At 44.3% G+C, this 57,671-nt stretch carries 59 protein-coding genes (1 of these 59 running past the window's edge); 10 read left to right on the top strand and 49 right to left on the bottom strand.

Annotated features, from left to right (window positions below; translation table 11 throughout):
- The 12 genes from BM210_RS20950 to BM210_RS21010 all read right to left on the bottom strand — a co-directional run.
- Positions 1-277, bottom strand: a 277-nt coding sequence (locus BM210_RS20950; protein ID WP_143101074.1) for a helix-turn-helix domain-containing protein, incomplete at its 3' end; no start/stop codon positions are given.
- Positions 278-388: 111 nt separating this feature from the next.
- Positions 389-649, bottom strand: a complete 261-nt coding sequence (locus tag BM210_RS20955; protein WP_091173064.1) for an HPr family phosphocarrier protein — start codon at positions 647-649, stop codon at positions 389-391.
- A 279-nt stretch (positions 650-928) separates the two neighbouring features.
- Entirely contained in the window at positions 929-1,282 is a 354-nt protein-coding gene (locus BM210_RS20965; protein WP_091173069.1) for an ArsR/SmtB family transcription factor, read from the bottom strand.
- Positions 1,269-1,670: an SRPBCC family protein gene (locus BM210_RS20970; protein WP_256223881.1), complete on the bottom strand. Its 402-nt coding sequence runs from the start codon at positions 1,668-1,670 to the stop codon at positions 1,269-1,271. The genes BM210_RS20965 and BM210_RS20970 overlap by 14 nt, the downstream gene beginning before the upstream one ends.
- Before the next feature lie 104 nt (positions 1,671-1,774).
- Complete coding sequence (locus BM210_RS20975; protein WP_091173072.1) at positions 1,775-2,086, bottom strand: DMT family transporter; 312 nt, start codon at positions 2,084-2,086, stop codon at positions 1,775-1,777.
- Complete coding sequence (locus BM210_RS20980) at positions 2,086-2,445, bottom strand: DMT family transporter (protein ID WP_091173075.1); 360 nt, start codon at positions 2,443-2,445, stop codon at positions 2,086-2,088. The genes BM210_RS20975 and BM210_RS20980 overlap by 1 nt, the downstream gene beginning before the upstream one ends.
- A 228-nt stretch (positions 2,446-2,673) precedes the next feature.
- A complete protein-coding gene (locus BM210_RS20985; RefSeq protein ID WP_371263513.1) occupies positions 2,674-2,940 on the bottom strand; it encodes a hypothetical protein in 267 nt (88 codons plus the stop codon).
- Positions 2,941-2,999: 59 nt separating this feature from the next.
- The gene (locus BM210_RS20990; RefSeq protein WP_091173078.1) at positions 3,000-3,881 is read right to left on the bottom strand and encodes a methyl-accepting chemotaxis protein; all 882 of its coding nucleotides are present in this window, start codon (positions 3,879-3,881) and stop codon (positions 3,000-3,002) included.
- Positions 3,882-3,992: 111 nt separating this feature from the next.
- Entirely contained in the window at positions 3,993-4,901 is a 909-nt protein-coding gene (gene hprK / locus BM210_RS20995) for an HPr(Ser) kinase/phosphatase (protein WP_091173081.1), read from the bottom strand.
- 71 nt (positions 4,902-4,972) lie between these two features.
- A complete protein-coding gene (locus BM210_RS21000) occupies positions 4,973-6,289 on the bottom strand; it encodes a DUF4129 domain-containing protein (protein ID WP_091173084.1) in 1,317 nt (438 codons plus the stop codon).
- A complete protein-coding gene (locus tag BM210_RS21005; RefSeq protein WP_091173086.1) occupies positions 6,286-7,398 on the bottom strand; it encodes a DUF58 domain-containing protein in 1,113 nt (370 codons plus the stop codon). Before BM210_RS21005 ends, BM210_RS21000 begins: the two co-directional genes overlap by 4 nt.
- Before the next feature lie 11 nt (positions 7,399-7,409).
- Positions 7,410-8,372, bottom strand: a complete 963-nt coding sequence (locus BM210_RS21010) for an AAA family ATPase (RefSeq protein ID WP_091173088.1) — start codon at positions 8,370-8,372, stop codon at positions 7,410-7,412.
- A gap of 293 nt (positions 8,373-8,665) precedes the next feature.
- Here BM210_RS21010 and BM210_RS21015 point away from each other — a divergent pair, with 293 nt between their 5' ends.
- The 3 genes from BM210_RS21015 (at position 8,666) to xerS (ending at position 11,003) form a co-directional block, all read left to right on the top strand.
- Positions 8,666-9,289 carry a GGDEF domain-containing protein gene (locus BM210_RS21015; protein WP_091173091.1) on the top strand — a complete coding sequence of 208 codons (624 nt, stop codon included), beginning with the start codon at positions 8,666-8,668 and terminating at the stop codon, positions 9,287-9,289.
- A 36-nt stretch (positions 9,290-9,325) separates the two neighbouring features.
- A complete protein-coding gene (locus tag BM210_RS21020) occupies positions 9,326-9,829 on the top strand; it encodes a nucleoside deaminase (RefSeq protein WP_091173094.1) in 504 nt (167 codons plus the stop codon).
- 94 nt (positions 9,830-9,923) lie between these two features.
- Positions 9,924-11,003, top strand: coding sequence for a tyrosine recombinase XerS (gene xerS, locus BM210_RS21025; protein ID WP_091173096.1), 1,080 nt, complete (start codon positions 9,924-9,926; stop codon positions 11,001-11,003).
- Positions 11,004-11,050: 47 nt separating this feature from the next.
- On the opposite strand, the gene BM210_RS21030 is transcribed toward xerS, so the two are convergent.
- From BM210_RS21030 to BM210_RS21135, 22 genes are all read right to left on the bottom strand, one after another.
- Complete coding sequence (locus BM210_RS21030; RefSeq protein ID WP_091173099.1) at positions 11,051-12,265, bottom strand: hypothetical protein; 1,215 nt, start codon at positions 12,263-12,265, stop codon at positions 11,051-11,053.
- A gap of 88 nt (positions 12,266-12,353) precedes the next feature.
- Entirely contained in the window at positions 12,354-13,343 is a 990-nt protein-coding gene (locus tag BM210_RS21035) for a Gfo/Idh/MocA family protein (protein ID WP_091173101.1), read from the bottom strand.
- Positions 13,344-13,561: 218 nt separating this feature from the next.
- The gene (locus BM210_RS21040; protein WP_091173104.1) at positions 13,562-15,544 is read right to left on the bottom strand and encodes a non-ribosomal peptide synthetase; all 1,983 of its coding nucleotides are present in this window, start codon (positions 15,542-15,544) and stop codon (positions 13,562-13,564) included.
- Positions 15,541-16,440: a hypothetical protein gene (locus BM210_RS21045; protein ID WP_091173106.1), complete on the bottom strand. Its 900-nt coding sequence runs from the start codon at positions 16,438-16,440 to the stop codon at positions 15,541-15,543. The genes BM210_RS21040 and BM210_RS21045 overlap by 4 nt, the downstream gene beginning before the upstream one ends.
- A gap of 87 nt (positions 16,441-16,527) precedes the next feature.
- Positions 16,528-16,800, bottom strand: coding sequence for an acyl carrier protein (locus BM210_RS21050; RefSeq protein WP_091173108.1), 273 nt, complete (start codon positions 16,798-16,800; stop codon positions 16,528-16,530).
- A gap of 43 nt (positions 16,801-16,843) precedes the next feature.
- The gene (locus tag BM210_RS21055) at positions 16,844-17,848 is read right to left on the bottom strand and encodes a phosphotransferase enzyme family protein (RefSeq protein WP_091173111.1); all 1,005 of its coding nucleotides are present in this window, start codon (positions 17,846-17,848) and stop codon (positions 16,844-16,846) included.
- A 6-nt stretch (positions 17,849-17,854) separates the two neighbouring features.
- Entirely contained in the window at positions 17,855-18,883 is a 1,029-nt protein-coding gene (locus tag BM210_RS21060; protein WP_091173114.1) for a hypothetical protein, read from the bottom strand.
- 15 nt (positions 18,884-18,898) lie between these two features.
- Positions 18,899-19,903 (bottom strand): hypothetical protein, encoded by a 1,005-nt coding sequence (locus tag BM210_RS21065; RefSeq protein ID WP_091173115.1) that lies wholly within the window; start codon positions 19,901-19,903, stop codon positions 18,899-18,901.
- Between the two features lie 25 nt (positions 19,904-19,928).
- Positions 19,929-20,981 (bottom strand): LLM class flavin-dependent oxidoreductase, encoded by a 1,053-nt coding sequence (locus BM210_RS21070; protein WP_091173118.1) that lies wholly within the window; start codon positions 20,979-20,981, stop codon positions 19,929-19,931.
- Positions 20,982-20,986: 5 nt separating this feature from the next.
- Entirely contained in the window at positions 20,987-21,268 is a 282-nt protein-coding gene (locus BM210_RS21075; RefSeq protein WP_177237929.1) for a phosphopantetheine-binding protein, read from the bottom strand.
- Between the two features lie 18 nt (positions 21,269-21,286).
- Positions 21,287-22,552 carry a UDP-glucose dehydrogenase family protein gene (locus BM210_RS21080; protein WP_091173122.1) on the bottom strand — a complete coding sequence of 422 codons (1,266 nt, stop codon included), beginning with the start codon at positions 22,550-22,552 and terminating at the stop codon, positions 21,287-21,289.
- Positions 22,549-23,667 carry an NAD-dependent epimerase/dehydratase family protein gene (locus BM210_RS21085; protein ID WP_218184957.1) on the bottom strand — a complete coding sequence of 373 codons (1,119 nt, stop codon included), beginning with the start codon at positions 23,665-23,667 and terminating at the stop codon, positions 22,549-22,551. The genes BM210_RS21080 and BM210_RS21085 overlap by 4 nt, the downstream gene beginning before the upstream one ends.
- Positions 23,668-24,435 carry a glucose-1-phosphate cytidylyltransferase gene (gene rfbF / locus BM210_RS21090; RefSeq protein ID WP_091173124.1) on the bottom strand — a complete coding sequence of 256 codons (768 nt, stop codon included), beginning with the start codon at positions 24,433-24,435 and terminating at the stop codon, positions 23,668-23,670.
- A 33-nt stretch (positions 24,436-24,468) separates the two neighbouring features.
- Positions 24,469-25,269, bottom strand: coding sequence for an ABC transporter permease (locus BM210_RS21095; RefSeq protein ID WP_091173126.1), 801 nt, complete (start codon positions 25,267-25,269; stop codon positions 24,469-24,471).
- A gap of 9 nt (positions 25,270-25,278) precedes the next feature.
- Entirely contained in the window at positions 25,279-26,088 is an 810-nt protein-coding gene (locus tag BM210_RS21100) for an ABC transporter permease (protein WP_091173129.1), read from the bottom strand.
- Positions 26,063-27,070, bottom strand: coding sequence for an ABC transporter ATP-binding protein (locus BM210_RS21105; protein WP_091173130.1), 1,008 nt, complete (start codon positions 27,068-27,070; stop codon positions 26,063-26,065). The genes BM210_RS21100 and BM210_RS21105 overlap by 26 nt, the downstream gene beginning before the upstream one ends.
- Before the next feature lie 102 nt (positions 27,071-27,172).
- Positions 27,173-28,366, bottom strand: a complete 1,194-nt coding sequence (locus tag BM210_RS21110) for a radical SAM/SPASM domain-containing protein (RefSeq protein WP_091173133.1) — start codon at positions 28,364-28,366, stop codon at positions 27,173-27,175.
- 23 nt (positions 28,367-28,389) lie between these two features.
- Positions 28,390-29,496, bottom strand: coding sequence for a radical SAM/SPASM domain-containing protein (locus tag BM210_RS21115; protein WP_091173136.1), 1,107 nt, complete (start codon positions 29,494-29,496; stop codon positions 28,390-28,392).
- Positions 29,486-30,643 carry a UDP-glucuronosyltransferase gene (locus BM210_RS21120; RefSeq protein ID WP_091173138.1) on the bottom strand — a complete coding sequence of 386 codons (1,158 nt, stop codon included), beginning with the start codon at positions 30,641-30,643 and terminating at the stop codon, positions 29,486-29,488. The genes BM210_RS21115 and BM210_RS21120 overlap by 11 nt, the downstream gene beginning before the upstream one ends.
- An 11-nt stretch (positions 30,644-30,654) precedes the next feature.
- Positions 30,655-31,995 carry an ATP-binding protein gene (locus BM210_RS21125; protein ID WP_091173141.1) on the bottom strand — a complete coding sequence of 447 codons (1,341 nt, stop codon included), beginning with the start codon at positions 31,993-31,995 and terminating at the stop codon, positions 30,655-30,657.
- Positions 31,992-32,234, bottom strand: a complete 243-nt coding sequence (locus BM210_RS21130; protein ID WP_076228687.1) for an acyl carrier protein — start codon at positions 32,232-32,234, stop codon at positions 31,992-31,994. Before BM210_RS21130 ends, BM210_RS21125 begins: the two co-directional genes overlap by 4 nt.
- Before the next feature lie 12 nt (positions 32,235-32,246).
- Positions 32,247-33,104 (bottom strand): class I SAM-dependent methyltransferase, encoded by an 858-nt coding sequence (locus tag BM210_RS21135; protein WP_091173144.1) that lies wholly within the window; start codon positions 33,102-33,104, stop codon positions 32,247-32,249.
- 684 nt (positions 33,105-33,788) lie between these two features.
- Between BM210_RS21135 and BM210_RS21140 the strand changes: the two genes are divergently transcribed.
- Both BM210_RS21140 and BM210_RS21145 read left to right on the top strand, forming a co-directional pair.
- A complete protein-coding gene (locus tag BM210_RS21140) occupies positions 33,789-34,124 on the top strand; it encodes a hypothetical protein (RefSeq protein ID WP_091173146.1) in 336 nt (111 codons plus the stop codon).
- A complete protein-coding gene (locus BM210_RS21145; RefSeq protein ID WP_091173147.1) occupies positions 34,111-34,578 on the top strand; it encodes a type II toxin-antitoxin system VapC family toxin in 468 nt (155 codons plus the stop codon). Before BM210_RS21140 ends, BM210_RS21145 begins: the two co-directional genes overlap by 14 nt.
- 229 nt (positions 34,579-34,807) lie before the next feature.
- Here the strand turns inward: BM210_RS21145 and BM210_RS21150 are convergent, their stop codons facing one another.
- From BM210_RS21150 to BM210_RS21170, 5 genes are all read right to left on the bottom strand, one after another.
- On the bottom strand, positions 34,808-35,371 hold the full coding sequence (locus BM210_RS21150; RefSeq protein WP_091173149.1) for an NAD(P)/FAD-dependent oxidoreductase: 564 nt from the start codon (positions 35,369-35,371) through the stop codon (positions 34,808-34,810).
- A gap of 211 nt (positions 35,372-35,582) precedes the next feature.
- A complete protein-coding gene (locus BM210_RS21155) occupies positions 35,583-37,217 on the bottom strand; it encodes an ABC transporter substrate-binding protein (protein WP_256223882.1) in 1,635 nt (544 codons plus the stop codon).
- A gap of 22 nt (positions 37,218-37,239) precedes the next feature.
- A complete protein-coding gene (locus BM210_RS21160) occupies positions 37,240-38,142 on the bottom strand; it encodes a carbohydrate ABC transporter permease (RefSeq protein WP_091173152.1) in 903 nt (300 codons plus the stop codon).
- 18 nt (positions 38,143-38,160) lie between these two features.
- Complete coding sequence (locus BM210_RS21165; RefSeq protein WP_256223883.1) at positions 38,161-39,090, bottom strand: ABC transporter permease; 930 nt, start codon at positions 39,088-39,090, stop codon at positions 38,161-38,163.
- Between the two features lie 616 nt (positions 39,091-39,706).
- The gene (locus tag BM210_RS21170; protein ID WP_091173154.1) at positions 39,707-41,941 is read right to left on the bottom strand and encodes a helix-turn-helix domain-containing protein; all 2,235 of its coding nucleotides are present in this window, start codon (positions 41,939-41,941) and stop codon (positions 39,707-39,709) included.
- A 170-nt stretch (positions 41,942-42,111) separates the two neighbouring features.
- On the opposite strand from BM210_RS21170, the gene BM210_RS21175 reads away from it, so the two are divergent.
- Positions 42,112-43,017 carry a DMT family transporter gene (locus BM210_RS21175; RefSeq protein WP_091173157.1) on the top strand — a complete coding sequence of 302 codons (906 nt, stop codon included), beginning with the start codon at positions 42,112-42,114 and terminating at the stop codon, positions 43,015-43,017.
- A 104-nt stretch (positions 43,018-43,121) separates the two neighbouring features.
- Entirely contained in the window at positions 43,122-43,607 is a 486-nt protein-coding gene (locus tag BM210_RS21180; RefSeq protein ID WP_091173160.1) for a hypothetical protein, read from the top strand.
- Positions 43,608-43,836: 229 nt separating this feature from the next.
- Here BM210_RS21180 and BM210_RS21185 read toward each other — a convergent pair whose 3' ends face one another.
- From BM210_RS21185 to BM210_RS21195, 3 genes are all read right to left on the bottom strand, one after another.
- Positions 43,837-45,063: an MFS transporter gene (locus BM210_RS21185; protein ID WP_091173163.1), complete on the bottom strand. Its 1,227-nt coding sequence runs from the start codon at positions 45,061-45,063 to the stop codon at positions 43,837-43,839.
- A gap of 20 nt (positions 45,064-45,083) precedes the next feature.
- Positions 45,084-46,250, bottom strand: a complete 1,167-nt coding sequence (locus tag BM210_RS21190; protein WP_091173166.1) for an iron-containing alcohol dehydrogenase — start codon at positions 46,248-46,250, stop codon at positions 45,084-45,086.
- 140 nt (positions 46,251-46,390) lie between these two features.
- Positions 46,391-47,146 (bottom strand): metal-dependent hydrolase, encoded by a 756-nt coding sequence (locus BM210_RS21195; protein WP_091173168.1) that lies wholly within the window; start codon positions 47,144-47,146, stop codon positions 46,391-46,393.
- A 236-nt stretch (positions 47,147-47,382) separates the two neighbouring features.
- Between BM210_RS21195 and BM210_RS21200 the strand changes: the two genes are divergently transcribed.
- Positions 47,383-47,637 (top strand): spore coat protein CotJB, encoded by a 255-nt coding sequence (locus tag BM210_RS21200; protein WP_091173171.1) that lies wholly within the window; start codon positions 47,383-47,385, stop codon positions 47,635-47,637.
- 176 nt (positions 47,638-47,813) lie between these two features.
- Here the strand turns inward: BM210_RS21200 and BM210_RS21205 are convergent, their stop codons facing one another.
- The 6 genes from BM210_RS21205 to BM210_RS21230 form a co-directional block, all read right to left on the bottom strand.
- Positions 47,814-50,114: a hypothetical protein gene (locus BM210_RS21205; RefSeq protein ID WP_091173174.1), complete on the bottom strand. Its 2,301-nt coding sequence runs from the start codon at positions 50,112-50,114 to the stop codon at positions 47,814-47,816.
- 156 nt (positions 50,115-50,270) lie between these two features.
- The gene (locus BM210_RS21210) at positions 50,271-51,446 is read right to left on the bottom strand and encodes an ABC transporter permease (protein WP_091173176.1); all 1,176 of its coding nucleotides are present in this window, start codon (positions 51,444-51,446) and stop codon (positions 50,271-50,273) included.
- The gene (locus BM210_RS21215) at positions 51,443-52,165 is read right to left on the bottom strand and encodes an ABC transporter ATP-binding protein (protein WP_091173179.1); all 723 of its coding nucleotides are present in this window, start codon (positions 52,163-52,165) and stop codon (positions 51,443-51,445) included. The genes BM210_RS21210 and BM210_RS21215 overlap by 4 nt, the downstream gene beginning before the upstream one ends.
- Positions 52,166-52,193: 28 nt before the next feature.
- Entirely contained in the window at positions 52,194-53,876 is a 1,683-nt protein-coding gene (locus BM210_RS21220; RefSeq protein WP_091173181.1) for a permuted SH3 domain-containing protein, read from the bottom strand.
- A gap of 12 nt (positions 53,877-53,888) precedes the next feature.
- Positions 53,889-54,755, bottom strand: coding sequence for an FAD:protein FMN transferase (locus BM210_RS21225; protein ID WP_177237931.1), 867 nt, complete (start codon positions 54,753-54,755; stop codon positions 53,889-53,891).
- Positions 54,756-54,957: 202 nt separating this feature from the next.
- Complete coding sequence (locus BM210_RS21230) at positions 54,958-55,296, bottom strand: FlxA-like family protein (RefSeq protein ID WP_177237932.1); 339 nt, start codon at positions 55,294-55,296, stop codon at positions 54,958-54,960.
- A 205-nt stretch (positions 55,297-55,501) separates the two neighbouring features.
- Between BM210_RS21230 and BM210_RS21235 the strand changes: the two genes are divergently transcribed.
- On the top strand, positions 55,502-56,185 hold the full coding sequence (locus tag BM210_RS21235; protein WP_091173190.1) for a response regulator transcription factor: 684 nt from the start codon (positions 55,502-55,504) through the stop codon (positions 56,183-56,185).
- Entirely contained in the window at positions 56,182-57,642 is a 1,461-nt protein-coding gene (locus BM210_RS21240; protein ID WP_091173191.1) for a sensor histidine kinase, read from the top strand. Before BM210_RS21235 ends, BM210_RS21240 begins: the two co-directional genes overlap by 4 nt.
- Before the next feature lie 15 nt (positions 57,643-57,657).
- Here BM210_RS21240 and BM210_RS21245 read toward each other — a convergent pair whose 3' ends face one another.
- Positions 57,658-57,671, bottom strand: the 3' portion of a protein-coding gene (locus BM210_RS21245) for a response regulator (RefSeq protein ID WP_091173194.1). Its footprint extends 1,618 nt past the window's final position; 14 of the gene's 1,632 nt are visible here — the last part of the coding sequence; its start codon lies beyond the right edge, outside the window; it ends in the stop codon at positions 57,658-57,660.

Genomic DNA, 57,671 nt, shown 5'->3' on the forward strand with positions numbered 1-57,671 from the left:
TTGCAATCTTGTATTTGTCAATAATCTGGTACTGAGATAACTCCCCCTCCAGGTAATCCTTCACTGCTTGAAGCTTCAGTTCAACGGAATAGGTGCGGTTTCCCTTTTGAACCTCTAATCCTTCGATGCCATAGACTTCATAACGGCGTCGCCACTTAACCAAGGTTGTCTTTGATATTCCATATTTGTACGTAGCAGCCATGATGCCAAGTTCACCACGTTCAATCTCTTCGATAATGGCGAGTTTCTCTGTCGCCTGAAATGGTTCCCCAGACATAAAAATGCTCCCCTCATAGCATCAGGTTTTTAATATTTCACCTGTCTACTATTTGGGGAGCATATCAAAACTCAACAGTCTGTTTTAATTAAACGGAATTAATTGTACCATCTAAGGTTCATGATTCTCTAGCAGGCTGCTCATTGCATCAATAGCCTCCTGCTCATCCCTGCCTTTGGTTTGAATCGTAATTCGAGTACCTGTACGCATAGGTATCAGCAGCATCCCCAGAATACTTTTTGCGTCTAAATTTATGTTTTCCCGCTCAAACTTGATTGTGATATCTGAACGGTAGGTGCTCGCTTTCTGTGCTACCATTTGCAAATATTGAGGCTGCATGTCGTGAGAAATTTCGATATCATGGACTCTCATTAAAACTCCTCCGTTCCAAGATCTGCGTTGTTGAATATCTTTACCATTATTGACTCCATATTACAACACAATTCCTGTTCTGAAAAGTACATGCAATCGTTTTCATTGATTTTCTTACAGTTACATCGGATTTTACCGACTCTACCTTGCTTGCCCTGAAGCAACTCAAAGACACCAAGCCAGCATAACATGATTGGCTTGGTGTCTTTGTTCCATATTCCTTTTGATTGTACTACGTATTCGCACATCTTCTGCTAAAAGCAGCTTCGATGGAGCCTATTAGCCCTTATCATCCTGATTATCTGCTTCAACATAATGCTTGAGCATTGCCAGCTTATTTTCCCAATGCCGTTCATAGAAGGAAAGCCAGTCCTTTAATTCAAGTAAAGGCTCCGATACAAGATGATACCTTGTCTCCCGACCAACCTTTCTTTCCTGGACAAGTCCGGCTTCAGCCAAAATTCGCAGATGCTTAGACACCGCAGTTCGGCTGATTGGAAAATGTCCACTTATGACCGTCACGGGGAGCTCCTGATCGACAAGCAATTGCAGTAAACTGCGCCGGGTAGGATCTGCTATCGCTTGAAATACATCATGCTTCGGTGAAGCATTTGCTTGATCAGGCTTCGACATAGGTTGCCAGCGATTTGGCAAGCCCAACCCAGCCTTGAGCCATATTGTCGCGAATGATTGTATGGGAAAGTCCAAATTCTGTAACTTTATCAGCATCCCAACCAGAATGTGTCAAAGTAAATTCGGTTTTATCCTCCAACTCCGCCAATTCAAATTTAATCGTCCAGTCTTTACCCCATTGAAAAGCCAGACTATGAGGAGGTTCAATCTCAATCACTTTACATGGTGACATCCCAAAGGGTCCAGCATTCACCAAAAATTCATGACCGGCAACTGGCTGGAAATCATTGGGCATAAACCATGCAGCAATGCCTTCCGATGTAGCTACAGCACTCCATACTTTTTGAATGGGCGCATTAAATACCATTTTCTGAACAATATCTTCCATTTCAATAACCTCCATGTCGATGTTTAAATAAATGCGAAACTAATTGGTTTCGTATCATTATATGACACCTTAAGGTTTCATGTCAACTGCATGGCCACAAAAGGTTATCCGATCAATTTTAAACCTACAGCCGAACAGAGAATCATCGCTATGAACAGTAGTCTTCGCCATTCCTTCGGTTCCCCATACATAAACATCCCGACTAATGCGGCACCAATCGTACCAATCCCCGTCCAAACTCCGTAAGCCGTACCCATAGGAATAGATTGCATAGCATAAGATAAGAGTACAAAGCCAATACCAAAGGTAATAATAAGATAGAATAAAGCATCCCACTTTTTCATAGCCAAACGTTTAAGATTGATAACACCAAACACTTCAAGACATCCTGCAGCAACCAGAGCTAACCAAGGCATTATAGGCTCCCCCTCTCTGCTTCGGATTTGACTCCGTCTGTGGCTTCTGTCGTGACGATCTTCAAGCCAATAACTCCCGCTAACAGCAATACAATGAGCAGAATCTTGGACAATTTAAAGGGTTCACCAAACATTAGCATCTCTACAAGCACCGTACCGCTAGTGCCAATACCGGCAAAAACAGCATAGACCGTACCCACCGGTAAACGTCTTGCAGCTAAAATAATGACCAGAAAACTTATAATGATAGCTACCGCTGTAGCTGTCCATTCCAGTGCAGTTGCTGAGTGCTTAAGACCGGTTACCCAGACGACTTCAAGTATGCCTGAAAGCACCACATAAATCCAATAACGATTCATATCTATTCCTCTCCTTCAAGCTGCCTACCTAACGTTAATTAGTTAATAATATTACATATCTCTGTAAAATGTCAACCATCAGATTACTATTTGCGGCATTGTAAAATTTGCTTGGTGACATTGGCAGCTTTTTGACTTGTATAGTAAAGTAAGCACAGGAGCTCTCCATTCAAACCAAAAAGCCCGCAGCTTATGCGGACTTGACTTGTGTCTCTTCAACTCTTAGCTTTATGCTTCTTTTTGAAGCTTGCTTTTGGCTGCTTCGACTAGTTCTTCATAGATTTCATCATCTTCCAGCAATTCTTCTACAGCTTCGATATCTTCTTCGCCACCAGACTCGTTCAGAAAATTCAAGCTATAGCTCCACTCTTTTCCTTTTTTGCTGTACAGCATTATTTCATAGGGCTGCTTGTGATTCTCAACTGCAAAAGATACCTTGCCTACATGTCCATCTTCTTTGCTATAAACCATACTTGCATCCAATATTTGAATCAACAGTATCATCCTTCTTTGTTTGTGAGTCATTTCATCGTAACATATTGCAGTGGGAAGAGCTATGTAAGTGTACTGGCAATAGCAGAGAGCCGCACGGCTAATCCAGCCATCGTATCCACTGTGGCGACCATTTGATTCGTAGCATCAGCTTGTTCATTAATTCTCAGTACGCTATTCTCGGATGAGCTTGTGATTTTATCCATATTCAAGACGATCTGTTCCGTTAAATTAGCGATTTTCTCAGCATTATCCTTTGACTGAGCAGAAAGCTTGCGAATTTCCTCGGCTATTACTCCAAAACCTCGGCCATGCTCGCCGCTTCTTGCCGCTTCTATCGCCGCATTTAATCCGAGAATGTGTGTCTGAGTTGCAACATTACGGATGAATTCCAACATAACCCCAATATCTTTGGAAATAACCTGAACCTCTTTGATCTGTTGTGCTAGCTGTCTTTCGTTTGTATCAATCTCTCCGGCAGATGCCGCAATATGTACAATACTGGTTGACAAGCCTTGCGCGTTCTCTTGGAGCAGCTTGGAAACCTCCTGCAAATCGACCCCAATCCGTTTAATCAGCTCATTGTTCGTACTGCGAATTCGAGTAGATAAACCCTTCATAACGCGCCAAACCAGAACGATGTCTTCCTTCATGAGTTTGCGGAATGAATCCTCACCAAGCACGACGAGCTCGCTATCTCGATCTACGATCGCAGTGCCGCTGCGGGGCATTCCTTCCAGTAATGACATCTCGCCAAAAAAATCACCTTGTCGAAACTTGGCTACCGGTATGCTGCTGCCGTTTTGCTCCAGAAAAACATTTACTGATCCGCTAAGCAAAACATACATATCCTCACCAGGATCACCAGCACGGAAAATAACCTCGCCTGATTGCTTAGTAATAACGTGGCCTGCCTCTTTTAACAGCTGCTCATTCATTTCCATAGTTATCTACCCCAATGGTTTGTCTTTGTATGTACCACTCCTATCTACATATTCTATGAATATTCGACCAAATCCTTTATTGCCGTTTTGTAAATTATTTAACCTCTAAACTTATTCAAACTCTAAACGTTTCATAAAATCCTCGACAGCACTGTAGCCCTGCTGACGCAGATACCAGTTGTTCGCAGCAGCCTCCACCAGTCCGGCAACATCACGTCCAGGTTGTAGCTGAATTTCAATGTGGGGTATACGTACGTCCATATATTCCGTAAATTTCTGTTCAAGCTCCAACTCATTATTAAGTCGGTTGTCCTCCCATTTGGTCAGCTCAATATCCAGTACTATCCGGGTTTCATCTTGAAAAGCTCTGCGGCCATACAGACGGGACACATTCACAAGACCTATACTTCGTAAAGCGAGGAATTCCTTGGTTTTTCCATTGTGTGTACCTACTATGGTTTCCGAACTGATTTTACGCAATACGACGATATCATCAGCAACAAGCCTATGCCCACGATGAATTAAAGTATGGGCCGTCTCGCTTTTTCCAACACCGGACTTACCGCGAAGCAGAATCCCGATACCGGATACGTTGACACATACACCATGAATCGCGATCTCAGCGGCCAAAGATTTAGCTAGATAAGTATCCATCAGATCAACAAATTTATATGTCGGCTCAGGGGTGCGTAATAAAGGGATGCCCTCTTCCTCGCAATATTTTGTTAAATATTTCAATCCTTCCTGATTACGTGTAACAACGAAGCACGGAGGGTGATATTTAACGACATTCCCAATCCTTAAATTACGCTCCTCCTCACTTAACGTATGCAAATAATTGATTTCCTTCCTGCCCAGCACTTGAACATGCGCATGAGAGAAAAAGTCGAAATATCCGACAAACTCCAGACCCGGACGATGCGTCTTGGGTTTAGAAATCATCCGCTGCAGCTGACCATGGCCGGCTAGCACTTCCATAGAAAAACGGTTTAACAAATCCTGTACTGTGACGGTTTTCATAGTAGCTACACTCCCCTTGTCTAATTAAATGTTATTTGATTTATCAATATAACTCTTTTACTCTGTGAACGTCATTTGGTTTCAACAAACTTTTTCATGACTTCGATATCGGCTTCCTGAAGTGTCTTGTCACTGTAGCGAGCTTGTTCATATATGCCTACAATCGGTCCTAATGAAGAAGAGGGCTCTCTCTTTCTCCAGCGTTGAATATCCTGACTAATTTCCTCAGGGGTCAAATGCTTCTGAAGCTTGTAGCCTTCCTTGGTATGTTTGCGAAGCCATTCACGATACAAAAACCGGGCACGCTCCCGATTATCCATTGATGACCAGCTCCCTTTGGAATGAAACTGTCCTTTCAGCCACTGCCTAAGACTTCCTGTTAAGCTGCTGTTCAAGCCTTTCCAATCCATCAGGTTTTCGATATCATCTTCGTAGCCCGTATCCTGTTGGTGCAATCCCCTTTGATTGAACCGAAGCATCAGCCATTGAAAAAGTCGTTTAATCAATGGAGGAAGTCTTTTAGCTGCAAAATACAATAGGATGAGCACACCAATAACAAGCGCTGCGCCCACAAGAAACATCATGACTTTTTCGAGCCATTGCAGCCATGCTGCTGGTGGCGGTGTTTCACCGAGATTCATAGATGGCGGCGGTGTCACCTCTTGATTGGCTGGCGGCGGTTCGGAGGAATGATTCAATAATTGATTCAGCCAAGCAATGATTTGATCTTTTAGCCACAGCAATGCAGCCTGCAGCTTCCGTATATATACAATGAGCACGATGAGGACTAACACTAGAATAATCAGAACACGATTTTGCAGCAGTACCCCGGAAGCAAGCACAGGTTCCTTGTTACCAGAAAGTGTTTCCTGCTTCATCATCGTCTGATTCGTCATCAGAAAGGTCAACGCCAATGCCAATAACCCAAAGCCTGTCAAAAACGGCAAATAGGGCTCAAACGAAGGTACAAACTGGAGCACTACGGAACCTATAAAATAGATGACCAAACCGACCGCATAGAAACTAACAGGAAACATTAAACTCCAGAGAACAGTGACCATACGCGCGCCGCGGTAAACACATACTGCTGCAACCGGCAGTACAATAAAAAATGCATAGGACGATCCCGATAAACTGATTGCGTCTATGGCTCCGACACAGATAACCATCCCCAGCATCAGAAACATTTTGCTAATATTTAGGAGCTGATTTATGGCGAAACCTGCAGCGTAGCAAACAGGCAATGTGATTAACCACAGCCATAAGCTTACATTCTCAGGAAATAAGTACACACCTGCTAAGAGCAGCAAAGGCAGAACCATCAGCAGCTCTGTGCTTCCTTTAAGTGCGGCAAGTCCGATTCCCTTCAACTTTGTATGGGTATTCATAGGCTAACACCTGCCTGTTCGGTAGATGCCTTTTCCGTTTCAATCAAGAATAGCTCTACGGCATTCCCGCTGCGGCGCAGCTGCTCAATGGGCTTCATCATTTTCTCGCTCACATAAGCTGAAATGACCACAATGTCCAAATTGGTAGCTCCTTGCTCTACTACCTCCTGCAATAAATCATCAAACGGGATTCTCCGTCCTGCAACAAGCTTCGCCATCGTTTCCAACAGAAAGGTCATCTGGGCAGGCCCATTCCTTGCTTCAATGTATACGGGATCATTAGGTAAATCGATCAAATACGCATTGGTACCGAAGCCTGTTTCCATTCCCTGATCAATGGCCTGAGCAGCAATCGCCGCTGCATAGGAAATACCCTCCTCGAACAGCTCTTCATCGTTTACCTGACTCCACATTTTGGCATGATCTTCGACATTAAGCAAAATCATGAGCCGATGATCGGCGGTATAATCCAACTGATGCACCTGCAAGTGCCCGCTGCGAGCAGTGGCTTTCCAATTCACACCTTTTAATGGATCACCATAACGATATTCTCTTGCCCCTGAAATCATGAAAGGATCTTCCACAATCCAGCGTCGCACACTAATATCACCCTGCCAGCTGTGTGAAGGCAGTGCCATCGCATCTAGATCCGCTAGCTTCGGATATACGAGCAGCTCCACATTCAGCGCAAGTTTGATCGTATTCCTATATACACCCAACAAATCTCCGCATGTCATAGACGCCGTATTTAATCTGTAGCAACCCCGCTTCTTGCACATAATCCGATGACGTCTCGTAATCTGCGTGAAGGGCATCAAGCTGAACAAGCTTTTGTGGTTCTGAAACATCGTACCATCACTAATATCCAGGTTGCTTTGGTTTTGAAACTTCAAACCCGCATGAATCAACGATTCAAGCCGCAGCCACGGTACTGGCACCAGATTGCGGTTGGCAATCCGCTCCACCAGTTCTACCTCTTCACCTTGAAAGCATGCCTGTGTACCAAAAAAACGCTCATATTTGAGCCCTTTTTGTCCAAAATAGCGGAATACAAGCCCCTGAGCAATCACGATAATAAGAGCCGTTAATATAAACCAATGGATCCCCATACGACCACATCCTATCCGGAAATCAGGCTATCTTCAATAGGCACAGGTACATCCCGTAGGATGGCGGCAACTATCGCTTCACTCGCCTCAGTACGTGAACGCAGCGACCCTTTTACGATGAGCCGATGAGCGAGCACAGGCTGAGCCATAGCTTTAATATCATCAGGAGTAACAAAATCCCTGCCTTTGAGTATCGCTTGCACCTGAGCGGCTTTGAGTAGAGCTTGACTCCCTCGGGGACTGACACCGGTAGAAATATCGTTATGAGTACGTGTCTTCTCCACAATAGCTATCAGATAGGCCAGTATATCATCACTTACCTTCACTTGTGAATAGCTGTCCTGCGCATCAACAATTTCCTCCGCCTTGGCAACACCCAGGATGGCATTCAAGGGATTGGCCTCTTTAAAGCGTTTCAGAATATGTATGCCTTCCTCTGTGTTGGGGTATCCCATCTTGATTTTGAACAAGAATCGGTCAAGCTGAGCCTCCGGTAGCGGAAAAGTCCCCTGATTTTCAACCGGGTTTTGTGTTGCGATAACAAAAAACGGACGCTCAAGCTTTCTCGTTTCCCCATCTATGCTTACTTGTCTTTCCTCCATGCACTCCAATAACGAGGATTGAGTTCTTGGTGTTGCACGATTTATTTCATCAGCCAGCAGAACATGAGTGAACAAGGGCCCTGGACGAAATTCGAATTCAGACAGCTTTTGGTTAAAAAAGTGAATACCGCTTAAATCCGATGGCAGTAAATCGGGCGTAAATTGAATTCTTTTAAAGCTGGCATGAACCGACTTCGCCATTGCTTTAGCCAGCAGCGTTTTTCCTGTTCCCGGCACATCCTCAAGCAGCACGTGCCCTGATGCTATGATTGCGATGAGCAGCTTATCGATGACATCCTCTTTTCCGACTACTACCCGATTAATATTGTCTCTGATATTCTGAGCCAAGCTTCTAATTTCCGCAAGCTGCATAAAAGTTACCTCCATCAATGATATAAGCGAGAATGAGTTATTAATAATCATTTGTAATCGTTTGCAGTTTAAATGTACCATAAGCGCCGCTGGTGTGCACCTTCCGCATTTTTTAATGCAAGATTTTACTGGAGAACGCCTCGCCTAGTCTTCTCATACTTTCTTCCCATGATATACAATAATCGAAATTATACACATACATCAACAATACTGAATAATTATATTATATATATTTACATATACATTTTTATATATTATTATCAATTTATACCAATTGTTAGGAGTTATATACAATGGAAAAGTACACCGATACGATGACCCATTTACACAACAACAAAGCACTTGAACTGAATGTTCAAGCCTTGCTGAAAAAGGAAGACAATGTAGCAATAGCATTAATCGATGTGGATCACTTAAAGGAAATCAACGATGAATTGGGCAGTGAAAAAGGTGATGAGGTACTTCAGAAGTTAGCAGCAGCGTTTGCTAAGCTGGCGCCAGATCAGGCTTATCGTGTCTCAGGGGATGAGTTTGCTATTGTCATGCCTGGGTTAACGCTGGAACAAGCGTTTTTAAAAATGGAACTATTAAGGACTTCTATTGAAGCCAATCAGCATTACGGACTGCCTGATAATTGGTTGGTCACCGTCACTATTGGTGTCGCCCAATACCCTCGTGATGCTAAAGAATATCAAGCACTGAATCGGGCTGCTGATGCGGCGCTGATGACTGCCAAAGAGATCGGACGAAATCAAGTTGCACTCCCCCCGACTGAAGAAATGGTAATGAAATCCTGCTACTACTCTTCGATTAGCTTGCGTCGACTGAAGCAGTTAGCCGAAGGGCTTAATAAAAAGGAATCGCTGCTGCTTAGGGAAGCCCTTGATGATTTATTTAAGAAATACGATAAAAGATAATATCAAACATAAACAACCATTTAAGTGGAGGTAGTTATGGATAACGATCGATATTTTCTAGAGCTCGCTTTGGAAGAAGCCAGGATCGCATCAAAGGGAGGAAGCATACCGATTGGCGCTGTTCTCGTTGGACCGGATGGTGACATCCTCAGTCGCGGGCATAATCGAGTTTACACGATGCACGATCCTTCCTGGCACGCAGAAATCGATGTAATTCGTCAGTCTGGCAAGCTGTTAATGGATAAGAAATATAAAAATAAATGTACCTTGTACTCTTCAGTGGAGCCTTGCCCTATGTGTTCGGGTGCGTTGATATTGTCGGATATTCACCGTGTTGTCTGGGCTTTGAGTGATAACTATCTGGGAGCTTTACGAATCATGAAGGACGGACAGCATTTTAGACATAAGTTTGATAAAATCAGTTCAAGCCCTGAGCCTTATCATGATTTAGCACTTCAATCTGAGGCACTCATGAAGGAGTGGAATGTAAATCGGGGAATACCCTATGTTGTGAGCAGTGTGCATACGAATAATAAGTAGCTCCGAAGTATCGAAATTATAGACTTCGATTTGCAATATCCCCTCACTGCACTATACTTAAACGTAGTTGTACATAAATTTGAGGTGCTTACTTATGAATATTTTGAAAGTAAAAGACCGCCAGGAACTGGATAAAAAGTTACCCGCGATGCCATGGTACGTAGAGAAATTCATCAATTTCAAGCTGCCCGACCTGTCCCCTTCCTCCCTGCTGGAGTATGTACGGGATTATGAGACCTTTTTCTCATGGATGCTCGCGGAAGGTCTGGCAGAAGCTAATTCGATAAAACATATTCCAATTGAAACGCTGGAAAAGCTGCATATGGAAAGCATCGACAATTTTCGAATGTTTCTAATGACACGGACCGAGCACACGAATAGCCGTGTTACGATTTCGCGCAAGCTCTCCTCACTTCGCTCTTTGTTTCATTATTTGAGTCAAATTGCCGAGGATGAACAGTTTTATCCTTTACTGAAGAGGAATGTGATGGCGAAGGTCGAGATCAAGCGAACCCACAAACCGAAGGATACAGCAGCCAAGCTTGAAGGCAAGCTGCTGCAGGAGCAGGAAATACATGAATTTATGGCATTTATCGAGCATGGCTACGGTGAAGAGGTTGCTGCGAATAAGCAGGCACTATACTCCTACCATATCAACAAGGTTCGCGATGCCTGCATCATACGGCTGATCCTGAATTCGGGTCTTCGGGTTTCTGAGGTCGTGAATTTGAATTTTGATGATATCGATCTTAAGAAAAAATTGACTTATGTTTATCGCAAGGGCTCGAATGACGATACCTTTAAAACTCCAGTTTATTTCCGTCAGGATGCAACAGAAAATCTGATGGCCTACCTGGAGATTCGACAATTGCAATATAAAGCTCCACGAAAAGAAAAAGCCCTCTTTCTTGCCGTCGCTAACGGAAAAAAAGAAGGAGAGCGCATGACCAAACGTGCCATACAGGAAATGGTCATCAAATATGCCAAACGGTTCGGGAAACCTTATCTGTCGGTTCATAAGCTGCGTCATTCATTTGCTACAGACTATTATCTGCGTAACGATTTATACAAAACCCAGGAGCAATTAGGACACGCTTCATCGGATACTACCCAGATTTATGCCCATTTGACCGATAAAACGATGGCAGAAGCAATTGATAATGAGAAAGAATGATATAAGGAACAACCTATCGAGTCTCGGGACACACTTGATACTTCGCTTTATCGTTTCTTTACCCATTCATTACCGGATAAACCTATAAAATGATACCAGACACCACTAGGGCCTACGTCCCACTTCTCAAAGGCGTGTACGGTCTGTGGGCCATAGAAACCCTTGGCATGAGCGGTTTTCTCTTCAATAGGATGGTCAAAGGTTTGATCTTCCAAGGTTAATAGTATATCCTCATCTGTCGGAGCGATCTCAATAGGACGCTCCAATAAAGCCCGCTCTGGATTTACCCACTTATCTCCCGTTGGTGTCATTACATGCTTCCATTGCGCACCAGAAGCTTCAAACGCTTCGTATTCCCCAGGCTCAAGCCAAAATATCATACTATAATCTAGAGTAGGCTTCTCAAAGTAACGGGTTTGGACAGACAATTTGACAGTCTCCTGAATAGGCTTATAAGAAATGGTGGCTTTATTTTGCGGGGCTACCCAACGTTCGCCTTGCGGCAGGTGGAATTTATACCATAACTCTCCACTCGGACCAAGAAATCCATGGGTATCCCATGTCGCCTCTATTCGTAAGGTTTGAGATAACAAGGGTTCAGCGGCAGCTTCGATATGATAAGGATAAGGGTAAGCTGTTTCCGCTGTTTCCAGCTTCATATCAAACGAAATAGGCGTTTCAAGAATATCCTCCACCAATGTTGGTTTCAGCAGCCATTTATCACCGAGCCATGTATGTATTCGATACCAGCTGCCTCCACCACCCAAAAAGGACATGGCATTAGTTCCCCGCAATTGCGAATATGTAATAGATGAATCGGATTTTAATTTTTGTGGAGATAACGTTAATCCCGATGGCCGTGTATTCGGCTGATCATATAAGGGAGTCTCGAAAATCGTCGTAATCGATCGTTCCTCCTCCTGCAATAATCCGTTCATCACCCGCTCATCTGCATGCACCCACATGTTGCCCAGCCAAGTTGTCTCAATAAGATACCAAACTACATCAACAGGTTCATCCTGCCTCCACTCTGCATCAACGTCAACAACTTTTACTGATTGTAGAGGGCCGAGGCTTGCAGAAGCTTCCTTCGGATTTTTATAATCCTCATATAACTCCGTTTCTGCCAGAATAGTAATATACTGGGGCTTTAGGTTGATCGTGGCCTCCGCTGAGCTTGGAGTATAAGCAGAGCCTAGCAGGTAAATTCCTGCAATTACAGCATAACGTATAAAAAGAGAACCATAGTAAGAACTTTTCATTATTCACACTCCTCGTCAACTTTAACTTATAAACGGAAATAATATCCAATAAGTTGCGGGAGGTCCTTATTATTTCACTAAATAGGTTTTATCGAGTTTCAAACGGATATTTCATTCCCCAATCTCCGCGAAGTGCATCCAATGTCCTCATAATCGCCAACGATTCGTCTAGCGGCATGATGTCGCTTTCTATTTTCCCCTGCTGAAGACAACGCATGGCTTCGGCCGCCTCGTACATATATCCGATCGCCTTACCGCAATCCTCAAAACGCTCCTCCTGTTTTCCATAAACGGACAAAACAGCTGTCTTGGCTTCCCAGAACTTCGGGATTCGTATCTCGCCATCCGTTCCGTAAATAATAGCTTCATGCTTTGTTTTTAATCGAAGGCCCGCCATCAGATTAGCCATTTGTCTCCCCTCGTAGCCAAACAAAGCTGAAAATTCCTCATCAACGCCAGTCGTCCCAATACGGGCCACGCTATGAATGGTTGAGGGTGGTCTGCCCATAATCATGGAAATAAAAGAAACACAATAAATACCAACATCCAGTAAAGCCCCTCCTGCCAGTGCTGGGTTAAACAACCTGCTTGTGGGATTCAACTTCGTGCGATTACCGAATCTAACGTCAACCATATTCACGTCTCCGATTACTCCGCTGGCCAGCCATTCCCTCACTTTATGAATCGCCGGCAAATACCGCGTCCACATGGCCTCCATAAGAAACACCTTATTCTCACGAGCAATCAGGATTAGTTCCTCCAATTCAGAAGCATTCACTGTGAATGCTTTCTCGCAAAGTACAGCTTTACCTGCCAGAAGAGAGGCTAACACGTTATCTTTGTGCTCGGAGTGGGGAGTAGCCACATAGACAATGTCTACATTCGGGTCAGCAATAAGCGCGTCGTAGCTGCCATAAGCGTGGGGTATATTATGTTTTGCGGCAAATGAGTCTGCTCTTTCTTGGGATCGAGAACCTACAGCTACAATTTGCGCATCCGGAAGGTGCAGCAGTTCATTAGCAAACGTATTTGCGATACCTCCCGGGCCAAGAATCCCCCATCGGATCTTTTGATTCATGAATAAACACCTCTTCCAATAAATTGAATCGAACATCGAGGTATACCGTAAGCAATCGTAACAGTTCGTTACCGTTCAATTAACTTAACGATTAAACTAATTATAGTTGATTTTAATTTTAAGCACAATATATCAATTTTAGGTGCTGTATCAAGTTGAGAAATAGAAAAAGCAAAAATAAAGGATAACCCCATGGTTATCCCTTCATGATCAAGTATTCACACTCCAGCCATTTCTACCAGCGCGTGTTTGTTCAGCTTGCCATTCAAGTTTACCGGAAACTGAGCAACCTCAATAAATTTGCTGGGCAGGATGGCCGGGGAAATATACAGCAATAAATGTTCTCTAAGCTGTGTAGTGGCTACTGACCCTTCTGCAGTATAGTAGGCGAACAATTTCGTTTTACCTTCAAAGTTAACGCCCATCACACAAGCCTCAATAATTGCTGGATACGTCATAAGGTGCTTGCGAATCGTCTCTGGATGCACCAATATGCCGTTAATTTTGAGCTGATCATCGATTCTTCCGCCATATTCGACTCTCCCATCCTCTAGCCATCTTCCTATGTCTCCTGTTCGGTACATAAGTTGACCGGGTTCATGCGGATTCGCAATAAATTTCTCTTGAGTCAGATCTTTGCGGTTTAAATATCCTAACGCCAAACCGTCCCCTGCTATGCAGATTTCTCCCCATACGCCCACCGGACAAAGCTGCAGCCAACGAGTCAGCACATAAATCCTCGTATTGGCAATTGGCTTGCCCAGAGTCACCCTGTCTTCCTCAACTTCTGAGGACAGTGCATCAACTGTTACCTCTGTGGGTCCATAGTGATTATAAAGCTTATAGCCTCTCTTAAGGATCCGGTCCTTAAGCTCCCACTCTAGAATATCTCCACCTGTAATGACCACTTGAACGCTTTCCAGCTTATTATCGTCTGCAATCAGTGACAGTAAGGAAGGAACGAGCGGAACGATTTGCACTTGATGCTTATCGATGAAATTGCGAAAAGCCCCCTTATGAAGCAGCAGCTCGCTTCTTATAAGATATAGGGTTCCCCCGTTCAGCAAGGGTCCAAATATCGATTCCACCGACGCGTCAAAGGTCAGGTTGGCGGATTGAAGTATACGTGGAATCTTAGCCATCCTGTATTTCGCCCCCAGCCAGCAGCAGAAATTTATAACTCCCTGATGGTGAACCATGACTCCTTTGGGTGTGCCTGTCGTTCCTGAGGTGTATATCACATAAGCTAGATCTGAAGCGCAGCCTTCCGATAAAAGTTGTGCTCCTTCGTCCATTTCATTGTCATAAGATAACGGATCGTATGGATTAACCAGTTCGACTCCGATGTTGTGGGACAAGGATTTGCTCACAGCAAGAAGCGTTCCACTATCTGTCAAAATCATTCGGGTAAGTGCTTCCGGAGCACGTAGGTCGATAGGCAAATAAGCTGCACCCGATTTCAAAATCGCCAGCAGCCCAATCACCATCTCGACCGTTCGATCCGCTGTTATCGCAACTATGCTGCCGGATCCCACCCCTCTGCTTTGCAGCTTGACGGCCAGTTGAGTTGACTTCCGTTCCAGCTCCGCATAACTGAGACTTTCTTGGTTGCACACTACCGCTATCTGCTCAGGATTAGCCGCCGCTTGCCTCGTAAAGAGGCCGTGGATGGTGTGATCCTTCGGATAGTCACAGCGGGTCTGATTAAACGTATAAAGCAGCTGTAACTGCTCTTCACGTAATAAAATATTAATATCCTTAATTGATGTTTGTTCATCATAAATCAGAGCTTCATAAACCTTCTTTAAATGCCCTATAAAACGATCAGCTGAAATTTCGCTATGCAAATGCGAGTTTAGCTGCCTGTCTGCATCCATGATCACTTCGAGCTCTCTATCACTTGCTGTTTCCTGCCCAGAAGCAGAGCTATTTGTGAAGTTTGGTGCAAAGGAAATCGCAACTCCGCTTGCTTCTGCATAAGAAGCTAATGATATACGAAGCTTATTCATCCATTCCTTGAGTGTATCCTCCATACAAACCGGAATGTCGAGAACAATGACATTGTCCCGAGGAACAACTGTGTTGTTGCAGGTCCACATGGGCATCTTGAACGTTGTATCGATATGCAGTTGAAGATGATCGGGATCATGGTATTTCATGAGGACAATGCCCCAAGCCATCTGTAAGCAGGAAAAAATCATCTTCGATTTCCTCCTCCTTCCTGATAAACGGAGTCGAGTTTTCCCTTAAAATGAATCACAGCGTCAGTTAAGACCTTATCTCCTTCGGTGTGCTTATAAAGACGCTGCTCGAGCCGCTCCCAGACCGTCTCTACGGGAAGCAGCATGCCCTTCAAAGCCAAATTGACTGTGGCTCGCCACCCATCCATATAATTGGTCACCGCCTGACGGACCATGGTCATCTCTTCGATGGAGCTTTCAGGCAAAGGAGCTGAATCAATTATACGGATCAAGCCGGTCAGCCGATGCTGCATATGCCGGGTTTCCTTAAGAATCACGCACTTGCGAATCGGTGGCAAATTCGAATTTAACAGCTCAAGTGCGAAGGACCCGAGGTGAAAAGAATCGGACTGCAGCATCCGACCTGTATAAAGAATTGCCTGCTCATCCGTAATTACATTGCATCCCGGGTCCAGGGATTGGTAAGGAAGTCTCATTGCCTCGTGCGCCTGCCGTAAATAATGACCAGCCATTACCCCATTAAAGGCTGGATGATCATCGAAAATCTGGTATTCATCATTAACCAGTTTTTGCTGCACCCATATATAATGACCAGCATGCTCATTCCCATAAAAAACCTTGGCGTGCGGCATAAAAAACAAGTCACAGGGCAGCAATACCTGAAGACCGCTCTTCAGCGTGTCATCAATCCAGCCGTATTTGAACTGCCTTCGAATCCCGTATAGACCGAACAGCTCCTGTTCTGTTGCCAATACTTGTGTTAAGTTAAAATCGATATCAGCATCCGTCCACTCAGGTATAAAGGCCCACCGGTCAATCATCGCGGCATAAGTATGTACCTCTGGATATAAAGCCAGCAATTTATCGATATAGCAATCAACCCATTGCTGCTTCATGGATCTCAACTCCTTCTCTTTCTGCCTGGTCTAATAACGAACCGGTGCATAATCCGAACCATATCCTTTAACTTCCATAATTATTCGTTACGTCAATGAATCCACACCTAATTTGGCACAAATTCTATCAACCATACTTCGCAGCGTGGCAAAGTTCTCGAATAACAGCTCTTCGTCGTCAAAAACAATCTCAAATCTCGTTTCGAATTCAATCACAAGATTCATGGAATTAAAGGAGTCCATCCCGAGACTGGCCAACTCTTTATCCTCTGTCAGTGCTTCGTCCGTCTGCAATACCTCTTTTACCATATTTCTGACAAAATCCGTAATCGAATCCTTGTTCAAAATGGTTTGGCTCATTAGGTCGTCCCTCGCTTTACCCAAAGATTTGTGTGAGATAAATTCACTGCAATAACAAACGAACCTTGCAAAGGTCAATGCCGCCGAACAGCTTGCCCTCTAAGAGATCTGTACGGTAACGGTTTAAGGTCCATCTTTGCATGGTATTCAGGTTCGGTCCGCTCCACTTACGTAGATACAAGGTATACAGTTGTAGATGACGTAGTAGCATCCATTCCGGCACGTATGCCAGCAGCTCCTTGGAAACGGATTGATTACGGGTATAACCCTCCATAAAGTGATCCATAAACAGCTGCGCAAATGACAATTTATTATTGGTAGAACGATCCGTGCTGAGACCATAATACAAAGCGACAGCAATATCGCTGGCAAAATGATGGTATAGCATCCCGTCAAAGTCAAAAGCGGTCAACTTGCCGGCATTTACATGGAAATTGCGATGATGCAAATCATTGTGGATTAATCCAAACTGTCCCTGCTGTTCGGGTATCTGCTGAAGCTTTGATAGGAATATGCCCAGTGATGCTTCAAACTTTGGTTCCACTGCAACTCTCCACAAAGCGTCAGCATATAATTCATCCTCATCCCAGCGGCAACGTTTCCACTCCGGTCTAGTCGGTTTGTACTGCATGGATATTTGATGAAGCTTGCCTGTCAGCTGACCCCACTCAATAAACAGCTCCGGTCCCCAGTTTTCAGGGCTGCACAATTCCCCTTCAGCCCATTCAAATGCGTATGCCCAAACTCCGCCTCCTACCGGAATATCGACCGACTCTACATAACTGCCGTTGTGAGAGGCAATAGCTTTTGCGGCGGATACACCATGATCCACTGCAAAGTGGACAAAATCAATTTCTCCCTGAATTTCAGCTTCCGACCGGCGCTGTCGGTCTATCATTTTTAATACATACCGTTTACCGCGATTAGCCCAGGCATACACGCTGCTCTCGAAGCTTTCCATAGGTATAAACAAAGTAGATTTATCAGCAAACCTGCTGCCAGCCTCGCTCACCAGACTCTCGTCGATTTGAATGTTTATGGACTGCATCTCCGTTCATCTCCCCAGATGGTCAAGCAATCCTTCCAAAAATTCTTTTTCGTAGGCTTGCAGCTGTTTAATATTATGAATCGCTCTGGTGATATTGTGAGGGTTCTGCACAATGCGCTGCTTGACACACAGCTGATGAACGATCATCGTTTTTCTCAATACCTGTTCTGCCATGTTGATGAACCTGTCATCGGTCATGTAATTGTTTGCCGACAAATATTTCATTCTTTCAATCATCAATTTTTTATGGTTGACCAACGTTTGCAATGCCTTCATGTGAATAATCGGTTTGTCGCTCTCGCGTTCCAGCTCCAAAAATTGAATGAACAAATCATAAGCTCTCAAACCGAACCAAAAGTCGATCCGTTTGGGATTCCTTTCGGTTACAGGCTTGGACAAAAGGTGCTCTTCCAATGATCTCATGATCAATTTGATATCAAATTCGAATATCGGGGTGTTTAGTGCCTGATAAGGAAACTGGATAATTTCCAACGTTTGACTTGCTCGCTGAGGTACTGGAACCGCATGGGCAAGAGCCTCTTGAAACTGCTCAAAGCTAAGTGTTTGGTTGGCTGTAAAGACAGGCGGATCGGCAAAAAATCCAGCAATTCTGAACAGCCTTTGCTCCCAATCATAACCATGTACTAATACATGATGAACTAGATGGTATTTTTGATAAGCATGCATGCCTGGTATGAAATATTCATCCAGCGCGATAGCCAAATACTGCTGCTTATTCAGACAATCGACGAACAATTCGATACTGTCAGGGAACCAAGCCCTCAACTGATCCGTGTGTAATTTGGAGACATAAGAATAGGGCAAGCTATGAAAATGAGAGGAAGTGGCCAGATGAATGAAATTGCCTTTGTCAAAATGCGGCACACCAAATATATGAATATAGTTGGTAACCAGCCATGGCAGTGATTTTTCTGGGCGAGTGAGGATAATGGCTTGTGAAAATGCGTGAAACGAATGCACATCAATAATAGGAATCTCCAGCGGGAGGTTGACCACGCGGTTATCTGTTATCATCGCGATCTCCTTTCATTAGACAGCCCTAACCACAAAATCCTCCAGCCATTCTTCATGTGTCTGAAGCATCGTTGAATAACGTGCTTGGAGCGGCTGCAGCTTGTGGGGCTGCACGGATAACCCAATTTTATACAGCTGGTATAAGCTCTTTTTCCATTCATTTTGGCTAACTCTAAGCTGCTGAAGCATCCCATCCGAATCCCTGACGCGCTCCCGATGCTTCCCAATAAACATTTCAAAGTAATCCAATTGATGCATGATTCCTCCGACGCGCAGGCAGTAATACATATGTTTGCAGCTGTCCGTGAACTCTGCAGGATCCATGTTAATCAATCGCGACCAATCTGCGACATAGGCTCTATAAGCGTCCAGCCCTTGAAACCGTCCTTCAGGCAATATATGCCCACGACAAAACCGCTTGATGTTCTCAACTGCCCTGTGAAACCGCGCGTCAGCATTCGGTGTTGGATTGTGCGACGGATCAACCTCAAACCAAGCATAACCCCATACTCCAGCAAGTATATGTGACAACGATAACGGACCTTTATAAGATAATGTTTGTCCTGAACCATCAAGAAAGGAGGTGTCCGCCACCTGTGCGATTTGATGGATCACATCGATTCCATACAAAAGTAAAATATGATTGTGTTCGGCTCCATCGCGAAAAACCGCATGATAATCCAAATAGGGACTCCTCATAAAAATCAGGATAGCGCGATTCCCCCGCACAATCTCACGGAAAGTGTCCAGTACGGCAGGTCCCAACTCGAACGTATATTGAGCATGAAGCCCATAGCAAGCCGCAAACTGCCGCATGATCGTCTCCTGGGAAGCAAGCCACATCTTGCATAAATTCCCGTTGTATTCGAGATTCAGACCATCACTTTGAAAATATATATCCGCTTCCACTACTTCCTTATCGAATTCGGGTCGTTCTCTGACCAGCAAATGGCGCAATCCCGAGAATAAACAGTGATGTCCGGATTGTACAGTAAAATTGTCCACCATATAAATTGACATGACGGCTCCCTTCAACCCTTTGTGCTCACTTACTTACACCATCGACAGGTATACGATTGGACTGGATGGGGAGGACGATTTGTGTACCGATCCGCTCCAGCTCTTGAGTGCTGATCAAGCCCGACAGTATAAAATAGTTCACTCCAAGTCTATGAAATCGGAAAAGCGTCTGACGTACTTCCTCGTAGGAACCGACGATAGAAAAGCCATTCGAGGTGTTCAACTGTGACAATCCGGCCCATAATGTGGAATCTGGGCATCCTTCTGCTTGTTTATATTCTATATGCTTATAATAATTATGATATTTGGAAATGCCGACCGAGTCGCTGTTGTTGCGAAACAGACGGTTCATTCTTTTTTGAAACGGACTGGCTTTTTCCAGAAACAGATGGGCAGCTTCCCAAGCCTCGTCCGTCGTTTCCCGCGCAATGATATCAATCATGATTCCACATTTGGGATTGGGATTTAGATTCGTACGAAGTTCGGGCAGCAGTTCACGAAAGCTTGCGAAATGCTGCTTGATCACATCAAGCTCATGCCCGAATACTAGGTAACCGCCAGCAAATTCCGCTGCAATGCGCATAGCATCCTGCGAGCTGCCAGCCATAAATATTGTTCCCGTTGGTGCCTTCAGCTTAGGAAAAAGCTCCGCATTTTGCACATCGAAACAATCCCCATGGTAGTGGATAATCTCGCCCTGCTGCAAGCGCAGGAACAATTCGATAAATTCCTTTGTTCGCTTATAGCGTGAAACATGATCACCGGCACGTGTCATCCTTCCCAGCTCTACCTGCGAGCTGCCAGATACAATATTCAAATCTATGCGTCCGTTGGAGAGCAAGCTTAGCGTGCTATAAGCTTTGGCAGTGGTCGTGGGCAAACAATAGCTTGTGTTTTGCGCAACGAGAATACGGATTCGATCCGTTTCCTGCGTCAGCACCGTGGCCATAATCCAAGGGTCCATATAAGAATTGGCGTTAATAAGCAGTACTGATTGAAATCCACCTGTTTCCGCCAGCTGCGTCTGCTTGATAATAAGTGACAAATCCGCTTCCGGCAGCATCCAGCAAAATTCCATGCGTTTCACCCGCCGTTTAGTTTGATTTGTTGGTATTTATCGACCAATTCCTTAATTCGGCGAAGCGTGGATACATTTTCAGTTAGCAAATCATCATCATCAATCTCGATCCCAAAAACAACTTCCAGCTCGACCACCAATTCCACGACGATGATCGAGTTCAAATTATACTCAATCAAATCCTCATCAGGTCCAAGCGAATCCAATAAATCACGTTCCTGCTTAAGTACCCGCTCCAGTATATCGAGAAACTCTAGTTCCTGAGTTAGCTTTGTTATGGCTAACACCTCCCTCAACAGGTTTGTTCATAAAAAATGTCGTCCATCGATGATTTTTTTGCCATTATACAAGTTTTTTTTATCTTTAAAATCCCTCCATGCTGTAATGATGGTAATAACCTGGCTGCGTTCAACAACCTCCTCTACAGAGTCCGCATACTCAATAGGTAATCCATAGGCGCTGCGGAAATTATCCATCGCCAATGGGTCATAAGCTACAATCCGACTGTAGCCGCGTTTTAGCAGCAGTCCAATAATATCCCTGGACACTGCGCCTCTGACATCATCGCTTTCCGGCTTGAACGACAGTCCTAGGATACCAATCGTTTCTTCAGGAAGGACTGCAGCCGCAATTTGCTCTACAATATGGCTTTTAATATCCTCATTGACTTGCAGTACCGCTTTCAGCATAACGGCTTCATGCCCATATTGCTCTGCATGTGCATATAAGGATAACGTATCCTTGGGCAGACAATAACCGCCAAAGCCACAGCCAGGAAACACGTAGTCCGTCATTTTTGCAGGGTGCCCCTGCCATCTCTTATCTTCATGAAGCAAATGAAACACCTGCGGAATATTAATACTGCCAATTCGTTTAGCAATCATCGACAATTCGTTAGCGAAGCTAATCATCGTGGCCAGCAGCGCATTCGAGGCATATTTGACAAATTCAGCGGTATGCGCGGATACACAATGGATAGGAACACCGAAATTGACATACAGCTCTTTTAGTCGCTGTGCTCCTATTGGATCAAGCTCTCCAATGATGATACGATCCGGTTGAACAAAATCATGCCACGCGGAGCCCTCACGAAGAAATTCAGGATTAGAAGCCAAGCCTATGTTTTCCCCAATCCGATAACCCCGACCTTGCAAAAGCGGCTGAATGACATCCGTTGTGGTAGATGCCGGAACCGTCGATTTAATCACGAAAACAGGGTAATGCTGCGGCTGCGACAGCTGCGCCAAGGCATCCAGACAAGCAATGACCGCACGTCGCAAATCACCTAAATCGGTTTCTCCGCTCGATGAACTTGGCGTTCCGACACATATAAAAATAATATCCGCTTGAGCCACAGTCTCCACCATCGTATCGCATACGATAAATCGGTTCCCTTCGTACAGCTCCAGATGCTCCTGAAGCTGCGGCTCATAAAAAGGGATTTGCTTGCTTTTATAGAGCTCTCTTTTGTACTCATCCGCGTCATAAGCAAATACGGGTTGACCCGTTCTATGAGCCAAACCTAATCCCGTCGTCAGCCCAACAAACCCTAAGCCAATAACTGCAATCATGAGCTGACCTTTTCTCTTTCTTTTGCCAGAAAGGACAAATACCGTCTCACGCCAACCTCTACATCAATGACAGGCTGAAAGTCAAGCAGTTGTCTAGCTTTGGAAATATCGGGACATCTGCGGGACGGATTGCCGGTTAAATAATCCTTTTCCATCGATGGCTGATAAAGGATTGCTCCCGAATAGCCCCATAAATCTGCCGCCTGATTACGGAAAATACTTGCCAGCTGCAGCACTGTAATCTCCGGTCGATCCATCCCAATGTTAAAGCAGTCAAATTCATCATGGGTTAATACCTTGATATATCCAGCAATTGCATCGGCAATATAACAAAAGGTCCGGGTAGGTTTACCATCTGAATGGATCACCAAATCCTTATTGGTTAGTACGGCCTGTGCAAAATCGGCTGGTACTCTTTTGTCGCCAACCGCCATACCCGGTCCAAAATTATTGAATGGTCTGACGATCCGAATCGGCATATGATATGTCTGGTGGTACACATAACACATCGTTTCTCCCATACGCTTTGACTCATCATAGCAGGCACGCGGACCCAACGTGCTCACATTACCAAGATAGGTTTCAGCAGTGGGAATACATTCCGGCACAGGATCACCATACACCTCACTGCTGGAAAAAAACAACAGACTTTCTACAGGCCGATGACGATAAAATTCAAGCAGATTTTTTAGTCCCAGCACATTCGCATCAATGGTTTCAATTGGAAACTGACGGTAGTAGGTAGGTGAGGCAATGGACGCCATGTGAATGACATAATCCGCACGGTGAGCAGCCGGAATCGATTCCAGCTTATCGACTGCAATATCAAAGTTGTGTATTTCAATATTTGCTACATCACGGGACAGCTCCTCCAGCCAGATAGGTCTGCCATAGCGGAATGAATCCAGCAGCACAAGTGACTCAACTGGAACCCCCTGCAGCTTCAAATAAATGAAGTAATGCGTTAAATAAAACCCAATAAAACCACCGCAGCCCGTGATCACAATCGTTTTTCCTGCAAATCGGTCAGCCTTCTCAGTCTGGCCAAATATATAAGCCAGATCCTCCAGGATAATATCGTTTCCGGTCATCAATGGCACCGTTCCTTTCAGCATTTAGTTGGTTTTCCACGGCGCATTGCCGGAGGCCCACAAGCTTTCCAAATACTGCTTATCCCTCATTGTGTCCATACATTCCCAGAAGCCAGTATGTCGATAAGCCATCAATTGCCCATCTCTAGCCAAACGTGTCAGCACATCGCTCTCGAGTACTTCTTCATCCTTGCTCAAATATTCAAGCATACCCGGTTCAAATACAAAGAATCCGCCATTAATCCAGCTCTCTGTGTCCAGCTTTTCCTTAAAGCGAACGACCTGATCACCCTGCAGATCAACCGTACCGAATCGGGCCCTCGGACGCACCAAGGTCAAGGTTGCCAGCCTACCATGTGAACGATGAAAATCCATCAACCGCCTCAAATCCACATCACTCACACCATCACCGTACGTCACCATAAAGGTTTCCTTGTTCAACTGATCCCTTAAACGATACAAGCGTCCACCGGTCATGCTGTTCAGTCCTGTATCCACCAGATGAACGATCCAATCGTTATCCGGTCGCTGTTTCACTTCAACAGCTGAGCTTGACATGTTTATTGAGAAATCACTTTGCAAATAGACGTAATTTAAAAAATACTGCTTGATCACCTCTGCCTTATAGCCGAGCGCGACGATAAACTCCTTCAATCCGTAAGCCGCATAACCGTGCATGATGTGGCATAGAATGGGCAGCCCTCCAATCTCCACCATCGGCTTTGGCTTAAGCAAGGTTTCTTCGCCCAATCGGGTACCCAGACCGCCTGCGAATAATACGATTTTGGTCATTGCAGTTCCCTCGATCCTTCAGTTAATGGGAGATTAACCACTTGCACTGGTGTAGCTGCGAATGGCCACATTCCAGAGCTTACGAGATATAAATAGAAAGAGAATAGGTGCTGCGATAAACCAAACCATATAGGAAACATCCAGCTTATCCATCGCATACAATGGCGAAAAGTTCGTTATAATAAACACCGGAAACAGGAACATACCCGCCTGCTGGATTGAACGTCCGTAAATATTCATGGGCACATGATTCATATCCCAGATGGCTGTTGACATTTGATTAACCGCGTCGGTATTCACCGTCCAAAATGAAATCAGCGAGGGAATCAAAAAAATCGCGTATTTGAGCACCACACCCACGAATATAAAGGCCATAAAGCCGATAACCTTCACAGGCGTTACAGGAATACCCATCCTGCTCCAGCCGATCACAATCATCGCGATCCCTGCCACCACATTCGTAAAGGAGTACCCGAAGTCGATTCTGCGCAGCGTAGCAATAAATTGCAGCGAGACCGGCTTTGTAATCAGCATATCCAGCGTACCGTCACGGATATGATTGCTCAGCATCATAAAATTAGAATAGAAAAACAAACAATAAAATCCTGTCATCATCGTAAACGAGCCGACATACATCAGCAGCGCATCCGGGGTATATCCATTAATAATGACACCCACCCGAAATGCCACCAGTACATAAATCAGCTTGATACACAAATAAGCAATCTCGATCGTATTGGCGAACAAGAAATTGATCCGATATTCCATCTGCGCGATAAAACAATTTTTCACGAAAATCAGGTAGATGTACCCGTATTTCTTCAACGTTTTCATGAGTCAGGTCTACCCTCCCACAGCTACATACTTTTTCATTCCAGTGTTCCAGAGAATACCGGAAAGCACAGCAAACACAGCAATCCACATGATCTGCATAACCAAGCCTTGACCAATCTGCTCCATGGAAAGTTTGCCACTCAGCAGTTGAATTGGAAAATACACCACATAATTAAAAGGAAGCATTAGTAAAATCTTTTGCATGCCAAGACTGTACACATCGAGCGGAAATAACCCGCCGCTTGCAATTGTAGCCAGCAGACCAAAAGTTTTGAACGCTCCGTTGGATTCGATAAACCAGAACGCAATTGCACTCAAACTATAGTAAATAAAGAAATTCAGCAGCAGCGAAAAAGGGACGACGCAGAAAAACAATAACACCTGCTGACCTTGCACCGGGAACCCCAGCCAGAGATTCAATACCCATACAACAACCATCGAAATAGATAAAATCGCAACCATTTCAATCAATTTCTCACCAAGAAAGCAGCAGATCCGATAAGCAAAATAACCAATCGGCTTAATCAAATATTTGTTCAAGCCGCCATCCTTGATATCCCGTGCGATTTCGAATTGAAAGCCAGTCCCTATCAGCTTAGTCATCAATATCGCAAGAATCGAATAGGCAATCAACTGGTTGTAGGAATAGCCGAACACCATGGATTGATTAGAGCTTGCGAATACCGCCTTCCAAAAAAAGAATTGAATGATAATCGGGAATATGCAGCTGAACAAGCTTAAAAAAAAGTTCGTGCGATACTCCAAAACCTTTTGAACACCTAGTGAAAAGCTCTTAAGATATTTGCTCGGCATGAGCATGCTGTTCACCGCCTTTTTGATACAGCAGGGCAATGCCCTCTTCAATCGGAATGTCCTCAATGGTAAAATCGATAACAGGCAGATGATCGAGTACCCAGCGTGACAATCGCTTAATATCGTTTTTTTCAAACTCGATGGTTACGAGTAGGTCCTTAACCTCCTTCACGTTCCCGACCTGCTGAAGGGTATGAGCATCAACGGGATGAGACAAAATCAGCTTCATGATTTTCTTGTGTCCGAGAATATCGTTAACTTCCTTCAGGCTGCCGTCGAAAATCACTTTACCGTGGTTGATAATAATCGTCCTTTTGCACAGATCCTCAATATCATTCATGTAATGGCTGGTTAGCAAAATAGTTGTTTTTCTATCCTGATTGTAATGCTTGAAAAACTCCCTGATCTTGCGCTGGGACAATATATCCAAACCAATCGTTGGCTCATCGAGAAACAGTACCTTCGGCTTGTGAATCAGTGCCGCTATGAGCTCCATCTTCATGCGTTCCCCAAGCGATAATCTGCGAACCTGCACCTTCAATAAATGCTTAACATCGAGGAGCTCCGAAAGCTCGCCCAAGGTGTCGTTATACTGCTTGTCATCCACCTCATAAATACATTTGTTCAAATAAAGCGATTCATTGGCTGGCAAATCCCACCACAGCTGGTTTTTCTGACCCATAACAATCGAGAACTGCCGCTTAAAGTCATTTTTGCGCTCCCACGGTGTGTAGCCAAGCACAGTAGCACTGCCGCCTCCAGGATATAAAATTCCGGAAAGCATCTTCAGAGTCGTCGTCTTGCCTGCTCCATTAGGTCCAAGGAAACCGACAACCTCACCTTCCTCGATTCCGAACGAAATATCGGAGACGGCATCCTTAATCAGCTTTTCTCTCCGAAACAAGTTGCTGAACGAGCTTTTCAAGCCCAACTCCTTATTGTAATAGCTGAATGATTTGGACAGCCCGTTCACTTCAATAATCATCATCAGGTCTCCTTTAGCTTGTTAAATACTCTCCAATGAACGGCATAACTTCCGAAGCTATGCCATTCACACACCGTTAATACCGTTAATTATTAATTGAATAAACTAAATGTGCTTTAACGAGGATACTCCATGTAAATAAAGTACATTGCACTTGGAGCAGGCTGGCGTCAATCCTCCACTATTGATCGTCTCACGAATTTTATCGTAAGCTTCGGAATTCCAGATTTCCGTCAAGCTTTGCTCATGCAAATTGCCAACGGAAAACTCCGAGAAAAACTTGCAAGCCGAGATGTTGCCGTTAGGCGTTACATCAATTCGTGTTGCCAGCGCCAGACAGTCTGTTGCACAACGGCTTGTCATCTCGTCCCCAGTGACGAAAGGTTCGATTTCATCGAATTCCAGTCCAGGCTGATAACGCAGCCTGGTTTCCCAAACACGTTCGTTCATTTTCTCCAGCTGTTCCATTAAAGGCGTCAAATGCTTTGTGTCGATTTTATACTTGAATGCGTGCCAGCTGTTGCGCTGATGCTCATCCAGAGGACGTAGCCAGTTAAAATGGTCGCTGAAATAGTCATCCATTTTCACAGAAGTTTCATTCGAGATGTACCACGGAAAGGTCAGCAGCACGAGATCAATCCCTTTGGCTTCAAAGCTTTCCATCAGATCATACAAGTAATAAATATTAGCGTTGTTAATAACGCTATGCACGGAAATCCGACCTTTAAATAATCCTTTTCTCCGCATCTCCAGTAGAAGATCAATAGTTTCCATCGTCTTCCTGAACGAGCCCTTGCCGCGGATCAAATCATGGTCAGCCTCAAAACCCTCGAGTGCAATGAGCAGCTCCAAATCCTCGGATATTTCATTAAGCGAATCTATAAATTTCTCGGTTAAGAGTCCGTTGGTACAAATCGTCGTTTCACGCGGATCTTCTTTAAGCAGATCGAGTATCTCATCAAACCGATGATGAAACATCGGCTCCCCGCCCCACAAATACAGTCTTGATTTCAAAGCCTTCGTATCATCGAGCAGCTGTTTGATGATTTTGATATCGATATCCAGGTTCTGCTCCGCAGTATCCATATGGTGATGATAGCCTGATTCGTTCCATTGGTAGCAGTGCTTGCAGCGTAAATTACAACGGTTGGTCAGTTTAATCGCCACAAACTCAGGCAGCACCGTTTTATATTTCGGATTATGAGCCTTTTCACGAATTGGAACTGCGATATTACGGATCGTGCGTTTGAGAATTTCAAAAGATTTTTGATCCATCTTGGTTCTCGTTTTGGGCTGCATCGTCCATCCCTCCAATTAGTGAATTAATGGCTCGGTTTTTCGTTGTAATACAGACAACAGCCTGGGCATATGGAAAATAGCTGCTTTTTCAAATAATCGCGATATTCCTTATATTTCGGACCATTCCAAATGTCAAGCAGTCCCTGCTCATTGACATTGCCAAGCGTCAGATCATAAAAATTATGACAAGAGGTTACGCCGCCTCTGGCATTAATCTCAGTGCTGATCCAGGGAAACACACAGCGTTTTTTCATATTTGTGACCTGCTCCCATTTGGCGTTAAAATAATTGCGAATATTGTCTTCGCTAATCACTTTGGGATAAGCATTGAAATAACGGCCGCTGTCCTTACAAAACTTCTCAATCAGCTTGAGCTGCCGGGCCAGATCCTTGGCATCTATACTGCTGAAATGCGCTGGGCTGCTGATAAAACCTCTAGCAATGGGAGCTGATTGGACATGAAACTCTTCCTTAAGCACCGTGGCGTAATGCTCGTAGCGCTCCTGAGTGACATATTGCTGAAGCTCTACACTGATGCAATCAATCATCGTCATATCCAGACTTTCAAAATAAAAGCGTTCCAGATGTTGATGATTAATCGGTGTTACCGCCGTACTGATCCCGATCTTGGGATAGATCGAGCCTTTGCTTTCTCGCACCTCGTAGAGCTTGCGAATTCCCTTCATTGCTTTTTGAAAGACGCCCTCGCCCCGCTGTGCATCATTAATTTCCTCCGGCCCGTCCAGCGATACCCAAATTCGTTCCGGCGCATGCTCAACCAACATCTCTGCGTGACGCTCCAGCAGTGTACCGTTTGTTGGGAAATGAACGCTGCTTTTATGATACTTAATGGATTCCAATACTTCGTCGATCCATGGATAGATTAACGGTTCACCGCCATACAGCTCATAATAGGGTCTAGCTGGACTGCAATCCTCTATAATTTTTTTGACTACCGCCAGATCGAGCTTCTTCAGCTCCGGTTTTTCTTTATAGGCGCCATTATCTCCCCACTCAAAACACATTTTGCATCTCAGGTTGCAGGACTCCAGTAATTGGAGAAACACCCATTTGGGAATACCGCTATCCAGACCTGGATGCTGCTGTGCCGTTTCTGTTTTAATCAGCATGAACGATCCTCCCTTGTTCGTGTAAATGGTGGGTTTCGACAAGCACCTCTGTATAACTCGGTGTAATCGATCTTTGCTGTAGCAAGTTAAGATGAAGTTCATACAAAATCTCCTCGGAGAAACCCCTTTCTTTCCATTCCTCGTAAGAGATACCGAAGCCTTTAAGCGCCCACAGCTCGGCATTGCGCTTCTCATGAGAACCGAACGGCTCCAGCATAATAACCGGCGTTGCCGAAGATAATGAGTCCATTAGGGTGCCAGCCCCAGGCTTGCTGATTATGGCTTTGGCCTGTCGAATAACATCATAGAGACCGTGATGCGATTCCAAATTCGTGTACTGGGGTTGTTCTGATGGCTGGATTTCGGCAAATAACGGAAGATCATGCTCTCCTTTTGGACCTTTGCGCCATGCCGTCCATGCAGGGTCATTCATGAAATAACGGTCACCCTGCCTCGGTTCAAGCGTCTCCTCCCACGTATAAGCAACGATATCGAGCTTGAAACCCCGCTCCTGAAGCTCGGGAATTTTGCCCTGATACGTGCCCATCCCCCAGCCTCCCCCGTGAATCACATATCGATCATGACGATCACTCAATGGAATTACAGCATCTTCTCCCACAGGAATGAAGCAGGCGATGACACTGCTCGATGCCTGATAAAGCCAGACGTCTTTATAGTGCTGATTGTACAGCGGGTTGAACTTCTTCAAGCCTTTCCACGAAGGAGATAAATCTGAATCGACATAGAGCAAATCGACCTGTAATACGTCACTAAATTCCCTACTTCCCTCCTTCAACTTAGCCCGGTATAGATCCAGGATATAGACCCAATGTCCGGATAATGCAATAAAATCGCGCCTCCCCTCTTTAGCCCATGCTTCCAGCAGCACATCAACCTGCTCAAAATCGATACTGTCGCGAATATCCTTCGGAATCTTCGTTGCCACCAGTGCTAACGCGAAGTTATCATGATAGGCTTTTTGGCTGTCCCGTATTTTGTCCTGCTTATCCTGCTGTACAAAGCTTTCAAACACCAATACCTCGGTTGCGATCTGCTTCTGCCTCAATTGGTAGCTGACAATTAATCCAGGGTTATAAAAGCCAAGTCCGAACCCGGAGCAAAGAATGGTTATGGGCGTCTCCTTCAAAACCTCATCCCCTAACTGGATACTGTGATGGCCAGCGATGATAGCAGCGTACGAAGCCTAATACTTAATTGCTCCCCCTCCACCAAATCACTCGCAACAATCGATACATACATACGTGCTTTATAACGTCCGTCTCGTTGTTGATTCACCTTGAATGTATTTGCACTTAATGGAATGATTCCATTACGGCATCCGTTCTTGTACAACAGCCCCTCATTTTCCATCGCATGCAGCACATCTCCAAAAGCAATCGGAGTCGAACCAACCATCGATACATACGTCAGATAACCTTCAAGCGAATGAGCATCCAGATACATGTCAAGCTGATGCTTGATAAGACTCATTGATTTTCTGGCATTAATCTCCACTAGCGGAACTATCGATCCATCCTGCAGTACCATGGAATCGACGCAGACATGTCCAAAGTAACCACTCTCATATAAACTGTTGGAAACCGCTTGCATCAGCTCCCAATAACCTTCCCGCTCCAGCCTCTGTATCAATGGAGGAGCTGCCGTTACCGAGCCTTGATAGGCAAAATCAGAATTTAGCACCTGCTGCACCGAAATAAAACTGAAGCTTCCGTCCGGTAAAATCTCAAATTGACACGAGAAGTCCATTTCCTTATTCAGCAGCGGCTCGACAATAAACAACGTTTGTCTATCGTTATTTTCTTGCTTGGCTATATAGGTACTCACTCGGTTCAGCATGCCTTCTGTTGAAATCAGCAAATTTCCTTTTCCCGATACTCCAAAGGTATCCTTGATCAGGAACGGACCGGAATCCAGCAGTGCCTTTCCAATACTATCCAGTTCAGTACAGCTTCTTATAAATTGACTTACATTCCAAATACCCAGCTTGTCTTTCAGCTCTGTGGAATAGACTTTGGAATTAACATGCTTAATCACTTGAAGTGAGGGGGCGTGAAACCTCCAACCCTGCTGTTCAGCCAGTACATCCACACCATTCAGTATGGCAAAGGGCTCCAATTCTACATCTTGCACTAATTCCTCTAACTTCATGTACGGCAATGCCGCCGACAAACGTTCGAAGATATTCATTTCACTGGATGCCGTAGGAGGAAGCGATACGTCCAGATCCACCTTATTGTTAGTAAACCTAAAGCCAATGTCTTGTAAATAATGGAGGTGCGCTTCATCCATCGCATAGCGGGTCAACAACGTATCTTGTTTCTGACAAAATACAAATAACAGCTCATCCATGGCATTCACCAAATTGCGTGTCTGCAGATCGGGAATAGAAGGCAGTCTAGTTAGCTTGTCATCCCGCCAACAGGTCTCGGCATCAAAGGTTCCGCAATGAATACGCGGTCTGCGCTCTGATCCTATCATGCGCTTTGGGATTCTATAAAATAGCAGAACGTATCAATCGAATTCAAATGGACCATATCAAATTCGTCAAAATCAATTTCAATATTAAATTCATCCTCTACTCGCAATATGAAGTTAATCAGCTGAAGGGAATCCAATCCTCCATCATTCAGCACATCTGAACTTCCCTGCAGGTTTTGAAGCAGCTCCGGCTCATTTTTGATTTCACTGATGATCCCGATAATTTTTTCCTGAAGCATGAACATCACTCCTTATGGTTTATGAACAACGGCCGAATCACTGGTTTTGACAATAACGGCCAGAATGTCTGTTTGGGCATACTTCAGGTTGTAGTTGGTCATATGCAGCTGTCTGTCATCAGTAATAGAAGTCAGCTGAAGCTGGGGGGGCAAAGATTTGATAATATGCTTGATCAAAGCCGCTTTCGTAAACCGCCATATGACTCCATCAATTGAAGAATTCACCATATAACCCTCGGTCATCTGCTTGCCCGATTCGGCTTCTTCCATTATGACCGGATCTGCAATCCAGATCTCACCATGATCCTTCAGCAGTCGGGCACACTCAGCAAATGCCTTTTTATGATGGCGAATATGATGAAAGCAGCGGGCAAATATAATCACGTCAAAGCTTTTATCCTCCATGGGAACGTCATAAATCCCGCTAAGCAGGTAAGAATCATATCTTCCTTTCCTGATTCCATACTCCAAATAGTGCGGGTTAATGTCCAAATTAACTATTTTCTTGGACTGCGATTTACCTACATGCTTGTTCAACAGCCCGGTCCCGCAGCCCACCTGAAGAATGCTGCCTTTGAGCGGAGGTAAAAAACGATACACAGAGGTTGGTTTCGGAAAGTTCAACACAAACATTGACCATTCGTACAATCGCGGATGCTTTTCGATCAGTCGTACAAGCTTGCTAATATAAAAAGGATTTTTTAGCTTGTTTTTAGTGAAGTCACGTTTATTCCACACATAATAGATTGGATATAAAACAATGAAATACATCCAATACACAGTTTCTAACAGCTTGATTAATATGGGATGATTAGACCGATGAATTTGATGCTCGATACCTTTGTCCATACCAATAGAATTCAATTCCATCTACATAATGACCCCCTTAATAATTGATTCATTTGGAAAAATGTGGTTATTCATTCGCTTCACAAGCTTAGCAGAATTAGTGGATAACCATCAATTAGACTTTTTTGTAAATAGCATTTCACAGATTAATACATTTTTGAAAAACTTGGACTTTTCAATATATTTATGCAAGTTATCGGTTATTAACTCCATTCAGAGCAATTGCATATCCCAACAGGTGGACGTAGTAAACAAATCAGAATTACCATTAATAGGAAATTAGTTCTATTGATGTCAGCTGCAACAAGTTGATGCATCACCTCACATAAATACGCCATCCCACTCTTCGGCTTCTAACATGCGATGTGTTTAGTAATTGAGAATGCAAGCCTCTTGGATGGTACAAATCTATCCTTTACTACCTCGCATATATTCCTCTGCTTTCTTCGCTAACCACTGCTGTGTCGTATAATACACCTTTACTTGTTAACGTTTCAGCCTTCGTTTTGCAATGGTGCATGCCTAAAAAGTCAAAGCCCTCTTCACCACACACCTTGATATAGTAGAAAAACTACAAAACCATTATTATTGATAATAATTATCAATATCGTTGTTTGGAGTCAATAGATACAGATTACAACCCGATATACCCCAAAAAAGAGGAGTACATCCGAAGCTTATACAGAATAAGGAGGTGCTTACTCGATGGATAATGCCAAACAAAAGCTACATAGCCGGCTAGAGCAATGGAAAACAGCCGCGAGTCAACTCATATCTGGTTCCGAAGACAAACAAGAAGCCACGATTCTCGATTTAGATCCTGTTCTGCTGGACAAGTGTCATGATCTGGCAGAGCAGCAGCAAACGACGGTAAGTGCCGTGATTAATCGTATTTTGCAGCAGCATTGGGCGCAGGCACAATCCGTTCCACAACAGATCATTTCTCTTCAGCAGCTGGAGCGTAATCCCCTGCTCTATCTGGATCAATTAACGAGCCGGGAATTTAACCGTTATGGAGGTGAGCAGTATGCCGAGGATTGAGCAAATGGATTACCGACAGGCTGTTTTTTTGGATCAAACTGCTCTGACGTCTCTGATGGATGAAGAGCAAACTAACTACAGTCGGGCAAAAGCGCTTTTTCTTGATCTTGATGATTTGGAGCGTCCGCTCATTACAACCAATTATGTCATATTTGATACACATCAGTGGCTGCGAAACCGCTGCAGCTTTGACCATGCCCAATTTTTTATCGATATTGTTGATCAGTCAGTGGCCAAAGGTGTTCTCATGGTCATATCCGGCAGCCCCGAGCTTGAGCAAGAATCCAAGCAGTTAATTGGAAGCTTCCCAGAGCTCCGGCTTTCATTAAGTGAGGCGTTAACTGCTGTAGTGATGCTGACTTACCAAGTAAAACGAATTTTTACGTTTAATCCAAACCACGCTTTTCTCCCTAAGCTGGATTCCGATATCAAAGTGATGCCAAGCGGTGTATAGGTGCTGTTCGGCAAAACAATTGAAAGCGTATCATCAATTCGACCGTAATCAACTATCTATCTATTCAGTATATTTATCAGAAATAAATTGGATTCTCAGCAGAGAATGATAGCCATTTATACAAAAATACACGTAGTTGTTCCGTTACAACTGGACAAAACAAAATGCTGCCGATAATTCGGCAGCATTCTTCATTTTCACTATGTTTTAAACCATGAACTACAAGGTTTTAGGATTTAATCATATCGTGATCCACATACCGCTCACCGTTGATCTCACTTATTACATTAATTGCTACTTTAGCGCCATCACCGGCAGTAATGATTGTATGTACACTCACCCCTGCAGCAGTTCCCGCTGCCCAAATTCCTTCAACAGAAGTTTTACCCTCCGGAGAAGTGACATATACCGTTTTGATACGAGGCTCGCTTGCCGGTTTAGTTTCAATCCCAGTTTGCTCTGCAAGATCCGTAAGAACACCAGTTGCGAGAATGACATGCTTACCCTCATAGTGTTCACTTTCAGTCTCAACTTGAAAACCTTCTGAAGTTTTACCGATTTTAATTGCTTTACCAGAGATCAGTTCAGCTCCAAATTTGGTTGCTTGCTTTTTCCCTAATTCAACCAGGTCCGGACCAGTTATTTCCAAAATACCATAATGATTTTCCACCCAGGCACGCTTGGTAATGCTCTGATCGTTGTCAATAATCAAAGTTTTCTTACCTGCCTTAGCTGCGAATAAAGCCGCACTGGATCCTGCCGGGCCAGCCCCAATTACAATAATATCGTACATGCTTGAATCTCTCCCTTCGTTTGTCATTCTTATGATTTCCCATGATGCAGCTGAAGCTTGTCGGTAATTTCTATGCTACACAATGCCTCGGCCAAAGTCAAAATTACCGACATCAAGAGCCATCAGGAATAGGAAACCGTATCGTGACAAATGTAGAAAAGTTTGCTTAAGGAACCCGATCTGTGCTTGGCCTTTAGCAATAAGTTAATCTTTATTTTTTATAGACACTGTCATACGCTTTTTGATAAATCTTCATATACTGCGGCAGATTCAGTCCATCCAGTCCTTTAACATAAGCATCCCAATCATTATTCAAATTTTTGCGACCGATAATAAACTCGACCATCGACGTTTTTACATAGGCGTTGATCGTCGTCCGCAGCTGATTCGCTGCATCGGCATCCTGAGGGTCCATGAAGATACTCACGGGATACATCTCTTTCGGTTGGTATTTCTCATACTTTTGCGTAGCCAAATACAAACGGTATTCATAGCCGCCATTACCAAGTGGATCCTGCGGCACGGCAAAGGATTCCCTATAATCACGAGTTCGCAGCGAGGAACCCATTTGGCTCCAGTGCTCATTTTGCTGTTGAATCGAGTCAAATTCCGGAGCCGTTACATATTTAGCCGGACGTCCGCGAACATCCTTCTCATCTGGCTTCGCTTTGGACCACCATTTTCCTTCAGGGCCGAAAATTGACAACAAAGCTGCTTCTTCCGTATACATATAATCAGCGAGCTTCATAGCTGCAATCGCTTTTTCCTTCGATGCTTTGTTTGTAATGGCGAAAGTCCCGTTGCCCACACCCGCAAAATATCCGCTCAGCTGCACACCATCCGGCCCTTTGAGTGGTGGAACCGCATCATAATCCTTATGCCGCGTTTTTCCTGGAGCCGTATCCACAACCATCCCGATATGCCCCGCCGTAAATGAACCGAGGATTGCCGTATCCGGGTTATTGCCCAGCTGCTTCAAACCATCCTGGTTTTGTGTAAATGAGGCTTGATCAATCAGTCCCTCTTTGTAAAGACGGTTCATGTATTCCAAGCCTTTTTTCCATTCCGGTTTATTGGGAGCAAAATCTACCTTACCATCCTTCATCGTGAAATAATCCGCAGAATTGTTATAAATAAATGCCGACATCAAAAATCCGTCGATATTGCCATGCCATGTAGCGGGATCTCCTGCGCCACTGAGTGGAATCTCATCTGCTTTGCCATTACCGTTAGGATCCTTCTCTTTAAAGGCCTTCAACACCTGATAATATTCCTCAGTCGTTGTTGGCATACTTAAGCCCAGCTTTTCCAGCCACTTCGTATTGATCCACAGCTTTTGTGCATACCAGCAATGATAGCATTCATTGATCTGCGGGATTGCGTATATTTTACCGTCCGGCGCCGTCATCCCCTTCTGTAAATATGGGATATCCTTGAACGCTTTTTTCACATTGGGCGCATATTGATCAATCAGGTCGTTGAGTGGAATAAATACACCTTGCTGTCCATATTTCAACTGCTCAGCCTGTGTCAAATTCCCATCCAAAAATACCTCCGGATAATCGCCGCTTGCCAGCAGCAGCTGTTTTTTATCATTCAAACCGGCATTGGGAACCACCTCCCACTTGAACTTGATATTTAATTTTTTCTCGACATATTTACTGAATGTATTCGTCTCCAAATTTTCCACATCTGCCCGCTGTCCACTGAATACAGACAAAGTTATAGGGGCATTACCATCTTTTGGAACCGCTTCCATATTCGCATCTGGATTTCCGCTGCAGGCCGTAACCAGCAGCACCAAGCTTATAGCCCATGCACAGCAAGCCATGATTTTATTGTTCATAGAAACGCTCCCTTATTTCAATTTATCCTTTAAGTGATCCGATCATAATGCCTTTGACAAAATGCTTTTGAATAAAAGGGTACAAAATCAGCACAGGCAAGCTCGATATGACGATCAAGGAAAATTTAAGTAAGTCCTTTAAGCCTTCTCTTACAGCCATTTGATTGGCATCGATCATCATCGAGGAAGCGTCAATGTTGTTAAGAATCAAAATATTACGTAATATGATTTGCAGCGGAAACAGATTGGATGATTTCAGGAATATTAGTGCATCAAAATAAGCATTCCAATGGCCAACTGCATACATCAGCACCAACACGGCGATAATCGGCTTGGATAAGGGAAGCACGACCTTCAGCAGAAATTGCAGATCACTGCACCCGTCCAGCTCTGCAGCCTCGTATAATTCCTCCGGTATCGTCGTTTGAAAAAATGTTCGTGCAATTATGACCTGCCACACCGCCATTGCCTGCGGCAGCAGCATGGCCCATGGCGTGTTGAGAATCCCTACACTTTTCACCGTCATATAGTATGGAATCAGCCCACCGTTAAACAGCATCGTAATCACAAGCAGCACCATGATCACATTCCGGCCTTTAAAATCCTTTCTAGCCAAAGGATACGCAAGCATTACTGTCAAAATAATGTTAATGCAAACGCCTGCAATTGTGTACAGAGCAGAATTACGGTACCCGATCATAATTTGTGGATTTTTGAATGCAGCTTCATAGCCAGCCAGGCTAAAATCCACCGGAAACAGCCACACCCTTCCTGCGACTACTGCCTGCGGAGAACTGAAGGAAGAGCTAACAATGTACACAAGCGGATACAATACACTTACAAGAACAGCCCCAAGAAATACATAAATACAAACTAGAAAAAGCTTATCTACATGGGATTCACGAATTGCATTCGATTTGGACATGATCTCAGACCTCCTCCTCTACCACAGACTGGTTTCCGAACTTTTTCGGGCTAAGAAGTTTACAAGCAGCAGTAAAATCAGGTTAATGACGGAGTTGAATAAGCCGATTGCTGCGGAGAAGCTAAAGTTGGCGCCGATCAAACCAATTTTGTAAACATAGGTAGAAATCACCTCGGATGTGCCGGTGTTCAAAGGATTTTGCAGCAGGAATACTTTCTCAAATCCGACATTCATTAATTGACCAACGTTCAAAATAAGTAAGATCACCGCCGCTGGCATGATTCCGGGAATATCGATGTTGAATATTTTTTGCAGGCGTGATGCCCCGTCTACTTTGGCTGCTTCATACAATTGCGGATTGATTCCTGCCAGGGCAGCCATGTAAATGATCGCTCCATACCCTGTATGCTGCCAAATGTCCGACCACACATATATGTGTCTGAACAGCTCTGGAAGCCCAAGAATATTAACAGATTCCATATCAAACGCTTTTAATACGCTGCCAGCAAAACCGACCCGTGGAGACAGAAAAATAATAATCATCGAAACCATAACGACTGTAGAAATAAAATAAGGGGCATAGGTAACCATTTGAACTGTTTTTTTGAACAAACCTTGTCGCAATTCATTAAGTGCCAAAGCTAAAATAATCGGAGCCGGAAAGCCCACTAGCAATGCATAAAGATTTAAAAACAAGGTGTTTTGAATCAGAACTGGAAAATTTGGTGATTGAAAAAATTGCTCAAAATGCTTCATCCCCACCCAGGGGCTCCCCAGCATACCCTTGACTACGTTGTAATCCTTGAACGCGATTTGGGCGCCAAACATCGGGATATACTTGAAAATAATCAAGTACAACAGCGGAAGAATGACGATAAGATAAAGTTGCCAATGTCGTTTAATAGATAGGATCCCCCTCCCAAACCCTCCCCGCAAGGAGGGCCCCAAAGGGCTTGGCCCTCTGGACTCCCATGGTGGTATGCGAAACTGTGTGCGGCTGGCTCGCTCCGTCCTTACGGGACACGCTTTACTTTTGGTGTGATGTGGGTTGGCGAGTCTGCGCACGGATTAGCTCGCTCTGTCCCTACAGGACACGCTTTACTTTTGGTGTGATGCGGGTTGGCGAGACTACGGGTTCTCGGGGACGCATCGTCCCTTCGGGACTCGCTGGTTCTCGTTACGATCTACATCGCTTATGCTTTGCTTAATGCTTGGTGAGAAGGCGACCTCCTTTGTTTTATTTTTACAATACTTGGAATTAGTAAGCTTATTTTCAATTTAGAGGGCTGCGGGTCATACTTCAACAATCCATTTTCCTGTTGGCAAACTGTTTTCTTATGCGTGGACAACATCAGCTGCAAGCTATTTTCGCAGGCCATACTTAATTCGTTTAACAGGAATTATACGTTAGCGCGGGGATATACTTTTGGTCATCGTCTTTGTTCTACAGCGAACGGAAGAGCGCAGCGGAACTTATTCATCGGACTTCCCGTGGACGAAGTATGAGGAGAATTTTATGAAATGACTTTTATTTAGTGGAGGTGCTCCTTGCACCAGTTTCAAATTACTTAAAAGCACTTTTCACCTTGCGATAATCTCCAGGTGATACGCCCGAATGTTTTTTGAAAACTCTGCGAAATGAGATCGAACTGACGTACCCAACTTTTTCGGAAATATCCTGAATCGGCCAATCGGTCTCACACAACCATTGCTGTGCTTGACGCATGCGGATTTGGGTCAGGAAATCAATAAATTTTTCCCCGAACTCCTCTTTAAATACATGACTAATGTATTTGCCATTCATACGAAACTGTTGTCCAAGATGCTCAAGAGACAATTCCGGATTCATAAAGTTTTGCTCGATATATTGTTTAAGCTCCCTAAGTAAATCATGAAGGTGAGCACGATTATGGAAGGTCTGCACACGCTGAAACAAATTATTCAGTACTTCCGTAAACTGCTGCTGGATTTCTTCCAAAGTTTCGAACTGATCCATTGCCTTCTCAAGACCTTCGAGCTCTCCTTCCTCTCGCCAGTTGCTTGTCTTCGGTATTTTGCTGAGCTCTTTGTTTAAAGAGCAGATGAGATCATTCAAAACGATCAGAATAAATTCCCTGGAAAGCATGTCTTTTTTCATTTCGTAAAAAATGGTTTCCAGACACTGCTGCCATTTTTCTTGATAAATGCCAAAGCTTTCGATCAGTTTAAGCAGAAGCTGAACGTATTTGAAACGGTCCTCCTGAGAGTGCAGGTCCAAATCCTTTTGCTGAATAATTCGATTATGGCCAAGCACCGCCTTGTATTGGAGTGATCGCAGCGCTGCTTTGTAAGAAAGCGCAATATCAACGGGCTGCTCGGCCACCGTGCCCAAGGCTATCGTCACTGTGTACTTGATGTTCGCCTTTAACCACAGCTGAATCTGTTCACAGGCTTGAAAAATCAAGTCACTTGTCGTCTCCTCCTCATTCGGCCTGCTTACAATGGCACTCAGTTGGTGATCTGTCGTCCATTCAATCCAAACCGATACTCTATGATTATCCATTACCTCATGGAAAGCACTTGCTATGACAAATTTAATCAAATATTGATCGTGTTCACTATAAGCATGAAAAAAATCAATACTCCGATCAATTTCCGCTACAATAACGAGCTGTTGATGAAACGTATCACTCATCTGGAGTCTGCGCATTTGAGAGCTCCATTCAGGCAGCTGTATTTTATAAGCACCTCTCAGCATTTCGTGAAAAAACAACTTTTTGCGAACTCTCAGCTCATCTTCATACTGCTGGGCAAGCTGGTTCGATTGCTCCATCAAGCTGCCCAGAGCAGTGCCAATCACCTTAAATTCATCGATCTTATTTCCGCCTACAATCGGTTTAATCGGCTGCGAATACGCATGTATCCGGGAAAGAAGCTCATCAATCGGCTTATAGTTTTTGCGTGTTACATATAGAATAGAAATCACACCGAGTGTAAAAGCAATGATACCAAGAATGATCCAAAAACCCGAAACCGTTGAGGCGACACTAATCAGCGTTCCCGCCATCAAGCCGCTGCGTATGACCCAGCCTGTGTATGTAGAGGCTTCCGCCGAGATCATCTGATTGTCCTCGATCTGTGAATCCAGCCTATGACCGTCATCGAACAGCAGCTCCCCATTACGATCGAACAAACTTACAAACCGAAATGAGGTATGATACAGCTCCAACACCTTTTTCTGCAGCTGAGTAGTGCTCACATTGACAACAAGCACACCTTTTTCCACATTAGATGGGGAATGCCGAACAAGACTGACAACCGATCTGGAATCCATCCTCTCAAACTCACGAAATTTACGCAGATTCGACCACTGATTCGGGTAGGCCTCCTGCTTCATTTGTTGAACAAAGGATGCGTCCGTAAAGCTTTCCCTTCCATTCAATATATTGCCGTTAAACACAAACTGATCATGATAACGAACCAAATAGATCGAATCTATCAACGGATTCATCTGCTTCAAATTTTTGATTTTCTCTGAAATTTTATAGTTCAGCAGGACATCGCCTGACTCGGTTTCTTCAAAAAATTGTTTGAACAACTCATTATTCAATAATTCATTAATAACCAAATAATCAATGGATTGCAGTGTAGCGTCAATATAGTACAGCACCTGCCGAGTAAACACTTGGTTCGCCATCGATAGATCCTTTTTATTTTGCTCTGCCAATGTTTGAAAAAACACGAAAAATAAAAAGCAGACGACAATCATAAACATCGGAATGTACGACCATAACATCCGTTGGTACCATACTTTTTTCATTGCAACCCCACCTTTGGGTACATTTGGTAATTTTATTATAAGACGAACGGAACTAACATTTAATGGTCAATAAGAACCTATTGTTGCACAATACAAATAACTTGCAATTGTTTACGATATCCATTTAAACTAATGTCACTTATATATTGGAGCAAAGGAGTCCCACCATCATGAATTGGCGTTCACCCTATGTGTTATTAGTTTTGGCAACCTGTCTGTGGGGCGGAAATTTTGTGGTTGGAAAGGTGCTTGTAGCCGATATCCCACCTATTCTATTAGCTACATTGCGATGGTGTATTGCGTTGATCGTGATAACACCGATATATGGCAAGGATGCCTGGACCCATCGTGCCCTGTTTTTCGAAAAATGGAAAATGCTAACTTTCCTATCGCTGACCGGAGTTGCAGGCTTTAATACGCTTGTCTATATGGCTGTACAGTATACGAGCTCGATCAATGCGGCGGTCATGAATGCAGCAACGCCTATTCTGATTATTATGGTTTCATGGGTGATGCTTAGAGAGTCCATCAGCTTGAAAACCATACCAGGCATAGGCTTATCCATGCTGGGTGTGCTCTGGATGATCACCCGCGGCAGCTGGGATGTATTGGTTAACCTTTCCTTTAATCAAGGTGATTTATGGATGCTCGCAGCGATTTTATGTTGGGCGTTGTACTCTGTTGGAATGCGACGATCTGCTAAACAAGTCCCAGCTCATGCATTATTTGTGTATACGATTATCATTTCAGTCGCACTTTTAATTCCTCTTTCCATCGTTGAAGTGATGCTCGTTAAACCTGTTTTGCATATTTCGCTCGGTATGGGCTCAGGTATCGTCTATATTGGAGTATTCGCTTCGTTAATCGCATTTTCAGCATGGAATCAATCGATAGCGATGATCGGACCTGCCCGCTGTGCAGGATTCCTGAACCTTATTCCCTTATTCAGTACAATCTTTGCTACCGCCTTCACCGGAGAACGTATTCACATTTACCATTTTGCAGGGGCCGCCCTGATCCTCACAGGTATCTATGCAGCCAATCGAATGCTGAAACTCAATTCGCCTACTCCGTAAAAGTGTTTTGTTTCTAATGCTTATATAGACTTTTTTAAAATACATAATTATACTAAATTTAATACAAATGGAGCCTATAACTACTCAAGGGGTTGAACAAAACGATGAATCATAGTTCTTGGGAAAGCTTGATTTATGCGGAGTCAGAGCAAGAACAGGCTGAGTATCAGCAAATGGTGCACCACGGCGGTTATTCCACTTTTCATCAATTGTTGGAGGGGATTAAACACAAGCTGAAGTATATGCAGGATGCAGAGATTGAACAGGTCAAGGGTTGGCTTGATAAGGGGCAGCGATTATTTCCCGAGCCTGGCGTTTTCAGTCCTTCCTGGCTGCATATATGGGATGAGCTCAAACAAATCATTTCCATTAAATCTGATATCATGTCAAGGATTCCGCTTGCAGACCGAGATGGGGAATGGCAAATTCTTATCGATAATCCGCTATCCATTCAGGAAATCGTATGCCATCCCGCTTTAAGCTTTGATGAGGCCGCTTATTTGTACAGTTATTTTCGACCGGGGCTTGAGAAAAATGAATACATTCGACTGCAAAAAATTATTTCCCTAATTACCGATGTTGGCGATTGAAAGCGCTATCTGTATGCTATCTCTGCTTAATCTGTTGATTCGTGGAAGGTAATCGAAGTAAAATGTCGAAGCTCGTACTGTTTTATCGAGTTGTGCGCTTACCCGGGAAATAATGAAAATAGTACAGAAATAACCCCCGATTTCCTGAACTGGATTCGGGGGTTGTGCTCATTCAGAGGTACCTTTGCTTACAATTGCTCAATGGCTATTAATCTTTAATTCATAACTATTAAGAGTTGACCTCTTGCTGATTCCGAATCTTAGGCAAGCTCATCTCATTATCCACCTGTGATTTCTTCCAGGTCCATGTCAATGCCGCAGCCACAAAGCCGAGGATGCCGGCAAAATAAAATCCACTATTCAAACCACCGAATTCATTGAGCCATCCTGCCATAAAAGGTCCGGCAAACATTCCCATTGCATATACGGCCTGATAAAAGCCCATCGCTGTAGCACGTTTCTCAGGCTGTATGTGCTGAATAACGAGCCCAAGCAGCAATGGGAAATGAAGACCCTGAAAAAAACCGTTAAAGATCTGTGTAAGAAGAAGCATTGAAAAGCTATTAACCAATGGCATAACCACTGTACATAATGCACTGCATACAAATGCAACCGCCACAACCTGCCAAGAGCCAAATTTGGGTGCCAGTACTCTTCCTGAAAGGAAGGAAGTCAACGCGTGTGGGATCATGAATGCAAATACGAGTACAGTTAAGTCGAGCTTATTGGCTCCAAGCGCAAGGGCAAGTGAAGGCGTAAAGCCGAACATCGTAATAAATAACACGCAGTGCGCTAGGATGGATAACACAGAAACCTTCAGGAGAAGCGGCTCCTTCATTACCTGCAGCAAGCCGCTGAGTCGAATAGGCTGAAGCGTTATACTTTGCTTCGGCTCACGAATGCCAATGCTAACAAGCAATCCAGCTACACCAATAAAGCTTCCTGCCCAGAAGGTGGCACTCCATCCCCACTCCTCAACCAAATAACCGCTTATCCCCATCCCCAGTAACTGGCCCGCCGCCGTTAACAAGCTAATTAACCCCATTGCCCGGGTCATGTGTTCTTGTCTAAAATAGCTCGCGTATAATACTGTAAAAGCCGCCCAGGTTGAAGCTCCGATCCCGGACATAATCCTTCCAGCGAGCGCCCAGCCCATATGCTCTCCCCAAGCAAAAAAAATGCAGCTTAGCGAGGTTGCTAGCATTCCAAGCATCATAAAGGGTTTTCTTGCCTTCAACCGATCAGAAGCAATACCGAGCGGCAAGCGAAGAACAATTTGGACGAGACCGTAGCTTCCCAATACCAATCCGGCAAAACTGTAGGATGCGCCCAAGTGCTCCAAGTATGGCGAGAGAATTGGGACGTACGTATACAGTGATGCCCAGAAAGATACCGTAACAATAATAAAAATAATATGCTGCGCCCTGGAAGGCGTCGTGCTGTTTAAATCACTCATTCTGTTTCTCCTAATAGCAATTACAAGCTCAATTCCAAAATCTCATGTACGGCATCCGCATCCAAGCTTTTGAACGAACCCACTGTACCAAAACGCACGGTTTCTTTGGCCATCCGATCAAGCTCTTTCCCGTCAATCTTCAAGTCGCCAAGAGTTGCAGGAGCACCGATTCTTGTGAAGTAATCACGTGTCGCTTGAATACCTGCCAATGCAATTTCCTCATCAGTTTTACCTGCTGGATCCACCTGCCACACACGTACGGCAAATTGAACAAAACGATCAAGCCGCGTGTTAAACACATATTTCATCCAGTTAGGGAATACGATAGACAAGCCTTCCGCATGGGCTATGTCATAGATAGCACTGATTTCATGTTCGATCATATGAGTGGACCAATCGTTTTGCATACCGACACTGATCATACCACCGTTCAATGCATAGGTTCCACAGAGCATCAGGTTGGCACGCGCCTCATAATTATCAGGCTGTTTTAGAGCAATCTCTCCATTCTCGATTACGGTTTGCAGAATGGATTCACATAATCTTTCCTGTAATGGAGTGTTCGTTGTTGTAGAAAAATATTGCTCAAAAACGTGTGACATCGTATCGACAATACCATTTACCGTTTGGTTAGCAGGCACTGAATAAGTTAAGGTTGGGTCCAAAATACTGAATTTCGGATAAGCATGAATGCTTCCGAATGCTTTTTTAAGATTTTCCTCCCAGTTGGTAATGACAGAACTACCGTTCATCTCCGAGCCGGTTGCTGACAGTGTCAAAATCGTTCCGAGTGGCAGAGCTGACGTGATCTGAGCTTTATGCATCAGAAAGTCCCATACATCCCCTTCATAAGGAACACCAACAGCGACTGCTTTGGCTGCATCAAGGACACTACCGCCGCCTACTGCCAATATGAAATCCAGTGAATGCTCACGGCATAGCTCTATGCCTTTGCGGACTGTTGAAACGCGAGGATTGGGCTCTACCCCGGATAGCTCATGCACGACTGCACCGATTTGCTTCAGCTGCTGCTGAACCTGATCATATAAACCGTTCGCTTTGATACTGCCGCCGCCGTAAACTAATAACACCCTTTTACCATATTCGGCCAATTGCTCGCCCAGCTTGTTCACAGTACCGGCTCCAAATAGAATCCGAGTTGGATTTTGAAATTGAAATGAATTCATTAGTACGCCTCCGCTTCTATGTATGCATCCTGTGCATCCGTTTGTTTTGTATATGTTCCTAAATCATTATAGCCTTTAGCTCTACATTTTAAAATAACTGACCATTGCTTTACCAACTTACCTAAAGGTAACCCGCCGAATTATAACCATAAGGAGTCCCATATAGTTCTAGCCTGACTACCCAGGGGGGTTACAAAGGCATTCCACAGCAAAACCAATGTCAAGGTGATACATACATTTTCCACCAGAAAGCCGCTGAACTTGCCCGTACTCATCAATGGAATCCTGAGCTTCCACTTAAGCGGAGGGATAGGCTGTATACCATGTTTCGTTAACACATCACAGAGCAAATGAAGCGAATAAGAAACCGCGCCAGCTATCCACAAGGGCATAGCCAATTGAACAGATGCTGCATAAAGCAAACCGCCCCAGATGGCAATGCCATATATCGAGTGCGTCAAGCCGCGGTGCGGAAGTACGGAGCAAACCATAAGCAGTGCTCCGACTGCAGCCAGCCAAGGGCCTCCATCAGCACCCAAATACAGCAGCAGACCACCGAGAGCGGCCATCAGCAATTGACGAAATAATCGGTGATTGGCCAAACAAATCGCTATTAACAAGATACCGATACCATAGCTGAACGGAAGGAAAAAGGATTGCAGATACGCATATACGATCCACCCTACCCCAATAGCTGCAAGCAGCCACTTTAACTTCTTTATCAAGGAATTGGGAACGGTCTTTTGCAATAATAGGCTATTTGGTTCATCAATGTCAGGAAGCAGTGAGCTAATCAAAGCTATGGCAAAGCCAGGCAATGTGACACCCTGACCAATCAGCTGCATGAGGGACATGGTAACTCCTGTGCTTACAATCAGATGGGTTCGTCCCGTCATAATAATACTACGCTTCCTTTCTTTAACAAGTTGTAGATGAACATGATGTTCATGCTGCGTTTAGCTCTCATTATTATAACATGCTCACTCACTTTATGCGAACACACGTTCACATGCCCAATAAAAAAATAACAAATAAATAAATTGATGATTACCATTCGCAGGCTGTTTGAAGTTGGTCTAAGAGGTTTATATATTTCTTAGAAGAACACTAAAATAAAAGAGGAGCTAATCCTATGAGAACATCATCTAAAGCAAACAGCAGCGAACTATTGGAACAATTGGAAGCGGTCGATTTTGCCTTAGTCGACATGATTTTATATTTGGATGTAAATCCCAAAGATTCAAATGCATTAACTCAACATGATGAATTATGTGAACAACGCAAAGAAATTCGCAACCAATTGGCACTTGCGAATGGTATTGCTTTTAATTATGAATCCAACCGTAAAGTGGCGTGGCCGTGGGGCCAATCTCCGTGGCCATGGTAACGATCTCCTAAATCATATTGTAGAATTTATTCCTTGAGCTTATTGGCTAAATCGCCATTGCTCAAGGTTTTATTGCTTTCAGTCACCTTTTTAATGTCAGCCTCTGGTAGATCCCTTTCAAGAAAATCGGCCCTTGAGACAGATATCTGCATCAAGAGCCGCTCTTTAAAGTGTATTTATTGTTTAAATGTAGCAATCAACCGTTTGGCAACACCAGTTGGAGTTGTAATATCCTCATAGATGTGAAGAGTCAACGGATAATCGAGCTGCTCAGATTTGATATCGCTAAACGTGATCGTCTGTGCTCCATTGATCAATTTACCTGTACCCTGCAGCTGTTGTGTCGTACTTCCCAATACCCGATCTCTGCCATCCACAATTTCGAATTCCATTTGGGCGAATGTATTATCGACAATAACCTCTGCAGCTTTTTGGATATCAAGACTCAGCTTAAGCTTATACGTATAAGCATTGGAGCTGTATACGGACGACAAGTCCCATTCTTCAATATTTACGGTATAAGGATAAAACGAAAGTTTTTTGCTTACTGCCATTGGATCATCTTCTCCTGCTTGATTAACGGCTACCTTGTAATCGGCGATAGGCAGTTTTAATTTTAGCGAATTGGATGTATCCAGAATACTCAATTTAAATGTACCTTGCGCCGATGGCGGCAGCATATACGAATAGCTGTACACATAGGCTGAGTCCGGAATCAGCTGTGTTAGAGAGGTCGTTTGACGTGTACCAGGGAAAGCAGTTCCAGAGCTATCTGTTAAAGTGGTATCAAATGTTGGCAGTGCCAGCGTGTCATTGCTTTTATTCAAAAATTTAAATTTTGCAACGACGGTCTGATAACCATTGTCCGCATTGGTATGCCCATTCAGTTCCACCATCGAAACTTCCAAATTATTATCGATGACATGACTGCCTGTATAGAAAGTAAATGGCTGTCCAAGATCGTACTGTGGTATCGAATTCAGGTTGGAAGCAGCTGCAAGACCTTCTTGAAGACTGACAATTGCTATTGGCAATGAGCTTGTAATCGATGAAGAACTGTTCGATTGAGAAGCTGTTGACGTATTTGTTGAATTGTTGGATGATGTTGTTCCATTTGCTGACGTGTTCGCCGTATTACCAGTCGTTGTTGAATTGGTTGTTGACGAGTTGGCAGTTGATGCTCCAGTTGTTGTACCTGAAGTGTTCGTATTGGATGTCGTTGTGTTATTTGATGTGGTAGCTGCACCTGTTCCTGAAGCTTTACGGCTATCTGATACCAGGAATTGAAGCTGATCAGCTGCTATCCCTTCTGGGAGTACAATCGCAAATCGGTAAATACCGGATTCTCCTGGAGCAATATATGCGTCTGGCGAGACAACAGTCTCTGCACTCACAGATAACCCTGCGTCTGTAGACATTAACGTGCCTAATAATGATGGTGTCTGCAAGGTGCTTTTGCTATCGTTGTGAATAACAGCCGTAATAAGTGCACCTTTTTTAGTGGAGATCAGTTGTTCCTCTGCCTTTTGCAGTTCCAAGGTTACACCTGTCCGTCCTTGAATAAGGTAAGGCGTGCGGTCTCCCATTTTAACTAACTGAAATAATGAAGACAGGGACAGCTTGCCAAACGATTTAATACCAGTATTATCGAGTGAAAGCTCCAATGACATTTTATCTGTAGCTGGTGCCGTATCCATGCTGGCAGTTAACAATACATGCTTGGTTTGACCTGCATTAATGGTGCTGCCATCTATGGCATTAGATGTGAATACGATTGTTCTTCCTTGTCCGTCGCGAAGCAAATATTTTAATCCCGATGGCAGAGTAACCGTCTCCGAACCTGTAGGAGTTACAGTAGTATCTACCAGCACGGTCCATTTTCCATCCTGAGGTACCGTGATCGCTTTGACAGCCTGGATGGAGACATAAGAGCTTGCTGTTAATGAAGTGTCTACATCGGCGAGGTTCAGTAGTAGCTGCTGAGCTTGTTCACCTAACGACTGTGCATTCGCTACGGAAAGCGAGCCTACATCCTGCATACTGGAGCCATTACGCTGAAAAACAGTAACCTTCAAATCGCTTGTTTGCAGCGAACCAGGAATCGTTGCTACATAATAGTAACCTGCCGCTGTGTGCGGTGAAACCAGGGCATCGGCAGCTTGACTCATTTGTGCATAATAGCTGCCACCTGAGGTCGAGGTCACTTTAATACCATACTGATTAAAATCAACAACCGAATCGCCATCATTGTTAAGCTTGACGTTAAATCGCATCATCTGGGAGTCAGCGCCTTTGGAAATTGAAGCTTCCTCCAATGTAAAGTAAACAGAATTGTTAATAAACACGCCTTCCTTGCCAGCATAAGTAATCGAATTAGTCCATGAGTAGAAAATCATGGCCAGCATGGATACGATAAGAACCGCAATAAGAGCCTTATGTGCTGGCTTTCTTCCATCACGCAATTGTTGAACAACCATATTGTAATTCCTCCTTAGAGTTTGCGAAGCAAACTGTCTTCGTAAGCATCATCTGAGTTTGCGAAGCAAACGTGTCTTCGTATGCATTGTCTGATTTTACGAGCAAACCGTCTTCATAAGTATCAATATTCTACATAATGAACCTTTTCACATCTATTAATCGGTACGTAAAGCATCGATTGGCCGAAGCTTGGAAGCTTTGTTGGCAGGATATAAACCGAAAATAACTCCGACCAGAACAGAGAACAAAAATGCATACAAGCTGATATCAAATGAAACGACAGTTAACTGCTTAGGATTGAAATAAGGCCATATCTTAGCTAAAGTAACACCTAATGCCAGCCCAATGAGTCCTCCCAAACCGCTGATTACGACAGCTTCAAATAGAAATTGCAGCAAAATGTTCCTACGCTTGGCCCCTATCGATTTGCGAATACCAATTTCTCTCGTACGTTCACTCACTGTAACCAGCATAATGTTCATAATCCCTATCCCTCCAACCAACAGGGATATGCAAGCGACACTCACCAGCTGACTCGTTAACGTATTTGAAGCTTCCGTACTTGCTGTTAATAGCTGATCTTGGTTCGTAAAACGAAAACCGTTGGCGCTTTTAAATTTATAGGTCAGGAATGAAGTCAATGTCGCTTGTGCTTTAGTAATGTCTTCCTTTGTAGTAGCTTCAACATAAGTAGTCCGTATAGCGCCCAGGTTCAGCTGACGTTGTGCTGTAGTGAGCGGTACGATAGCAGAAGTATCCGCAGAAGCGCCGCCTATCGTGGAACCCTTCGCATTAAGCACACCAACGACCGTGAATTGAAAGCCGTTGATATTAATCTGCTTATCCAGTGGATCGACATTACCGAATAGCTCTTTGGCAACTGTTGTGCCAAGAACAGCTACATTCGTCCGCAAATCCAGATCCGATTCCGTAATAAAGCGTCCTTCCTTAAGTGAAGCCTTCAAAATGGTCATATATCTTTCATTTGACCCCATGACCGTATAGGAGTCTTGTGTTGTGTTGTATTTGATGTTGATGTTGGAAGTAACCGTTGGGGCCATTGCGCTGATTTCCGGAAATTGTTCAAAGGTCATTATATCCTGATAATCCAGCTGTGTAGCGCGGCCCGTATTCAATAAATTCACGACCAGCAGGTTCGTACCCATATTTTCATATTGCTTGGCGATCTGGGCAGATGTGCCTTGCCCGATTGCTACCAGCGTTACAACAGAGCTGACACCGATGATAACTCCAAGCATCGTAAGTAAAGTTCGCATCCAGCTGGCACTAACGGTTTTGAGTGCCATCCGCAGCAATTCTGTAATTCTCATACCGTTGCCTCCAGCGCCTTCAATTGTCGCAACTCAGGCTCGTTCTCCATATCACTGACTATTAATCCATCTCTTATGGTAACAATACGTTTCGCATTCTCAGCAATATGCTGGTCATGGGTAATCAAGACAATCGTATTGCCCATTTCATTTAAATGCAGCATCAGTTCCAGCACCTCTTGCCCGGTTTTGGAATCCAAAGCTCCGGTCGGCTCATCCGCCAGCAGCAAGGAAGGACCAATGGCCAAGGCACGGGCAACGGCTACCCGCTGCTGCTGCCCACCCGATAGTTCGCTTGGACGATGATGGGAGCGCTGTGCCATACCGAGCAGCTCCAGTGTTTGCATCCCTTTTTCTCTGCGTTCTTTTTTGGAGATACCAGCGTAAATCATAGGCAGCTCCACATTCTCGATAGCTGTCAGCCGCGGAAGCAGGTTGAACTGCTGAAAGATAAACCCGATTTTGCGGTTCCGTAAGCCTGCTAGTTCATCGTCCTTCATCTTCTCTGTAGCAATACCATCGAGATTGTACGATCCGGAGGTAGGTACATCGAGTAATCCAATCATATTCATCAAGGTCGATTTACCTGATCCGCTGGGACCGACAATGGCCACAAACTCGCCAATACCGACTGAAAGAGAAATGTCTTTTAATATGTGAAGCTCTTCAATTCCACGAAAATAGGTTTTTCTAATTTGTGTCAGTTCGATCATTTTCATAGGTCATCACCGTCCTTTCGAACTATAATCATCGGCCTCCTCCTCCACCCGGGAATCCTCCTCCTCCTCCTGCAGGGAATCCGCCAGCACCTCCGCCACCGTTGCCGTTTCTTATGCCCTGCTGATACTGATTTCTCAGAGCGTCGGTTTCCGACTGGGAAAGCTTCCGCTGTGGAGCCGCTGTCTGATTGACAAGCACATCACCGGCAGCAAGGCCATCCGTAATTTCAATTAGCGTGGAGCTGTTTGCGCCAATTTTAACCTCATGCTCGGCTTCAATGGTTCCATCTTCTTTTTTCAATGAAACTGTCTTTTTACCGTTGCGTGTTTTTACATTTTCCACTGGAACGACAAGCACATTTTTCTTATCCTCGATGAGAATATCTGCCGTAGCGGTCATCGTATACTTAAGCTCAGATGCATTGTTCAATGTCACCACGGCTGTATAGAAGGTCACTCCGTTCGTAACCGTACCCACGGTAGATACCTGTGTAACTTCCCCATTAAAAACTTTGCCCGCAATGGCATCAACCTTAACCTCTGCTTTTTGGCCTACTTTGATCTTGGGGAGATCCAGCTCATCTACTTTGACGGGCAGCTGAAGTGTATCCAGATTGGCTACTGCACCCAGCTGTACATTACTTGCAATTGTAGTTCCAACTGGATAGGAGGCAAGAACATTTTTCTTTTGATCAACGAAATCGGTCGAGAATACACCGTCAAAAGGTGCGTACACCTTCAGCTTTTCCAGCTGATCTTCCAAATCCTTGATGCTTTTTAGCGACTGGGTAATCTGATTTTGTTTATTCGTAATATCCTTTTGCAAGGTGTCACTCACAATGGTACTGATCAGATCACCTTTTTTGACCATTTGGTTTTCTTTGATCACTAATTGGTCAATATTACCAGTAACACCAGCCATCACGTTTACCGAGTTTTTATATTGCAGCGCGGTCTGTACTTTGGATTCCAGCTTCAAGCCGTCAACTGTAATCGCACCCTTGACATTTTGTCCTGCATCCATAGTTCCATCGTTGTCCACGCGAATATTCACATCATCGAGATGATTGCCTTTGGCATCTGATTTGACGGATTGTGAAACGGATGTGACAACACCTGACTTGGTCAGCATAAAGCCATCAATGGTCAACTGGACCAAATCACCCGCTTTAATTTGTGCTGCTTCCTCCTGAAGAAACGGGAGTGCTGCCGTTAACGTATCTATACTGGCAATCGTAGCAATTTTAGTCGTTTTGGAAACGCCAGCACCCTCACTCACTGTTGTCGCCAAAATTAATTTCCCGCTAGCGGATGCATAAGTTTTCAAAGCTCCTGCCTGGGTCTGCAAATCCTGCATATCCGACTCATATCCGCTTAACGTAAGCCTTGCTGAATCCAGCTTTTCATCCAGACTCGAATCGGACACCTCCAACAGCAAATCCCCTTTTTTGACGGTTTGATTTCTGGTCAGGTTAAGGGTCTTAATCATGCCTTCCTTGGGAGGGACAATCGTTTGCTGCTCCTGCGGCTCCAATTGAGCCGTACCGGAAATGGCTGTGCGCACATTTCCTTTTTTTACGGTATAGGTCGTTTGTTGTACAGCTACCTGCTTCGTTCCGAGCAGTGTATCCTTTTTCATATAGGCGTATGTACCTCCGCCGCATACCAGAATTGCCGCCAGTGTGATAATAATCACTTTTTTCTTGTTCATGAAGGTGCCTCCCTAACTGCTATGATAATAATCAACATTGATTTCGTTCCATTTGGATCCAAGCGAGGCTTTATCACCATAATAATGAAGCTTGCTATGCTCATCGATCAATATAACTTCACAATAAGCGGCGTGCTCAGCTATCATTGACAACCCTTTATCCGAACCGAGCTTGGCTATAACCTGAGCCCAGATTGCACATTCAACCGGATCTATTCCAGTTACTGTACAGGCATTAGGGAATTCTGTTTCTGGCACTTGTGTTGTATAGGTTGCAAGAGCTCCTTCTGACAATGACACCGTGGCGACCAGCCCCGTTGGTTGTCCCGGCTTGTTAATCCCGATTACCCAAGGATCAAAGCTCTCGATAGGTCTGCCCCATACTTTATAGGAATCCCCTACACGAAGCAGACCCTGTTTAAGCTTCATCCGGTGCTGAAACATTTCGGCCAATCGCTGTAAAATCCAGTTCTGAACAATGCTATCCAGCTCCAGAGTCGTTTCCTCCGGAAGGCGTACCGATTTCGTATCCGAATCGAGTGAAAGCTGAAGAGGTAAATGGGAAGACGAACTAACCAACGGGTTATACATATTGCCGGTTACTTTCCGATACGTTTCGGTGAGCGCCAAAATCTCCATCATTGGATCCGACACCTTGCAGCGTTCCCCGGACAACGTATTTAAATGGTTTAATTCACTATGAGGAAAGTTTTGGCCAAATCGAAATTCGGTGTCCCTGAACCATCCCACCGCCAGTCTTTCAATAGCTGCGATTTCCTGATCTTCGGCCCAAATCATAAAGTCCACATTCGTATTCAGCGCTTGAAAATGAAACCGATGAAACATTTCAGAAAAGCGATTCGATGTGCTGGCTATCATGACCCTCCCCCTCTTTCCTCTGCTAAACCTTGCTGATGATTTCATTATGAAGGGCATACCTGAAATAAACTTGATGATTGCCTGAAAAATTGCTGAAGAACTTTAGGCTATTAAATAACCGAGCATTCAGCAAACTTTCAGCTAACGTTCAGAAAACTCCAATAACCCGACCTTGCGAGGTCGAGTTTGTCATTTTTTTACATTAAATTCGGATATCAATCGAGCTGATTGCTGAGCTATTGGATGCTGCTTCAGCCTCGCTTTTGTTCTTTGTACTGTTGGTTTCATTAGGGTTTATACCACTTGGTGTGCTTGAGCTATTGGCAGTTTTGTTCTTTTGAGCGATTTGACGGTCTATCACATCAATTTGCTGCTGTATAATTTGTGCCTTCTGCTCCTTAATCTTAGAGTCCTCCTTGCTATCCTGGAGCTTGCTCAGTTCACTTTGTAATGCTGCTTTTTTCTTCTCCAAATCGCTTGTGTTACTGCTGTTCGTTGAGTAAGAAGCTGAAGAGCTTGGAGAAACAGAAGAAATGTTCACAGTTTCACCACCGATGTATGAGATTATTTTCCGCGCCAGTTGAGTTTACTCTTCTCAAAGCCTAGTAACCTGAGCGCTACCTGAAATTTACCTGAAGATTTGCTTAAGAATACATTTTCAACGTATTTTCAGTTATCTTTCAGTGGTATTTCAGTTCAGAAACAGATACTATAACCATAACGCTTGCTTGAGGGGGATAAACAATATGCAGCCACTAAAAGGTATTAAAATATTGCTTGTCGATGATGAGCCGAATATCCTGCAGTTTCTGGAATTAGGATTACAAAATGAAGGCTTTGAAGTGAAGTGCGCCCAGGATGGGATCGCGGCTATTAACCTAATTAAACAGTTTCAACCACACGTCGCGATACTCGATGTCATGATGCCGGGTATGGATGGATTTGAAGTATGCCGGATGCTGAAAAAGACGGAAAATGTTGCCGTAATTATGCTGACAGCCAAGGATGAGGTCGATGATCGGGTGAAGGGTCTTACACTTGGTGCTGACGATTATATGGTTAAGCCTTTTAGCTTTGATGAGCTGTTAGCCCGCATACACGCAAGAATCCGCAATCAATTTCCCAATTTATTTGGGGAGGTCGTCATCGGTCCTTTCCGAATTGATGATCGCCGTAAAGAAATCAGCTTGGAGAACCGAGTATTGGAACTCTCTCCAACGGAATATGAGCTGTTAAAATTTTTGGTGCTCAATCATGGTCTTGTGCTAAGTAAATCCATGATATTGGAAAAGGTGTGGAGCTACGATTTTGGAGGCGAAGAAAACATTGTAGAGGTGTATATTCGTTCCTTAAGAGATAAGCTTAACGACAAAGATCGCCAGTTGATTCGGACTTTACGTGGATCGGGGTACCGGGTGGATCTTTCATGATAGCGAAAAAAGAATTTAAATGGAAGCAGTTCTTTGCGCCAAATTCGTTAAAAATCCAGCTATTGTCCCGATCACTTATCATTCTTGCCGCTCTACTCGTCCTGATCGGGGTGCTGCAGTACGTATTTATGAAAGACATTATTTACAAAAATAAAGCGACAAGCGTCCAAAGCCAGATTATGTCGCTTCCGCGTGACGCCTGGCAGCAAGCTGGGAGAAACAATGAGAACGGAAATTCGCGCGCATCCTTTTTCTTTATGCCGGAAACGTCCTTGGCCTTCATTGATGCTGCCGGCAATTACACGGCATTGGCAAGCCGTTCAGGAATAGAAAATGGCCCCCGGTTGGAAACGCAGGAATATCTCGAAGCATTGAAATTCAAGAAAAAACCTGAATTGAACTACCGGGTTATGTTGGATGACAATGGAGTCGAGTATTTAGTCGTTTTGCAGCCAGTATTCACCGCTCCTGGGCAGATGAATGGATTAGTGCAAGTCAGTACGATGACGGGCCCGCTCAAAGAGCTGCTTATTCGTCAGATGCTCACCTTCCTGCTGCTATCTGTTGCAGCCATGGTGTTTGGTTTACTCGGATATTTACCCTTGCTGCGTAAAACGCTCGTTCCCTTGTCCAACATGGGCAATACGGTTGAGCAAATTAATGCCGGGAATTTGGATCATCGCTTCCCGACTCATCAAGGACAGCTTGAGGTCGATCAGCTGGCAGAATCATTTAACGGGATGCTGGAGCGGTTGGAGGCCTCCTTTCAGGCAGAAAAAGAAACCCAGGAGCAAATGCATCGTTTTATCGCAGATGCTTCTCATGAGCTTCGTACACCTCTGACTTCTATTCATGGGTTCCTCGAGGTACTAATGCGAGGAGCTGCCAACAATCCCGAACAGCTGCATAAAGCTTTGAAAAGTATGCACGGAGAGTCCGCACGGCTGAATAAATTAGTGAATGACCTACTACTCTTGGCCAAGCTTGATCGTACACCACAAATTCTGCTCAAAGAGGGCTCGTTGGATGCCGTCATACGTGAAATGGAGCCTCAGCTTCATATTTTGGCAGGTACACGCAAGCTTACTTTACAGGTTGAGCCTCAGATGGTTTGCAAATTCGTGACAGACAACATGAAACAGGTCGTTCTCAATTTGTTTCAAAATGCCGTCCAGCACACAGATCCTGAAACTGGACATATCGAGGTTTCCTTAACCAGCAAGGATCAGGGTGTGGTGCTGTCCGTTAAAGACAACGGCCCTGGTATTAGTGAATCCCATCTTCCCTATGTGTTTGATCGTTTTTATCGCAGTGATTCTTCGCGGGCACGCCAATATGGCGGCGCGGGTCTTGGCTTATCTATTACCCAATCGATTGTTGAATCCCATCATGGAACGATTCATGTAACCTCTAAGTTCGGTCAAGGCTGTACGTTCCATGTGTGGATCCCTGCGTAACGTAGTTGGATTCATTCAGAATTTACCCG

Origin of the sequence: Paenibacillus sp. 1_12, from assembly GCF_900114475.1 — a bacterium.
Taxonomy (GTDB): Bacteria; Bacillota; Bacilli; order Paenibacillales; family NBRC-103111; genus Paenibacillus_S.

Bases quoted from the DNA above. Each gene is read 5' to 3' on its own strand.
- BM210_RS20955 (WP_091173064.1), bottom strand. From the start codon at position 649: ATGAGAGTCCATGATATCGAAATTTCTCACGACATGCAGCCTCAATAT.
- BM210_RS20965 (WP_091173069.1), bottom strand. From the start codon at position 1,282: ATGTCGAAGCCTGATCAAGCAAATGCTTCACCGAAGCATGATGTATTT.
- BM210_RS20970 (WP_256223881.1), bottom strand. From the start codon at position 1,670: ATGGAAGATATTGTTCAGAAAATGGTATTTAATGCGCCCATTCAAAAA.
- BM210_RS20975 (WP_091173072.1), bottom strand. From the start codon at position 2,086: ATGCCTTGGTTAGCTCTGGTTGCTGCAGGATGTCTTGAAGTGTTTGGT.
- BM210_RS20980 (WP_091173075.1), bottom strand. From the start codon at position 2,445: ATGAATCGTTATTGGATTTATGTGGTGCTTTCAGGCATACTTGAAGTC.
- BM210_RS20990 (WP_091173078.1), bottom strand. From the start codon at position 3,881: ATGGAAATGAATGAGCAGCTGTTAAAAGAGGCAGGCCACGTTATTACT.
- hprK (WP_091173081.1), bottom strand. From the start codon at position 4,901: ATGAAAACCGTCACAGTACAGGATTTGTTAAACCGTTTTTCTATGGAA.
- BM210_RS21000 (WP_091173084.1), bottom strand. From the start codon at position 6,289: ATGAATACCCATACAAAGTTGAAGGGAATCGGACTTGCCGCACTTAAA.
- BM210_RS21005 (WP_091173086.1), bottom strand. From the start codon at position 7,398: ATGGGGATCCATTGGTTTATATTAACGGCTCTTATTATCGTGATTGCT.
- BM210_RS21010 (WP_091173088.1), bottom strand. From the start codon at position 8,372: ATGCAGCTTGCGGAAATTAGAAGCTTGGCTCAGAATATCAGAGACAAT.
- BM210_RS21015 (WP_091173091.1), top strand. From the start codon at position 8,666: ATGGAAAAGTACACCGATACGATGACCCATTTACACAACAACAAAGCA.
- BM210_RS21020 (WP_091173094.1), top strand. From the start codon at position 9,326: ATGGATAACGATCGATATTTTCTAGAGCTCGCTTTGGAAGAAGCCAGG.
- xerS (WP_091173096.1), top strand. From the start codon at position 9,924: ATGAATATTTTGAAAGTAAAAGACCGCCAGGAACTGGATAAAAAGTTA.
- BM210_RS21030 (WP_091173099.1), bottom strand. From the start codon at position 12,265: ATGAAAAGTTCTTACTATGGTTCTCTTTTTATACGTTATGCTGTAATT.
- BM210_RS21035 (WP_091173101.1), bottom strand. From the start codon at position 13,343: ATGAATCAAAAGATCCGATGGGGGATTCTTGGCCCGGGAGGTATCGCA.
- BM210_RS21040 (WP_091173104.1), bottom strand. From the start codon at position 15,544: ATGATTTTTTCCTGCTTACAGATGGCTTGGGGCATTGTCCTCATGAAA.
- BM210_RS21045 (WP_091173106.1), bottom strand. From the start codon at position 16,440: ATGAAGCAGCAATGGGTTGATTGCTATATCGATAAATTGCTGGCTTTA.
- BM210_RS21050 (WP_091173108.1), bottom strand. From the start codon at position 16,800: ATGAGCCAAACCATTTTGAACAAGGATTCGATTACGGATTTTGTCAGA.
- BM210_RS21055 (WP_091173111.1), bottom strand. From the start codon at position 17,848: ATGCAGTCCATAAACATTCAAATCGACGAGAGTCTGGTGAGCGAGGCT.
- BM210_RS21060 (WP_091173114.1), bottom strand. From the start codon at position 18,883: ATGATAACAGATAACCGCGTGGTCAACCTCCCGCTGGAGATTCCTATT.
- BM210_RS21065 (WP_091173115.1), bottom strand. From the start codon at position 19,903: ATGTCAATTTATATGGTGGACAATTTTACTGTACAATCCGGACATCAC.
- BM210_RS21070 (WP_091173118.1), bottom strand. From the start codon at position 20,981: ATGGAATTTTGCTGGATGCTGCCGGAAGCGGATTTGTCACTTATTATC.
- BM210_RS21080 (WP_091173122.1), bottom strand. From the start codon at position 22,552: ATGATTGCAGTTATTGGCTTAGGGTTTGTTGGGCTGACGACGGGATTA.
- BM210_RS21085 (WP_218184957.1), bottom strand. From the start codon at position 23,667: ATGCTGAAAGGAACGGTGCCATTGATGACCGGAAACGATATTATCCTG.
- rfbF (WP_091173124.1), bottom strand. From the start codon at position 24,435: ATGACCAAAATCGTATTATTCGCAGGCGGTCTGGGTACCCGATTGGGC.
- BM210_RS21095 (WP_091173126.1), bottom strand. From the start codon at position 25,269: ATGAAAACGTTGAAGAAATACGGGTACATCTACCTGATTTTCGTGAAA.
- BM210_RS21100 (WP_091173129.1), bottom strand. From the start codon at position 26,088: ATGCTCATGCCGAGCAAATATCTTAAGAGCTTTTCACTAGGTGTTCAA.
- BM210_RS21105 (WP_091173130.1), bottom strand. From the start codon at position 27,070: ATGATGATTATTGAAGTGAACGGGCTGTCCAAATCATTCAGCTATTAC.
- BM210_RS21110 (WP_091173133.1), bottom strand. From the start codon at position 28,366: ATGCAGCCCAAAACGAGAACCAAGATGGATCAAAAATCTTTTGAAATT.
- BM210_RS21115 (WP_091173136.1), bottom strand. From the start codon at position 29,496: ATGCTGATTAAAACAGAAACGGCACAGCAGCATCCAGGTCTGGATAGC.
- BM210_RS21125 (WP_091173141.1), bottom strand. From the start codon at position 31,995: ATGATAGGATCAGAGCGCAGACCGCGTATTCATTGCGGAACCTTTGAT.
- BM210_RS21130 (WP_076228687.1), bottom strand. From the start codon at position 32,234: ATGCTTCAGGAAAAAATTATCGGGATCATCAGTGAAATCAAAAATGAG.
- BM210_RS21135 (WP_091173144.1), bottom strand. From the start codon at position 33,104: ATGGAATTGAATTCTATTGGTATGGACAAAGGTATCGAGCATCAAATT.
- BM210_RS21140 (WP_091173146.1), top strand. From the start codon at position 33,789: ATGGATAATGCCAAACAAAAGCTACATAGCCGGCTAGAGCAATGGAAA.
- BM210_RS21145 (WP_091173147.1), top strand. From the start codon at position 34,111: ATGCCGAGGATTGAGCAAATGGATTACCGACAGGCTGTTTTTTTGGAT.
- BM210_RS21150 (WP_091173149.1), bottom strand. From the start codon at position 35,371: ATGTACGATATTATTGTAATTGGGGCTGGCCCGGCAGGATCCAGTGCG.
- BM210_RS21155 (WP_256223882.1), bottom strand. From the start codon at position 37,217: ATGAACAATAAAATCATGGCTTGCTGTGCATGGGCTATAAGCTTGGTG.
- BM210_RS21160 (WP_091173152.1), bottom strand. From the start codon at position 38,142: ATGTCCAAATCGAATGCAATTCGTGAATCCCATGTAGATAAGCTTTTT.
- BM210_RS21170 (WP_091173154.1), bottom strand. From the start codon at position 41,941: ATGAAAAAAGTATGGTACCAACGGATGTTATGGTCGTACATTCCGATG.
- BM210_RS21175 (WP_091173157.1), top strand. From the start codon at position 42,112: ATGAATTGGCGTTCACCCTATGTGTTATTAGTTTTGGCAACCTGTCTG.
- BM210_RS21180 (WP_091173160.1), top strand. From the start codon at position 43,122: ATGAATCATAGTTCTTGGGAAAGCTTGATTTATGCGGAGTCAGAGCAA.
- BM210_RS21185 (WP_091173163.1), bottom strand. From the start codon at position 45,063: ATGAGTGATTTAAACAGCACGACGCCTTCCAGGGCGCAGCATATTATT.
- BM210_RS21190 (WP_091173166.1), bottom strand. From the start codon at position 46,250: ATGAATTCATTTCAATTTCAAAATCCAACTCGGATTCTATTTGGAGCC.
- BM210_RS21195 (WP_091173168.1), bottom strand. From the start codon at position 47,146: ATGACGGGACGAACCCATCTGATTGTAAGCACAGGAGTTACCATGTCC.
- BM210_RS21200 (WP_091173171.1), top strand. From the start codon at position 47,383: ATGAGAACATCATCTAAAGCAAACAGCAGCGAACTATTGGAACAATTG.
- BM210_RS21205 (WP_091173174.1), bottom strand. From the start codon at position 50,114: ATGGTTGTTCAACAATTGCGTGATGGAAGAAAGCCAGCACATAAGGCT.
- BM210_RS21210 (WP_091173176.1), bottom strand. From the start codon at position 51,446: ATGAGAATTACAGAATTGCTGCGGATGGCACTCAAAACCGTTAGTGCC.
- BM210_RS21215 (WP_091173179.1), bottom strand. From the start codon at position 52,165: ATGAAAATGATCGAACTGACACAAATTAGAAAAACCTATTTTCGTGGA.
- BM210_RS21220 (WP_091173181.1), bottom strand. From the start codon at position 53,876: ATGAACAAGAAAAAAGTGATTATTATCACACTGGCGGCAATTCTGGTA.
- BM210_RS21225 (WP_177237931.1), bottom strand. From the start codon at position 54,755: ATGATAGCCAGCACATCGAATCGCTTTTCTGAAATGTTTCATCGGTTT.
- BM210_RS21235 (WP_091173190.1), top strand. From the start codon at position 55,502: ATGCAGCCACTAAAAGGTATTAAAATATTGCTTGTCGATGATGAGCCG.
- BM210_RS21240 (WP_091173191.1), top strand. From the start codon at position 56,182: ATGATAGCGAAAAAAGAATTTAAATGGAAGCAGTTCTTTGCGCCAAAT.